This window comes from Arthrobacter sp. Leaf337 (assembly GCF_001423745.1).
In the GTDB taxonomy this organism is placed as follows: Bacteria; Actinomycetota; Actinomycetes; order Actinomycetales; family Micrococcaceae; genus Arthrobacter.
The window spans coordinates 57083-113296 of sequence record NZ_LMPC01000003.1 but is presented as its reverse complement, the minus strand read 5'-3'; the positions used below and the strand labels follow the sequence as shown (position 1 = coordinate 113296).

The 56214-nt window shown below is 66.1% G+C and carries 53 protein-coding genes (2 of these 53 only partly in view); 24 read left to right on the top strand and 29 right to left on the bottom strand.

Annotated features, from left to right (window positions below; all coding sequences use genetic code 11):
- The 4 genes from ASF98_RS04675 to ASF98_RS04660 all read right to left on the bottom strand — a co-directional run.
- Positions 1 to 77, bottom strand: partial view of a glycerate kinase gene (locus ASF98_RS04675; RefSeq protein WP_055798131.1) — the start only. 1129 nt of this gene lie to the left of the window's left edge; only the first 77 of its 1206 coding nucleotides appear in the window; it begins with the start codon at positions 75 to 77; its stop codon lies off the left edge, out of view.
- Positions 78 to 79: 2 nt separating this feature from the next.
- Entirely contained in the window at positions 80 to 1858 is a 1779-nt protein-coding gene (gene gcl / locus ASF98_RS04670; protein WP_055798128.1) for a glyoxylate carboligase, read from the bottom strand.
- Positions 1859 to 1986: 128 nt separating this feature from the next.
- Complete coding sequence (locus tag ASF98_RS04665) at positions 1987 to 3033, bottom strand: 2-hydroxy-3-oxopropionate reductase (protein ID WP_268760407.1); 1047 nt, start codon at positions 3031 to 3033, stop codon at positions 1987 to 1989.
- The gene (locus ASF98_RS04660) at positions 2922 to 3722 is read right to left on the bottom strand and encodes a hydroxypyruvate isomerase family protein (protein ID WP_055798123.1); all 801 of its coding nucleotides are present in this window, start codon (positions 3720 to 3722) and stop codon (positions 2922 to 2924) included. Before ASF98_RS04660 ends, ASF98_RS04665 begins: the two co-directional genes overlap by 112 nt.
- A 260-nt stretch (positions 3723 to 3982) precedes the next feature.
- Between ASF98_RS04660 and ASF98_RS04655 the strand changes: the two genes are divergently transcribed.
- On the top strand, positions 3983 to 4840 hold the full coding sequence (locus ASF98_RS04655; protein WP_055798120.1) for a hypothetical protein: 858 nt from the start codon (positions 3983 to 3985) through the stop codon (positions 4838 to 4840).
- A gap of 88 nt (positions 4841 to 4928) precedes the next feature.
- On the opposite strand, the gene ASF98_RS04650 is transcribed toward ASF98_RS04655, so the two are convergent.
- The 4 genes from ASF98_RS04650 to ASF98_RS04635 all read right to left on the bottom strand — a co-directional run bounded on the left by ASF98_RS04650 (position 4929) and on the right by ASF98_RS04635 (position 8384).
- On the bottom strand, positions 4929 to 5105 hold the full coding sequence (locus tag ASF98_RS04650) for a CsbD family protein (RefSeq protein WP_055798117.1): 177 nt from the start codon (positions 5103 to 5105) through the stop codon (positions 4929 to 4931).
- A gap of 54 nt (positions 5106 to 5159) precedes the next feature.
- Positions 5160 to 6746: a sensor histidine kinase gene (locus tag ASF98_RS04645; RefSeq protein WP_055798114.1), complete on the bottom strand. Its 1587-nt coding sequence runs from the start codon at positions 6744 to 6746 to the stop codon at positions 5160 to 5162.
- 13 nt (positions 6747 to 6759) lie between these two features.
- Entirely contained in the window at positions 6760 to 7431 is a 672-nt protein-coding gene (locus tag ASF98_RS04640) for a response regulator transcription factor (protein WP_055798113.1), read from the bottom strand.
- A gap of 470 nt (positions 7432 to 7901) precedes the next feature.
- Entirely contained in the window at positions 7902 to 8384 is a 483-nt protein-coding gene (locus ASF98_RS04635; RefSeq protein WP_055798109.1) for a hypothetical protein, read from the bottom strand.
- A 435-nt stretch (positions 8385 to 8819) separates the two neighbouring features.
- Between ASF98_RS04635 and ASF98_RS04630 the strand changes: the two genes are divergently transcribed.
- Complete coding sequence (locus ASF98_RS04630) at positions 8820 to 10190, top strand: cation:dicarboxylate symporter family transporter (protein ID WP_055798106.1); 1371 nt, start codon at positions 8820 to 8822, stop codon at positions 10188 to 10190.
- On the opposite strand, the gene map is transcribed toward ASF98_RS04630, so the two are convergent.
- A complete protein-coding gene (gene map / locus ASF98_RS04625) occupies positions 10162 to 10944 on the bottom strand; it encodes a type I methionyl aminopeptidase (RefSeq protein ID WP_055798103.1) in 783 nt (260 codons plus the stop codon). The two genes, ASF98_RS04630 and map, sit on opposite strands and share 29 nt — an antisense overlap.
- A 66-nt stretch (positions 10945 to 11010) precedes the next feature.
- Between map and ASF98_RS04620 the strand changes: the two genes are divergently transcribed.
- A complete protein-coding gene (locus ASF98_RS04620; RefSeq protein ID WP_055798100.1) occupies positions 11011 to 11364 on the top strand; it encodes a helix-turn-helix transcriptional regulator in 354 nt (117 codons plus the stop codon).
- On the opposite strand, the gene ASF98_RS04615 is transcribed toward ASF98_RS04620, so the two are convergent.
- The 4 genes from ASF98_RS04615 to ASF98_RS04600 are packed head-to-tail and all read right to left on the bottom strand — an operon-like array spanning position 11337 to position 15126.
- Positions 11337 to 11993, bottom strand: a complete 657-nt coding sequence (locus ASF98_RS04615; RefSeq protein WP_235505609.1) for a methyltransferase — start codon at positions 11991 to 11993, stop codon at positions 11337 to 11339. The two genes, ASF98_RS04620 and ASF98_RS04615, sit on opposite strands and share 28 nt — an antisense overlap.
- Positions 11994 to 11995: 2 nt before the next feature.
- The gene (locus ASF98_RS04610) at positions 11996 to 13006 is read right to left on the bottom strand and encodes a Bug family tripartite tricarboxylate transporter substrate binding protein (protein WP_055798098.1); all 1011 of its coding nucleotides are present in this window, start codon (positions 13004 to 13006) and stop codon (positions 11996 to 11998) included.
- Complete coding sequence (locus ASF98_RS04605) at positions 13003 to 14526, bottom strand: tripartite tricarboxylate transporter permease (RefSeq protein ID WP_055798095.1); 1524 nt, start codon at positions 14524 to 14526, stop codon at positions 13003 to 13005. The genes ASF98_RS04610 and ASF98_RS04605 overlap by 4 nt, the downstream gene beginning before the upstream one ends.
- Before the next feature lie 3 nt (positions 14527 to 14529).
- Positions 14530 to 15126 (bottom strand): tripartite tricarboxylate transporter TctB family protein, encoded by a 597-nt coding sequence (locus tag ASF98_RS04600; protein ID WP_055798092.1) that lies wholly within the window; start codon positions 15124 to 15126, stop codon positions 14530 to 14532.
- A gap of 152 nt (positions 15127 to 15278) precedes the next feature.
- Between ASF98_RS04600 and ASF98_RS04595 the strand changes: the two genes are divergently transcribed.
- Positions 15279 to 16118: a MurR/RpiR family transcriptional regulator gene (locus ASF98_RS04595; protein ID WP_055798089.1), complete on the top strand. Its 840-nt coding sequence runs from the start codon at positions 15279 to 15281 to the stop codon at positions 16116 to 16118.
- The gene (locus ASF98_RS04590; RefSeq protein WP_055798086.1) at positions 16115 to 17329 is read left to right on the top strand and encodes an MFS transporter; all 1215 of its coding nucleotides are present in this window, start codon (positions 16115 to 16117) and stop codon (positions 17327 to 17329) included. Before ASF98_RS04595 ends, ASF98_RS04590 begins: the two co-directional genes overlap by 4 nt.
- Before the next feature lie 9 nt (positions 17330 to 17338).
- On the opposite strand, the gene ASF98_RS04585 is transcribed toward ASF98_RS04590, so the two are convergent.
- The 3 genes from ASF98_RS04585 to ASF98_RS04575 all read right to left on the bottom strand — a co-directional run bounded on the left by ASF98_RS04585 (position 17339) and on the right by ASF98_RS04575 (position 22730).
- On the bottom strand, positions 17339 to 19990 hold the full coding sequence (locus tag ASF98_RS04585) for an exo-rhamnogalacturonan lyase family protein (protein ID WP_055798084.1): 2652 nt from the start codon (positions 19988 to 19990) through the stop codon (positions 17339 to 17341).
- A 169-nt stretch (positions 19991 to 20159) separates the two neighbouring features.
- Entirely contained in the window at positions 20160 to 21176 is a 1017-nt protein-coding gene (locus ASF98_RS04580; protein ID WP_055798081.1) for an aldo/keto reductase, read from the bottom strand.
- Positions 21177 to 21278: 102 nt separating this feature from the next.
- Positions 21279 to 22730 carry an MFS transporter gene (locus tag ASF98_RS04575; RefSeq protein ID WP_055798078.1) on the bottom strand — a complete coding sequence of 484 codons (1452 nt, stop codon included), beginning with the start codon at positions 22728 to 22730 and terminating at the stop codon, positions 21279 to 21281.
- Positions 22731 to 22832: 102 nt separating this feature from the next.
- On the opposite strand from ASF98_RS04575, the gene ASF98_RS04570 reads away from it, so the two are divergent.
- Together ASF98_RS04570 and ASF98_RS23610 are read left to right on the top strand one after the other, a co-directional pair.
- Positions 22833 to 23714, top strand: a complete 882-nt coding sequence (locus ASF98_RS04570) for a helix-turn-helix transcriptional regulator (protein ID WP_055798214.1) — start codon at positions 22833 to 22835, stop codon at positions 23712 to 23714.
- A complete protein-coding gene (locus tag ASF98_RS23610) occupies positions 23711 to 23869 on the top strand; it encodes an NmrA family NAD(P)-binding protein (protein WP_156372283.1) in 159 nt (52 codons plus the stop codon). Before ASF98_RS04570 ends, ASF98_RS23610 begins: the two co-directional genes overlap by 4 nt.
- Positions 23870 to 23892: 23 nt before the next feature.
- Here ASF98_RS23610 and ASF98_RS04565 read toward each other — a convergent pair whose 3' ends face one another.
- Positions 23893 to 24264, bottom strand: a complete 372-nt coding sequence (locus ASF98_RS04565; RefSeq protein ID WP_055798211.1) for a VOC family protein — start codon at positions 24262 to 24264, stop codon at positions 23893 to 23895.
- Positions 24265 to 24761: 497 nt separating this feature from the next.
- Between ASF98_RS04565 and ASF98_RS04560 the strand changes: the two genes are divergently transcribed.
- Positions 24762 to 25559, top strand: a complete 798-nt coding sequence (locus ASF98_RS04560) for a GTP-binding protein (RefSeq protein ID WP_326949225.1) — start codon at positions 24762 to 24764, stop codon at positions 25557 to 25559.
- Entirely contained in the window at positions 25556 to 25678 is a 123-nt protein-coding gene (gene ykgO / locus ASF98_RS04555) for a type B 50S ribosomal protein L36 (protein WP_011693081.1), read from the top strand. The genes ASF98_RS04560 and ykgO overlap by 4 nt, the downstream gene beginning before the upstream one ends.
- 51 nt (positions 25679 to 25729) lie before the next feature.
- Here ykgO and ASF98_RS04550 read toward each other — a convergent pair whose 3' ends face one another.
- The 3 genes from ASF98_RS04550 to ASF98_RS04540 all read right to left on the bottom strand — a co-directional run bounded on the left by ASF98_RS04550 (position 25730) and on the right by ASF98_RS04540 (position 28797).
- The gene (locus ASF98_RS04550) at positions 25730 to 26884 is read right to left on the bottom strand and encodes a hypothetical protein (RefSeq protein WP_055798072.1); all 1155 of its coding nucleotides are present in this window, start codon (positions 26882 to 26884) and stop codon (positions 25730 to 25732) included.
- A gap of 85 nt (positions 26885 to 26969) precedes the next feature.
- Complete coding sequence (locus ASF98_RS04545) at positions 26970 to 27752, bottom strand: TIGR03943 family putative permease subunit (RefSeq protein WP_055798069.1); 783 nt, start codon at positions 27750 to 27752, stop codon at positions 26970 to 26972.
- Positions 27742 to 28797: a permease gene (locus ASF98_RS04540; protein ID WP_082506712.1), complete on the bottom strand. Its 1056-nt coding sequence runs from the start codon at positions 28795 to 28797 to the stop codon at positions 27742 to 27744. The genes ASF98_RS04545 and ASF98_RS04540 overlap by 11 nt, the downstream gene beginning before the upstream one ends.
- Positions 28798 to 29237: 440 nt before the next feature.
- Here ASF98_RS04540 and ASF98_RS04535 point away from each other — a divergent pair, with 440 nt between their 5' ends.
- Positions 29238 to 30158: a 2-hydroxyacid dehydrogenase gene (locus tag ASF98_RS04535; protein ID WP_055798062.1), complete on the top strand. Its 921-nt coding sequence runs from the start codon at positions 29238 to 29240 to the stop codon at positions 30156 to 30158.
- A 38-nt stretch (positions 30159 to 30196) separates the two neighbouring features.
- On the opposite strand, the gene atzF is transcribed toward ASF98_RS04535, so the two are convergent.
- Genes atzF through ASF98_RS04510 form a run of 5 tightly spaced genes read right to left on the bottom strand, consistent with a single transcriptional unit; the run spans position 30197 to position 38875 of the window.
- On the bottom strand, positions 30197 to 32068 hold the full coding sequence (atzF, locus tag ASF98_RS04530) for an allophanate hydrolase (protein WP_156372282.1): 1872 nt from the start codon (positions 32066 to 32068) through the stop codon (positions 30197 to 30199).
- Positions 32065 to 35724: an urea carboxylase gene (gene uca / locus ASF98_RS04525; RefSeq protein WP_055798060.1), complete on the bottom strand. Its 3660-nt coding sequence runs from the start codon at positions 35722 to 35724 to the stop codon at positions 32065 to 32067. Before uca ends, atzF begins: the two co-directional genes overlap by 4 nt.
- Entirely contained in the window at positions 35721 to 36410 is a 690-nt protein-coding gene (locus tag ASF98_RS04520) for an urea amidolyase associated protein UAAP2 (RefSeq protein WP_055798057.1), read from the bottom strand. The genes uca and ASF98_RS04520 overlap by 4 nt, the downstream gene beginning before the upstream one ends.
- Positions 36407 to 37309, bottom strand: a complete 903-nt coding sequence (locus ASF98_RS04515; RefSeq protein WP_055798055.1) for an urea amidolyase associated protein UAAP1 — start codon at positions 37307 to 37309, stop codon at positions 36407 to 36409. The genes ASF98_RS04520 and ASF98_RS04515 overlap by 4 nt, the downstream gene beginning before the upstream one ends.
- Before the next feature lie 54 nt (positions 37310 to 37363).
- Entirely contained in the window at positions 37364 to 38875 is a 1512-nt protein-coding gene (locus ASF98_RS04510; RefSeq protein WP_055798053.1) for an amino acid permease, read from the bottom strand.
- 231 nt (positions 38876 to 39106) lie between these two features.
- Between ASF98_RS04510 and ASF98_RS04505 the strand changes: the two genes are divergently transcribed.
- The 3 genes from ASF98_RS04505 to ASF98_RS04495 all read left to right on the top strand — a co-directional run bounded on the left by ASF98_RS04505 (position 39107) and on the right by ASF98_RS04495 (position 41053).
- Positions 39107 to 39793: a TetR/AcrR family transcriptional regulator gene (locus ASF98_RS04505; RefSeq protein ID WP_055798050.1), complete on the top strand. Its 687-nt coding sequence runs from the start codon at positions 39107 to 39109 to the stop codon at positions 39791 to 39793.
- Positions 39794 to 39896: 103 nt separating this feature from the next.
- Positions 39897 to 40223, top strand: a complete 327-nt coding sequence (locus ASF98_RS04500; RefSeq protein WP_055798047.1) for an ArsR/SmtB family transcription factor — start codon at positions 39897 to 39899, stop codon at positions 40221 to 40223.
- Positions 40220 to 41053 carry a cation diffusion facilitator family transporter gene (locus tag ASF98_RS04495; RefSeq protein ID WP_055798044.1) on the top strand — a complete coding sequence of 278 codons (834 nt, stop codon included), beginning with the start codon at positions 40220 to 40222 and terminating at the stop codon, positions 41051 to 41053. The genes ASF98_RS04500 and ASF98_RS04495 overlap by 4 nt, the downstream gene beginning before the upstream one ends.
- A 200-nt stretch (positions 41054 to 41253) precedes the next feature.
- Here ASF98_RS04495 and ASF98_RS04490 read toward each other — a convergent pair whose 3' ends face one another.
- A complete protein-coding gene (locus ASF98_RS04490; protein WP_055798041.1) occupies positions 41254 to 42504 on the bottom strand; it encodes an Nramp family divalent metal transporter in 1251 nt (416 codons plus the stop codon).
- Between the two features lie 398 nt (positions 42505 to 42902).
- Here ASF98_RS04490 and ASF98_RS04485 point away from each other — a divergent pair, with 398 nt between their 5' ends.
- From ASF98_RS04485 to ASF98_RS24505, 4 genes are all read left to right on the top strand, one after another.
- On the top strand, positions 42903 to 43751 hold the full coding sequence (locus tag ASF98_RS04485; RefSeq protein ID WP_055798038.1) for a hypothetical protein: 849 nt from the start codon (positions 42903 to 42905) through the stop codon (positions 43749 to 43751).
- A gap of 90 nt (positions 43752 to 43841) precedes the next feature.
- Positions 43842 to 44642: a hypothetical protein gene (locus ASF98_RS04480; RefSeq protein ID WP_055798036.1), complete on the top strand. Its 801-nt coding sequence runs from the start codon at positions 43842 to 43844 to the stop codon at positions 44640 to 44642.
- Positions 44643 to 44952: 310 nt separating this feature from the next.
- On the top strand, positions 44953 to 46002 hold the full coding sequence (locus ASF98_RS04475) for a glycosyltransferase family 2 protein (RefSeq protein ID WP_055798034.1): 1050 nt from the start codon (positions 44953 to 44955) through the stop codon (positions 46000 to 46002).
- A gap of 4 nt (positions 46003 to 46006) precedes the next feature.
- The gene (locus ASF98_RS24505) at positions 46007 to 46165 is read left to right on the top strand and encodes a hypothetical protein (protein WP_200939301.1); all 159 of its coding nucleotides are present in this window, start codon (positions 46007 to 46009) and stop codon (positions 46163 to 46165) included.
- Positions 46166 to 46229: 64 nt separating this feature from the next.
- Here the strand turns inward: ASF98_RS24505 and ASF98_RS04470 are convergent, their stop codons facing one another.
- A complete protein-coding gene (locus ASF98_RS04470; RefSeq protein WP_235505608.1) occupies positions 46230 to 47261 on the bottom strand; it encodes a hypothetical protein in 1032 nt (343 codons plus the stop codon).
- A gap of 271 nt (positions 47262 to 47532) precedes the next feature.
- Between ASF98_RS04470 and ASF98_RS04465 the strand changes: the two genes are divergently transcribed.
- From ASF98_RS04465 to ASF98_RS24675, 4 genes are all read left to right on the top strand, one after another.
- The gene (locus ASF98_RS04465; RefSeq protein ID WP_055798031.1) at positions 47533 to 48363 is read left to right on the top strand and encodes a response regulator transcription factor; all 831 of its coding nucleotides are present in this window, start codon (positions 47533 to 47535) and stop codon (positions 48361 to 48363) included.
- A 164-nt stretch (positions 48364 to 48527) separates the two neighbouring features.
- Entirely contained in the window at positions 48528 to 49013 is a 486-nt protein-coding gene (locus ASF98_RS04460; protein WP_082506706.1) for an Hsp20/alpha crystallin family protein, read from the top strand.
- Positions 49014 to 49185: 172 nt separating this feature from the next.
- Complete coding sequence (locus tag ASF98_RS04455) at positions 49186 to 49905, top strand: GAF and ANTAR domain-containing protein (protein ID WP_055798028.1); 720 nt, start codon at positions 49186 to 49188, stop codon at positions 49903 to 49905.
- 10 nt (positions 49906 to 49915) lie between these two features.
- Positions 49916 to 50305, top strand: a complete 390-nt coding sequence (locus tag ASF98_RS24675; RefSeq protein WP_235505607.1) for a hypothetical protein — start codon at positions 49916 to 49918, stop codon at positions 50303 to 50305.
- A 59-nt stretch (positions 50306 to 50364) separates the two neighbouring features.
- On the opposite strand, the gene ASF98_RS04445 is transcribed toward ASF98_RS24675, so the two are convergent.
- Entirely contained in the window at positions 50365 to 51213 is an 849-nt protein-coding gene (locus ASF98_RS04445; protein ID WP_055798202.1) for a PhzF family phenazine biosynthesis protein, read from the bottom strand.
- 123 nt (positions 51214 to 51336) lie between these two features.
- On the bottom strand, positions 51337 to 51774 hold the full coding sequence (locus ASF98_RS04440) for a hypothetical protein (RefSeq protein WP_055798025.1): 438 nt from the start codon (positions 51772 to 51774) through the stop codon (positions 51337 to 51339).
- 261 nt (positions 51775 to 52035) lie between these two features.
- Here ASF98_RS04440 and ASF98_RS04435 point away from each other — a divergent pair, with 261 nt between their 5' ends.
- The 3 genes from ASF98_RS04435 to ASF98_RS04425 form a co-directional block, all read left to right on the top strand.
- Entirely contained in the window at positions 52036 to 53784 is a 1749-nt protein-coding gene (locus tag ASF98_RS04435) for an ABC transporter ATP-binding protein (protein ID WP_055798022.1), read from the top strand.
- Entirely contained in the window at positions 53781 to 55787 is a 2007-nt protein-coding gene (locus ASF98_RS04430; protein WP_055798019.1) for an ABC transporter ATP-binding protein, read from the top strand. Before ASF98_RS04435 ends, ASF98_RS04430 begins: the two co-directional genes overlap by 4 nt.
- A 120-nt stretch (positions 55788 to 55907) precedes the next feature.
- Positions 55908 to 56214, top strand: partial view of a MarR family winged helix-turn-helix transcriptional regulator gene (locus ASF98_RS04425; RefSeq protein WP_055798016.1) — the 5' portion only. 233 nt of this gene lie beyond the right edge of the window; the window shows 307 of its 540 coding nt (coding positions 1–307); its start codon is at positions 55908 to 55910; its stop codon lies off the right edge, out of view.

Below are 56214 nucleotides of genomic sequence, written 5' to 3'. Positions count from 1 at the left end.
CCGGCAGCCAGGTGCCGGGCCACGTCCGGGGCGGACAGCGAGCCCTTGAACTTGTCCGGGGCGATCACGATCCGCATGGTTAGGCCTGCATCGCCAGGATGGCGGTGGGGGCGTCGGCGCTGGTCTCGGCCAGTTCCTCGAACTCGTTGACCGCGTTGATTTCCACGCCCATGGAGATGTTGGTGATCTTCTCCAGGATCACTTCGACCACCACGGGAACCTTGAACTCGCCCATGAGCGCCTTGGCCTTGTCGAACGCGGAACCCAGGTCGCTGGGGTCCTCCACGCGGATGGCCTTGCAGCCCAGGCCCTCGGCCACCTTGATGTGGTCCACGCCGTAGCCGTTTGTTTCCGGTGAGTTGATGTTTTCGAAGGCCAGGGACACGTTCTGTTCCATGTTGAAGCCGCGCTGGGACTGGCGGATCAGGCCCAGGTAGGAGTTGTTGACCACCACGTGGATGTACGGCAGGTTGAACTGCGCACCCACGGCCAGCTCCTCGATCATGAACTGGAAATCGTAGTCACCGGACAGGGCAACAACGGTCTCGTCCGGCTTGCCGCGGACAACGCCCAGGGCGGCCGGAGCGGTCCATCCCAGGGGCCCTGCCTGGCCGGCGTTGATCCACTTGCGCGGGCCGAACACGTGCAGCATCTGGGCGCCGGCGATCTGGGACAGTCCGATGGTGGAAACGTACGTGGTGTCCTTGCCGAAGGACTTGTTCATCTCCTCGTACACGCGCTGCGGCTTGATGGGGATGTTGTCGAAGTGTGTCTTGCGGTGCAGGCTGGCTTTGCGTTCGGCACACTCGGCGGCCCAGCCGGAGTAGTCGGGCAGGGATCCGGCGGCCCGGCGCTCGCGGGCCAGCTCAATCAGCCCGGCCAGCGCCGCACCGGCGTCGGACGCGATGCCGAAGTCCGGGGAGAACACGCGGCCGATCTGCGTGGGCTCGATGTCGATGTGCACGAAGGTGCGGCCGGCCGTGTAGGTGTCCAGCCCGCCGGTGTGGCGGTTGGCCCAGCGGTTGCCGATGCCGATCACGAAGTCGCTGCGCAGGTAGTTCTCGTTGCCGTAGCGGTGCGAGGTCTGCAGGCCCACCATGCCGGCCATCAGCGGGTGGTCGTCAGCGATGGCGCCCCAGCCCATCAGGGTCGGAATGACGGGAACGCCCAGCAGTTCGGCCAGTTCAACCAGCTGCTCGGAGGCGCCGGCGTTGATGATGCCGCCACCGGCCACGATCAGGGGGCGCTCACCCGCGGTCAGCATGTCCAGGGCCTTGTCCAGCTGCTTGCGGCTGGCCTTGGGCTTCTCAACGGGCAGGGGCTCGTAGGTGTCGATGTCGAATTCGATCTCGGCCATCTGCACGTCGATGGGCAGGTCCAGCAGGACGGGGCCGGGGCGGCCGGAGCGCATCAGCTGGAAGGCCTTCTGGAAGGCGCCGGGAACCTGGCCGGGTTCCAGGATGGTCATGGCCATCTTGGTGACGGGCTTGGCGATGGACTCGATGTCCACGGCCTGGAAATCTTCCTTGTGCAGCTTGGCCACGGGGGCCTGGCCGGTGATGCAGAGCATGGGGATGGAATCGGCCCACGCCGCGTACAGGCCGGTGATCATGTCGGTGCCGGCCGGGCCGGAGGTGCCGATGCAGATGCCGATGTTGCCGTCCTTGGCGCGGCTGAAGCCGTCCGCCATGTGGCTGGCGCCTTCAACATGGCGGGCCAGCGTGTGGCGGATCCCGCCGTGGGCCCGCATGGCCGAATAGAAGGGGTTGATTGCCGCGCCTGGCAGGCCGAACGCCTCGGTGGCGCCCTCCTTTTCCAGGATCGCGACGGCAGCGTCTACGGTGCGCATCTTGGTCATGGTGTACTCCTAGGGAAACTTTGGGGCCCTCTCGGGCTGTTTTCGGGTGTGGTGGGGGAGCCGCCGTCGTTGATGGACGACGGCGGTTGCCCGGTTTTGCTTGTTGTCCGGCTACTGCCGGAGGTGCCTTACTTCCGGCCGCTGAGCTGGAGGACCTGCTTGAAGAGGCCCGAGTGGTCCAGTGCGCCGTCGCCCTGGTTGACGGTGGCGGCAACGAGTTGTGCGACGACGGCGCCGAGAGGGACGGCGACGTTGGCTTCGCGGGCGGCGGAGGTGACGATGCCGAGGTCCTTGTGGTGCAGGGCCAGGCGGAAGCCGGGGTCGAAGTTGCGGTCCAGCATCTTCTGGCCCTTCTGGTCCAGGACTTTGGAGCCGGCGAGGCCGCCGCCGAGGACCTTGAGGGCTGCGTCGGTGTCCACGCCGTAGGCCTCAAGGAAGGCGATGGCTTCGGCCAGGACCTCGATGTTGACGGCGACGATCAGCTGGTTGGCTGCCTTGACGGTCTGGCCGGAGCCTGCGGGGCCGACGTGGACGATGGTCTTGCCGACGGCGTTGAGGACGTCCTGGGCTGCCTCGAAGTCGGCCTTCTCGCCACCGACCATGATGGAGAGAGCGGCGTCGATGGCACCCTGTTCGCCGCCGGAGACCGGGGCGTCGAGCGGGCGGATGCCTGCTGCGACTGCGTCCTCGGCCAGGCGCTTGGCGACGTCCGGGCGGATGCTGCTGGCGTCAATCCACAAGGTGCCCTTCTTGGCGTTGGCGAAGACGCCCTCGGGTCCGCTGACTACGCCCTCAACGTCGGGGGAGTCCGGGACCATGGTGATCACGACGTCGGCGTCCTTGACGGCGTCCGCGATGCTCGTGGCGCCCTTGCCGCCTTCGGAGACCAGCTTGTCGATCTTGTCCTGGCTGCGGTTGAAACCGGTGACGGTGTGGCCGGCCTTGACGAGGTTGATGGCCATGGGCAGGCCCATGATTCCGAGTCCGATGACTGAAACGTTGCTCATTGTGGTTCTCTTTCTGAAGTCTGTGGTGGTGCGGGTGGTTGAGCTCGTCGAAACTGCTACTGGCTGACGCGCTGGCGGATGGCCCAGCTGAAGGCGGTTTCCTGCGGTTCCTTGTATTCGAGGCCGATGTAGCCTTCGTAGCCGAGTTCGCGGCTGCGGGCGATCCATTCGCCGAGGGGAAGCTCTCCGGTTCCGGGAGCCCCGCGGCCGGGGTTGTCGGCGATCTGGATGTGGCCGAAGTCCTTCGCATGCTTTTCGATGACGGCGGCGACGTCGTCTCCGTTGACGGCCAGGTGGTAGAAGTCGGCGAGGAGCTTGATGTTCTCTGCGCCGGATTCCTCCTTGACCCGGGCAATGACGTCAAGTGCGTCCTGGGCTTTGAGGAGCGGGTACCTGGGGGCGCCGCTGACCGGTTCCAGCAGGACGGTGCCGCCGACGCGGGCCACTCCTTCGGCTGCGGCGGCCAGGTTCCTGGCGCCCAGTTCGTCCTGCTCCTCCGGGGTGAATTCGTCCTGCCGGTTGCCGTACAGGGCGTTGAAGGCTTTGCAGCCGAGGCGCTCGCCGATGCCGGCGACGACGTCGATGTTGTCCTTGAACTCGGAGCAGCGTCCCTTCCAGGAGACCAGTCCGCGGTCGCCGCCGGGCATGTTGCCGGCGTTGAAGTTCAGGCCGGTGAGCTGCACGCCGGCGTCGGTGATGGCGCGCTCGAAGGCCGTGGCCTCGGCGTCGGTGGGGACGGAAGTTTCAAAAGGCCACCAGAACTCGACGGCGTCAAAGCCGGCGGCCTTCGCGGCGGCGGGCCGCTCGAGCAGGGGCAGCTCTGTCAGCAGGATGGAGCAGTTCACTGTGTACGTCATCGTAGGTCCTTCCGAGGAGGGGGCTTTGATCTAGCTTCCTAAGCTTCTCGCCGCTTCGCGATTCCGCTAGGCGATTCTGCGAGATATTTTCACTTGGTGGAAATTAGATTCTGCTTTATGAAAAGTGTAGGGAAGGGAGGCGTGTGGAGTCAAGGGGTGACGATGCTGGCACTTTTCGTGGAATCCGGCTACCGTCCCCGACCCGAAAGCCTTAAGCTGTAGATCGTAAGCATGCTTCGTATCTTGAAGGAGTGGTTCAGGTGGGCAAAGTACCGGTTCTCGGATTGGCAGCAGCGGTCCTCGCATTGGCGGCGTGCACGGGTGGTGGGGGCGGCACCGCGAGCCCCACGGCGACGACCGCCACCACCGAGGCGGCCCAGGACAAGGTGTATACCGAGGACGAGCTCCGCGTATTGATCTCCGGCATGAAGGACGCCGAAGGCAACGAGCTCAAGCTCTATTCCAAGGACCAGGTGGACCAGGGCGGGCGCATTGCAAGCCTGCTCATGAGCGCGGCGAAGACCGACCCCGAGGGCTGCAAATCCATCGCCACCGCCGGCCTGCTGGACACGGTGGACAAGGGGGAGGTGGCAGTCGCCATTTCAGAGAGCAAAGAGCCGCGTACTGTCTCAGCCCAGTCCGGCAGCGAAGGGCCCGACGCGGTCGGACTGCTCCAGGAGCTCAGCGGCAAGATGGATCAGTGCGACAAGTTCTCCCTTGACGTGCTGGGCCAGAAATACGAAGTCTCCAGCAAGGAACTGCAGGCCGAGACGGACGCCGAGGAAACCTTCGCCACCGTCAGCACGCGCGGAACCGGCACCGCGGACATGCTGATGCAGGTCTCCGCCGCCGAGGGCAGGCTCCTGGTTGTTGCCACGAAGGGCGGCGCGGACCTTGGGAGCAGTGATCAGAAGGAGCTGGAAGAGGTAATCAACCGGGTCCTGCAAAAGGCTGAAGGCGGAACGGCGAGTGCCAGCCCGACCTCCACCGGCACCGCCTCGTCCACGGGCACGGCCACGGTCACCGTGACCCCTTCGGAATCGTCGACGCCGAAGGAAACGGGGTCAGGGGACGGCGCCACTTCCTCGCCGTCGCCTACGTCCACCGTGACCCCGTAGCGTCGCAAGCCGCCGCCATCGGTCAGCCGGCGGCGGACACATGGAAGGGCTGGCTCCTTACGGAGCCAGCCCTTGATCCAGCCGGATACTAGTGCCGCTTGAAGGCATGCCTGAACTTTTCGCCGGCCTGCTTGAGGTCGGCCCTGATGGCGCGGCCTTTGCCTTCGGCCCTCATGCGGCGGTCGCCGCTGGCTTCCCCGGCGGCTTTCTTTCCCTTGCCGTGTAGTCGCTCCGCGGCGTTGTGGATCCTGTCACCCAAACTCATTGCGGTCCTCCTTGTGGTGCGGCCGATGCGGCTGGTTGCCGCAATTCCCGCCACTTAAATTGTAGGAACTCTGGCTGCTACTTCGCGATGGCCTGATGCCGAAATCCTGGCGGCACCCGACACGGCGGAGACCGGGACGTCCTGAGTCTGCAGCGGAATCCGGATGATGAAGGAGGATCCAAGGCCGACGTCGGAGTGCACCGTTACCGCTCCGCCGTGGGCCTGGGCGATGGCGGATACGATGGCCAGCCCGAGCCCGGATCCGTGGTCTCCGCGGCCGTGGGCCGCACGGCCGAAACGTTCGAAGATCCGCTGCTGGTCCTCGGCGGCTATGCCGGTGCCGGTGTCCCGCACCCAGATCAGCAGGGTGCCGGATTCCGGGGCGTAGTTCTCCTCGGATTGCGCGGTGTGGTCGATCCTGCTGCCCAGGGCGATGGTGGACGTGCTGTCGGTGTACCTGACGGCATTCGCGGCCAGCTGCGCCAACGCCTGCGTCAGCCGCTGGGGGTCCGCCTCAATGGTGCAGTCCGCGGTTTCGTCAATGACCCACGTGCGGTCCGCCAGCACGTGGACCTTCTCCATCACGTGGTGCAGGAATTCCGGCACCCTGACGGGCTCTTTCCGGACAAAGTCCGGGTGGCTGGCATTGGCGAGCATGAGAAGGTCGTCCACCAGCCGCTGCATGCGGTCCACCTCTTCGAGCAGCACATCCCTGGTGGTGGCGACGTCTTCCGGGTCATCGATGGAGACCAGTTCCAGGTGCCCGCGCAGAATCGTCAGTGGTGTGCGCAACTCGTGTCCGGCGTCGTCCAGGAACTGCTGCTGTTGCCTCGCGCCTTCATCCAGCCGTTCGAGCATGGTGTTGAACGTCTTGGCGAGCAGGGTCACGTCGTCGGATCCGTCTCGCACTTCAACGCGCTGGGTGAGGTCCTCGTGGCTGACCACCTGGGTGGCTTCGCGGAGGCGGCGGAGCGGGTTCAGGAGGCGGCCGGCCACCAGGCTTCCCAGTGCTGCAGCGCCCAGGAGCGTGCCGGCCGCAACCAGGGTGTACGTGTGCACGGAGGAGACGGTGTGCTCGCGCTGGTCGGCGGTCTCCTTGCCCACCAGGAAGTAGGTCAGGGTGGGTTCGTTGGCTGCCGGAACGGGCAGGACCACAGTCCGGAGCCGTCGTCCTTCAAAGTTCAGGTCGCCGAAGGCGGTACCGGAGGCATTCGCGAGCGCGGCGGCCGCCGGGTACATATCCTTGGCCAGCAGCCTTTCGTCCGATGCGCCTTCGAGTGTCCACGTAACCTTCCCGTCCCGGATGGTTCCCATGACTTCGTTGCTGCGGGGCTCAATGTCGTCCGCGGCATCGCGTAGCTGCTTCGTGAATGTCTTTGTGGCTGCAGCGTCACTCGTCCTTGCGAGCTTGATGACAGCCTCGGCCTTGTCCAGGAGCGCCTGGTCCACCCGGGCGTCCGCCTCCTGGAACTGGACGGCAAAGGTAATGAAGCCGGCAACGCACAGCCCGGCGGCCATCATGGCCAGCATGGCGGCCACAACGCGGAACCTCACGGAGGAGATCTTGGCCTTCCAGCTGGAAGTGCCGGGGTCGTTCACTGTGGCGCTTTCGCCCGGTTTCCGGGCCGTTGGATCGCTCATGGCGCTGGATCCTTCATGACGTTGCCAGCCGGTATCCAGCACCGCGGGCGGTCACAATTCGTTCGGCCCCGATCTTCTGGCGGAGCTGGCGCACGTACACATCCACCACGTTGGAAGTGCCGTCGAAGTCATAACCCCACACCTGGCTGAGGAGCTGTTGGCGGCTCAGGATCTGGCCGGGGTGGTGCAGGAACATTTCCACGATGGCGAACTCGCGGGCCGAAAGTTCCACTGTCTTGTCGCCCACCCGGAGCGTGTGGGTGTGGAGGTTCAACTCCAGGGATCCGTAGCGCATGGTGTTGCCCGCCAGTGCGTCGGTGGTGTCGGACGGGCGCAGGCGCAACCTGATGCGGGCCAGGAGCTCATCGAACCCGAACGGCTTGGCCATGTAGTCATCCGCGCCGCCCTCCAATCCTGCCACCGTGTCCGCGGCCGAGTCCCGCGCGGTCAGGAAGATGACCGGAATGCTCAGGTGGTCCCGCCGCAGCACACTGAGCACGGTGAAACCGTCCAGGCGGGGAAGCCCGACGTCGAGAAGCAGCAGGTCGTACTCTCCGCTGGAGGCATAGTCGATGGCGGTGACCCCGTCCGAAACCACGGTGGGGGCGTAGCCGGCCGCGCGCAGGCCCTTTTCGATGAACCTGGCGATGCGCTCTTCGTCTTCGGCAACCAGTATGCGGATCACGGCTCACCTTCGGAGGCGTGGCATCCGGGCTTGCGCCGGCTCGTGGAATCGCATGTGTACGCTCCTGGCGACATTCCGGGGAATTCGACGTCCAAGAATACCTGGGGGTCTCCTGGGTGATTCTTGGAGGGGTCCGAGGGAGCGGTGGTGGCCGATCCGCCGAGACAGCGAGCATGTTACGGACCCCCGTATATAACCACTTGTCGGCAAAAAATACACGAGTGGTGATTACTTGTTTAGGGAGGGCGGCCAGTGCCGGAGTACTCAGATGTACTTAGATTCACGCCGGATCCGTGGGCGAAAGCGGACGACGGCGGCGGGCTGGTTAAGTTCGACCCACCCTGCCAGCGCTCCCGGCAAACGTCAATCCCCTAAAACATTTCTGCCGTTGGACGGAAAAGCCGCCGGACGGAAGAGCCAGGGGCTGCTTCGCCCCTGGCTCGTTAATCCGAATAGCGAAACGGATCAGTTCACCGACCGCGTTGAACCTCCACGACGCCACTCTTCTCCCACCGGGTCCAGTCGGACCAGTGTCCGTTGTTGTTCTTCACGCGGAAGGAAACGATGTGGTAGACCTCTTCGCTGCCCCTCCGGTCAAGGTTGGGTACGCGGTCCACGCTGTGAATCGTCCTGGTGTCGCGCCAATTGAACTTCTCGGTGAAATGAGAGCTGCCGAGGAAGTCGTCGCTGCGCCGCGGGCCGCGCTCGTCTTCGTAGCGAAGCTGGCGGATCTGGACGGTCCGGTCGGCCCTGCATTCCACTTTGATCCTGAAGTCGACCCGGTTGCCGCGAAGGTCACGTGGATCCAAAGGGTTGACGGTACAGCCGTTCCGGCTGGTTTCCGCCTGTGCCGGGGCAGCCACTGCCACGGAACCCCCGAGTAGTCCGAGTGAGACGATCGGGACCAAGGCGATTGCCCGGGTGCGGGCTTTCGTTGTTGGAGTGATGGACATTTCTTTTGCTCCTAGAAGGATGCGAATCATTTTCGGACAGCGCCGTCCGGCCACGATCAAGAAAACTGGTTGCGGCCTCAGCCTGCCATCCCATTTTCAAACAGCACACCCGGCCTCCGCGGGGGCTTGACTCCGGGCTCTTCCCACGTAAATTCGTGGCCCGGTAGTACAATCGTCCGCCTGCTTTTGCCGCGGCGCCAGAGCCCTTGCGCACCTTTTTTCCGCGAATTGACGGGGAAAAGTCGGGTTTATTCCAGATGTCCGGTATCCGGATATCTCGCACGCCTGGACATGGAACCACTAACCGCGGGAGTTTCCATCTTGCGGTTAAACAATTCCGCAGTATGGATTTAGCATTCCGGAAACACGAGGTCCCTAGCGTTGCCCGTGACCTGAAGGCGTCCAGCGCCTTTTCCCCGTTGATTGGCAGCACTGATGAAACTCGCCTCGCCCCTACCGTCCGACACAAGCAGCACGCCCCCGAAGAAGCCGCTCTACAAGTCACTCTTCTTTCAGATCCTCGTAGCCGTATGCCTGGGTATAGGGATCGGCCACTTCTGGCCTGATCTCGGCTCAGCCCTGCGGCCGCTGGGCGACGGTTTCATCCAGTTGATCAAGATGATCATCGCCCCGCTGATCTTCCTGGTGATCGTCACGGGCATCTCCGCCGTGGGTGACGTGAAGGCCGTGGGCCGGGTGGGCGTGAAGGCGCTGGTGTACTTTACCGGGGCTACGCTATTCGCCCTGGTGTTCGGGCTGGTGGTGGGCAACATCGTCCAGCCCGGTGCCGGCCTGAACATCGATCCCAACACCCTGTCCCAGGATGCCCTCAACGCCAAGACCGGCACGGCCCCGCCTAAGGACGCCGGTGCGTTCCTGCTCGGCATCATTCCCACCAGCGTGGTGGGCGCGTTCGCCTCCAACAGCCTGCTGCAGGTGCTCTGCTTCTCGGTGTTCTTCGGAGGGGCCATCGTGGTGGTGGGGCGGGAACGCTGCCTGCCTGTGGTGACGCTTCTGGAGACGGTACTGGAGCTGTTCTTCAAGATCATGGGCTGGGTGATGCGGGTTGCCCCGGTGGGCGCGTTCGGTGCCATGGCGTTCATCATCGGCCAGTACGGGCTCGGCTCGCTGAGCACCTACGCGCTGCTGATTGCGGCCTGCTACGGGGCGGCCATCATCTTCATCGGGCTGCTGTTCGTGGTGGCCTGGGTGTATCCGCGGGTCCCGCTGTGGCAGTTCATCAAGTACAGCCGCGAAGAATTCCTGCTGGCTCTGGGCACGGCGTCCACTGAGTCCGTGCTGCCGCGCATCATGACCAAGCTGACCAACGCCGGCTGCTCGCGGGCCACCACCGGACTGGTGGTTCCCACCGGATACTCCTTCAACCTTGACGGCGCCGCGCTGTACCTTTCCATTTCCCTGCTGTTCCTGGCCCAGGCCTTCGGGCACAACCTCGACCTTGGCCAGCAACTCGCCGCCCTGGGCATCCTGATGCTGACCTCCAAGGGCATGGCGGGCGTCCCCGGTTCGGCCTTCCTGGCGCTCTCGGCAACCGCAGCCGCGCTGGGCATCTTCCCGGTGGCCGGAGTTGCCCTGCTCCTGGGCGCCGACCGCCTGATGGACTCCATGCGTGTCTCCGTGAACCTGCTGGGCAACTGCGTGGCCACGTTCGTGGTGGCCAAATGGGAGGGCCAGTTCGACCGTGATGCCATGCTGCGCGCCTTCAGCGGGGAGCTCCCGGAAGTAGCGGTAAACGCTGAAGGCACGACGGCGGACCTTAAGGTTGCGTCTGCTTCGGCAAGGTAAGGATTTCGGCGCCGTCCTCGGTGATGGCGATGGTGTGCTCGCTGTGTGCTGTCCGGCAGCCTGTCGCACTCCGGAGCGTCCACCCGTCGGCATCTGTGACGAGCTTGGCGGTGTCCGCCATGACCCACGGCTCCAGCGCCAGCAGCAGCCCGGGGCGCAGCTGGAATCCGCGGCCGGGGCGTCCGGTGTTCGGGACGTGCGGGTCCTGGTGCATCGTTGATCCGATGCCATGGCCCCCGAACTCGGTGTTGATCGGGTAGCCTGCCTCGCTGAGGACGGTGCCGATGGCATGGGAGATGTCGCCGATGCGGGCTCCGGGGCGGGCGGCGGCTATCCCTGCGCTCAATGCGCGTTCGGTCGCGCTGATCATCGCGACACTCTCCGCAGGTTTTGAGTCGCCCACGATGAAGCTGATGGCGGAATCTGCGGCGACTCCGTCTTTGGAGACGGCGAGGTCGAGCGTCAGCAGGTCGCCGTCGGCAAGCGTGTAGCGGTGCGGCAGTCCGTGAAGCACGGCGTCGTTGACGGCCGTGCAGATGTAGTGGCCGAACGGCCCGCGCCCGAAGGACGGCTCGTAGTCGACGTAGCAGGACTGCGCTCCGGCTTCGGCGATCATGGCCTTGGCCCACCGGTCGATGTCCAGGAGGTTTGTGCCCACCGTGCTGCGGCTTTTGAGCGTCCGGAGGATGTGGGCGACCAGGGCGCCGGCCTCCTTCGCCCGGTGCAGTTCGGTGGGGTTCAGGATCTCGATCATGCGGCGCCTTTCTCTGGAAACCAATAACTATACCGGCCATATTATCCCGGTATTAGAATTGGAGCCATGGTCAGGTTGCCCCTCACACCCGTCGAAGTCGAGCGCGGACAGCGTCTCGGCGCCCTGCTGCGCCTCTCCAGGGGAGAGCGCTCGATGCTCGATGTCGCGCTCGATGCCCGTGTCTCGCCGGAGACACTCCGGAAGATCGAGACGGGCCGCATAGCCACTCCTGCCTTCCCCACCATCGCGGCGATCGCCGATGTCCTGGGCCTCTCCCTCGATGCGGTCTGGGCCGAGATCAACCAGCCCGAACGTGGCGTTGAAGAAAGCACGACGGCGGACGGTCCGCCTGAGGGACCGTCCGCCGTCGTGCCTGTCTATAGTTCCCGGAGCTATCCGGTCACCATGGCTGCCTCGTAGGAAATCCGTTTCTCCGTTTCCCTGGCTTCGATCCGCTGGGCCTCGACGAGGACGTGGTCGGCGTCTTCCCGCCTGACCACCACCACGCCGTCCGCGTCCGCCACCACGATGTCGCCGGGGGAAACCACGACGCCGGCGATCGCCACCGGGATCTGCAGCCGGCCGGGGCCGAACTTGTACGGCCCGGCGGGGGTCACGGAGCGGGCGAACACCGGCAGCCCGCACTCGGCGAGGGCATCGGCGTCGCGGACGGCGCCGTCAATGACGAAGCCGGCGATACCCATGCTCTTGGCCCGAATGCCGATCAGGTCCCCGATGAGTGCACGGGAGACGTCGCCGCCGCCGTTGATCACAATGACGTCCCCCGCCTGGGCGCCGTCGAGGGCCTTGTGGATGAACAGGTTGTCGCCTGGACGGGTCCACACCGTATACGCGGGACCGGCGAGTTTGGCGCCGGTCCAGACGGGGGAGAGCCCGGAGGCCACGCCGATCCGTTCCTGGGCGTCGCCGATGTTGGCGGCCGGAACAGCGCCGAGCAGGCGCACCAGTTCGTCGGTCGGGAGCTGGCCAGGGGCCGTGAAATCGGGTGTTGCGTTCATGCCGTCGCCGGTCTTTCTGTTGGTGTCCACAGTTACTTCTGCTGGAGGAGTTCGTCGATGACGGGCTTGATGGTGTTCTCGCGTTCTTCCCAGAGCTTGGCTACGTCGCTGCTGGACTTCCACGCCGGCGCGGTGGCTGCGCCCTTGAGCTTTTCCTGCACGGCAGGGGTTTCGGTGGCCTTCTTCAGGGCAGCTTCGAGCCGTGCCACGACTTCCTTGGGCGTCTTGGCGGGGACGGAGAGGGCGAAGTTGCTGGCCATCGGCTCGACGTCATAGCCGGCGCTCTTCATGGTGGGGACTTCGGGCGCAAACGGGCTGGGGTCGTTCTCGACGACGGTCAGCAGTTTGATGTCTCCGGCCTTGTACTGGCCGAAGAAGCTGGAGACTCCGCCGAGGGCGAAGTCGGTCTCGCCGGAGACAATGGCGGCGACCTTGTCCGCGCCGCTGTTGTAATGCACGATGTTGAAGTCCAAGCCCAGCTGGTTTTCCAGGAGGCGAAGGTTGATGTGGTCGTCGCCGGCGCGGGAGTCGGTGCCCACGGTGATCTTTCCGGGTTCTGCCTTGACTGCGTCGAAGAGCTCCTTGATGCTCTTGTACTTGCTGTCCTTGTTGACGCCGATCACCACGGAGTTGGTGGCGAAGGACCCGATGGGTGTGAAGCTGCTGCGGTCGAAGGCTGCCTTCTTGCTTGGGTCCAGGTAGCGTCCCAGGATGGACGGGATATTGGTGTTGCCGAAAGTGAGTCCGTCCGCCTTGGCGTTGGCGACGTAGTTCAGGCCCACCACCTGGCTGCCGCCTTCCTTGTTGACCACCTTGATGTTCGCGCCCAGGTCTTCCTGCATGACGGGCGCGACGATGCGGGCGAGGATGTCGTTGCCGGCGCCTGCCGCCGAGGGCACGATCCACTCAATCGTGGAGCCGGCTTTGGGAAAGTCGGCGGCCTTGCTGGCGGTGCTGCTGTTTGCCTGGCCTCCGCAGCCGGTCAGGGCGAGGGCGACGGCGGCGGCGAGGGCCGTGGTGGTCAGGGCAGTGAGTTTCTTCATTTCGCAAGCTCCTTTGGTGCGACGGGGATGTGGGACTTCTTCTTCAGCATGGAAGCAATGAGGGGGCGGACTGCGCCGAACAGGATGGCGACGACAATGACGCCGATGAGGGTGAGGCTGATGGGGCCCTCCATGAACACGCCGTAGTCGCCGAGGGACAGGGCCAGGGAGCGCTGGAAGTTCTCTTCTAGCATGGGTCCGAGGATCAGTCCCAGGACCAGCGGCGTGAGCGGGACCTTCACCAGTTGGAAGACGTAGCCAAGGACGCCGGCTCCCAGCATGATCAGGATGTCGAACGGGCTGCCGTTGATGGAGTACGTGCCCAGGAACATGAACGCGAGGATGGCGGCCATCAGGTAGTGGAACGGCACCTTGAGCACGGCGATCCACACCCGGGCGAGGGGGACGTTGAGGATGAGCAGGATCAGGTTGCCCACGATCAGACTGGCGATGATGGCCCAGGCCACGTCCGGGTTGTCGCGGAACAGCAGCGGTCCAGGGATTAAACCATTCATGGTGAACGCGCCGGCCATGATGGCCACGGTGGCCGAGGTGGGGATGCCGAGCGTGAACAGCGGGATCATCGAGGAGACGGCCAGGGCGTTGTTGGCTGCCTCCGGACCGGCGATACCTTCCACGGCGCCCTTGCCGAATTCGGAACGCCGCCTGGACAGCTTCTTCTCCGCTGCGTAGGAGGCCAGGGAGGTGGCGGCCCCGGGGGATCCCGGGAGCAGGCCCATAAAGAAGCCGATGACGGAGCCGCGAAGGGACGGCAGTGCCGAGCGTTGCAGGTCGGTCCGCGTGGGCAGGAGCCGGGCGACTTTGAGGGGGCTCGGCACGCCGAGCGGCCCCTTCTGTGCCTGTCCGAGTACTTCGCTCAGGCCAAAGACGCCCATCACGACGGCGACCAGGCCGACGCCGTCGAACAGTTCCGGCATGTCGAAGGTAAAGCGGGCAATACCGACGCCGGAATCGACGCCCACGGTGGCGATGGCCAGTCCGGCGGCGGCACTCAGCAGGGCTTTCGCCGGGTTGGAGCCGGCGAAGCTGGTGATGAGGGCGAAGCCAAGCAGGGAAACCAGGAACAGTTCCGGGGCGCCGAACTCCAGCGCCAGCCGGCTGAAGGGTGCCACCACCACGAATCCGATGACGCCGATCAGGCCACCGACAAACGAGGCCAGGGCGGCGATGACCAGGGCCGGACCGCCGCGGCCTTTCTTGGCCATCTGGTACCCGTCCAGGGTGGTGGCGATCGAGGAGGCTTCGCCGGGAATCCGCAGCAGCACCGCCGTCGTGGTTCCGCCGTACGCAGCGCCGTACAGGATGGCGGCGAGCATGATGATGGCGGAGGTGGCGTCCAGCCCGAAAGTGACCGGGATGAGCAGCGACACTGCCGCGGCGGGGCCGAAGCCCGGCAGGACGCCCACCAGCATGCCCAGCACGCAGCCGAGCAACGCGAAGAGCAGGTGTTCCGGGGTGAAGACTGTGGCGAGGCCGCCCAGGAGCTGATCAAAACCCATGGGTTACAGCCCCAATCCGGCGAGGAATTCGATGCTGGCGGTGGGAAGGGCTGTGCCGAGCCACACCTCGAAGACCAGGCGGGACGCGAGGGCGGCTCCGATGGCCACGGCCACCGAGATCCACAGCTTCCGTTTGCTGACGAAGTAGAGGATGGTCCCCAGCTGCAGCGTCATGACCACGGTGTAGCCGAGGAACGGAAGGAGCAGCGCTGCGAGCAGGATGGACCCGACGATGATGCCCACCCTGGCCCAGCCCTGGTGGTCCGGGAAGTCGGCCACGTCGGGTTCGTCGCTGTTGTCGTCATCGAGCAGGGACACCAGCGCCGACTCCGATTCGTGGTGCGGCGGCACTGATTCTCGGACGTCGCCGGCAACCGGCACCGGCTCAGCGGTGCGGCGTGCGGCGAGGAGCTGGAGGATCCAGAGGACGCCTGCCAGAGCCATCAGCGTTCCGGCCACGGTGGGGAAGAAACCGGCACCCACGCCGGAGGTGTTGGTCAGTCCATACCCGGCGCCCACACCGGCGACGGCGAGACCCCCGGCAAGGGCCGCCGAGGCGACTGTCCATTCAAGCGCAACGGGTGCGTTGAGGGTTTGCATCTTTGTTGTCCGCCTCTCTGCGGCAAAGGGAGAATATATGGGTCGCAAGTTTCGGCAGGAGCCTCACTTGCAATCTTGCACAGGATTGCATGTTCGTGAGAGAGTGTCAAGCATCACAGGTTTGCCCGCAGGGTTCTCAAAGGAGAGTCATCTTGAGTTTCAAAGCAGTAGTGGCCAGCAGCGCGGTCCAGCTCAGCGCTTCCGAGGAACGCGTTATGAACGTGCTGATGGGGGACCAGATGTCCGGCATCACTGCTGCGGAGGTCGCGGACCGGGCAAAGACGCATGAGTCAACGGTGGTTCGGCTGGCAAAGAAACTTGGCTACCGCGGCTATCCGGAGCTGCGGAGTGACCTGCGCCGGGATGAGGAAGCAACGGAGACCAGCGGGACCATCATGCGCGGGGAATCGGGCTACGACCTCTCGGCCTTTATTTCCGATGAAATCCGTGCCCTGAAACGCCTGCCGCATTTCGTCCCGCAGGAGGACATGGAGGCGGCGGCGCGGATTCTTCACGAATCGCGGACCGTGTACCTGTTCTCCAACAACGACGAGAGGTCAACCCTCGATCTGCTGTCACGGCGCCTCAGGCGCCTCGGGCTGACCACGGTGATGCTCGCCCCCACCCCCAAGGACCTCGCGGAACGGTTCGTCAGCTTTGACGAACACAGCACGCTCATTTCCCTGGCGCTCCGGGAGGCACCTCGGCAGCTTGCCACCCTGACCGCCGAAGCTGCCCGCAGGGGCGGGAAGTCCATCGTGATCTCCGACGTCCCCGGCTACAGGTTCCGCCCCAGCCCGGACCACCTCATCGCCGCCCGGCGCGGTGACGACACCGAATACCGCACCCAACTGATTCCGGTGGCATTGGCCTACGCCCTGCAGTTGGCTATTTTCCACCTCGACCCGATCCGCTACCAAGCAGTGCGCGACAGCATCGATGACTTGACCAGGCTGTTCGGCGGGACGGACGAAATTCCCCTCCGCGCGTGAGCGCACTGGCCTGGCGGCGGGCGCTCAGTGGCCAGGCCATCCTGGCGCAGGCGGCGTGGGTGGGCATCCGCCTGATGATCGGTTACCGCGCACTAGCCTTCGGCGCCGATCCGGTGTTCCTGGGGTTGCTTGCCTCCACGTTCGCGCTCCCTGCCCTGCTCGCAGCGCTGCCGGCGGGCCGGATCGCGGACCGCCGCGGCGGAACCGGCATGGCGTTTATCGGCCTGATCTCGGCGGCATCGGGAACGGGAATGCTGTTCGCCGTGCCCGGGCTGCCGTTTCTTCTCGTGGCCAGTGCCTTCATCGGGCTGGGACATCTTTTGGTCATGGTGGGCCAGCAGACGTTCGTTGCCCATGTCAGCGTCAAAGGCTCCACAGACAGCGCGTTCGGGACACTGACCGCGGCTGCCTCGATCGGCCAGCTGATCGGCCCGCCCGCCGTGACGTTCGTTGCTTCGCAGGGAGCTGCCGGCGGGGCGGCGCCGGACACCAACCTGGGCCTTCTCGTATGCATGGGCTTCAGTGTGCTGGCCACCCCGGCCTTCTTCTTCCTGCGGCGCACTGACAGCTCGCTCCGGAGGAAACGCCTGGACGTGATCAACGCGCCGGCAAAGATCGGCGGCGTCCTCAAGACACCCGGGATGTGGCGGTCCCTTGCTGTCAGCGGTGCGGTACTTGTGACGGTGGACCTGATGTATGCGTTCGTCCCGGTCTGGGCCACCGAACAAGAAATCAGCGCCACCGCCGTCGGACTCCTGCTGGCCCTCCGGGCCGCCGTCTCCGTGCTGAGCAGGCTGGGCCTTATGCGTCTCATAGCCAGGTTCGGGCGGAAGGTACTGCTGATCGTCTCGATTGCCGCAGCGGCTGTTGCGCTGCTCGCCCTGCCGCTGACCGGAGTCTACGGTGCCATTGCCGTGATGGTGGGCCTTGGCTTGGGGCTGGGCATACCCCAGCCACTGACCATGGCATGGGTTACCTCGCTGACCCATGCTTCCCACCATGGTGCAGTCCTGGGCCTCCGGCTGACGGTGAACCGGTTCGCCCAGATCTCGCTGCCCATCGCCATGGGTGCCGCGGCCGCACCGCTGGGGGTGCTGGGGATATTTTGGGCGAACGCGGCGCTGCTCGTCGGGGCCATCGTGGTGGTGGCCGGGTCCGACGCCGGATCCGGCACAGGCACGCCGGCCGTTGACCCGGCCGACGGCGGCTGAGACGGCCGCTCAGCGGACCCGCTGGAGCGCCGGAAGCTGGTCCCCGATCAGTGCCAGGTTCTGGATCACCGCCAGGCCGAACTGGGCGGTGTCGTTGGTGGACACCGTGGGGGCTTCGTCCACGGTGGTGAGGACATAGGGAGGTTCGATCTTCTGCAGCGTGAATGCTTCCGCGTGGTTGAGGTGTTCCCCGCCTTCCGCGAAGCTGGTCCAGGCCCGGGCGGCCAGTTCAGCGTCCCCCAGCCGCGCCGCTGCGTAGGCGCTGAGCCGGCTGTGGGCCTGCGTCAGGTGGATTCCGTCCAGCGGCTGGCCCACCTCGGCAACCTGTTCTTCAGGTGATGCCAGGAAGAGCCGGCAGTACTGCAGCCACGCCCGCTCAAAGGCGGCGTCCGGCACCAGATTGATGAGCTCGCTGCAGATTTCCACCAGCCCGAAAACCGCGGAAAGGTGAGAAACCAGGATCATGTCGCGGCCGGCGTCGAACCGTCCGGTGTCCAGGTTGTACAGCGCCTCGCCGGTGAGGAAGCCGTATTTCAGCGCGCCGATATCCGCCATGGTGCCCAGCAGCCTGTCCCGCGACCGCGGGTTGCCGGTGCGTTCCCAGTCGGTGAGCCAGGTGGCGGCCAGCGATCCCCAGTCCGTCCCCAGTCCCACGGCAAGGGCGCTGCGGTCCGGACGGTAGGTGGCGCTGTCCGTGCGGACTTTCCGGGTGGGGTCCAGGCCCAGGAAGTTCCGGTCGCTGTCCACCAGTTCTGACAACAGGTCGCCGGTGCGTTCGTCCGCCGTCAGGTAGTAGTAGAAGCGCCGGTAGGCCGGGGTGCTGATCCGCAGCTGCTTCGCGCTGCAGCCCCAGTGCTGGACGTTGTGCCGGGAACCCAGGCCGCGCCACTCGCCCAGATGGTAGACATCCACCTCGCCGGTGTGCCGCGTCATGGCCTCGGCAAGGCGGAACACGTCACTGCGGCCTGTGCGAAGGTACGTATACCAGAGCCACAGGTCGGGGGAGAGCTCCGAGTTGTCCCAGGCGTAGCCGCCCACGTCGTACCGCCACGCGTGCCGGTCGAAGTCGTAGGTATGCATCACGTCGCCGTAGTTCCAGAACCCGTACCAGCGGCGCTGTTCCACCTGGCCCTGGTAGAAGTCGACCAGGAAATCCAGCTTGTCCTCGAGTGCCGCCCGCTCCGGGGTGCCGCGGTCCACGGGCGCCCAGTCGCCGAACACACCGGCCGAGTGCAGGTGCCAGGGCGTGGCCTGCAGCATCGCAGGGGCCGACGCGGCGGCGGCATCGGCGGCGAGGGACGCGGTGTCCGGCGTGGAATCGTAGGCAAAGAGCGTCAGTTCGTGGGTGCGGGCGATGCCGTGCGGATTGCCGAAGCCGGGCTCGTAGTCCTCGTAGGTGATTTCCAGGCCCTCGAGCTGGTCCTCGAAAGTGTCCTGCCCCAGGCCGTCGTGGTAGAACCGCAGGTCCATGGGCTGCGCCTCGGGGGAGTAGAGCCAGGCCGTCACCGAGGCCCGGGCCGTGGCGGCGCCGCGGATGTCCAGCTGGCCCGGGTGGGACTGCCAGAAGTCACGGATGCCGATGCCGATGCCGCCGCGCGGATCGCTGAGAGAGCAGAAACCGGAGGCCCGCGTACCGCCGGAGATTCCTACCCAGCCGTGGCCCTCGCCGGTCCGTTTGCGTAATTCGAAGCCGTCAGCGCTGAGCTGGGTGAGCGTGTAGTCGTTCCATGCCGGGATCAGGTGCAGCCGCCCGGACACCAGCTCGCTCCACTCCTCCAGGGGCGGAGTCGGCCGTCCGTCGATCTGGGCGCGCCGGACCTCCTCGCCGGGGTCGCGGCGCAGGCCGGTCAGCCCGCGCACCGCTTCGGTGAGGAAACCGCCGTCGGCCCCTGCGATGCGCACATGCCGGTCGTGCAGCTGGCCCTCCAGCGGCACCGTGAAACGGACGCCCAGGCCGGCCAGGAAGTCACGGTCCGCGTCGCCGTCCCAGATGAACGAGTGGACCATGCGCACGCTGCGGGCACCGGCGTGGAAGTAGAACCGGACCACGAACGGCAGCCAGCTTCGCCGCTTCCCGTCCGCGTCCGCGTGGTCCGGCCGGTGGGTGCCCTCCAGCCGCACCACTGCGCGGACCGGGCCATGTTGTTCAAGCACGACGGCGGTCACCTCGCCGGTGAACGACTGCCGGCTCACGCTGCCGGGGCCGTCCGGGACGCTGTCCTGGAGGAGGCTGACCAGCCGGGCGTCTTCTGCCACGACGGCGCCGCCGCGGGACAGGGAGTTGAACAGGGTGTCACCGCGGCGGTTGATGACCATGGCCAGAGTGCCCGTGGAGACTGTGAGGCTATCTTCCGACTCCGTCACCGTAATCAGCGGTGACGGTTCGGGCGCCGGCGGGGCGCCGCCGTCGGACGTCACCCGGTAATGCGCTGAGGGCCAATGGGTTGCCGGCAGCGCGATGCCGGCCCATTTCAGCGATCCGTCCGGCCAGGTGGCGAGGGGCCAGGCCTGCGAGCGGACAGGCCGCCCGTCCGCGTCCGAAACGGTGATCCCGTCGACGCCGGCGAGAGACCCCCGGGTGAACGGCATGCCCCAGGTGGTGCCGCCGGGAAGCTCCGCGGGGGCCTCGCCGTCGAGCCAGTTGAGTGTGGCGTCGGTCATCGTTGTCTGTCTCCTTCGACCTGCATTTGTATCGTTTCAAACATGCCGCCGACCCCGCCCCTCGGAAGATGGGGGCGAGGTTTGATGGGGATAAGAAAACGCTTTCCCATCATGTCTAACAGTCAACGTCGGTACAAGTCAACGGTTGTAGCAGGTGCAGTCGAGCCGGTCACCGTCGTCGTGCCACTGGCGTCAGATCGTTCGCACCGTAACTGTTGTCGTCGGGGTTGACGGTCACTCCGGGCGCCACGAGCTGGTCGATGCGGTCCAGTGCGTCGGTGCTCAGTGTGATGTCCGCGGCGGGCAGGTAGGACTCGAGCTGTTCCATGGTGCGCGGTCCGACGATCGCTGCCGTGACGCCTGGGTGGTTGATCACGAACGCGATGGCCAACTCGATGAGCGTCAGCCCGGTTTGTTCGGCGAGCCGGGCCAGTTCTTCGACGATGTCGAGTTTTCGCTGGTTGGCCGGGCTGGTCATGTCGAACCGGGCGCTCGGACGTGCGGACGAGGTGGGGGCGGACGCTGAGTCTTTGCGCCAGCGCCCGGAGAGCCACCCCCCGCTGAGCGGGCTGTAGGTGAGGGTGCCCATGCCGTGGCGCTGCACAGTGGGGAGGATGTCTTCCTCGATGCCGCGGACCAGGATCGAGTAGGGCGGCTGCTCGGTGACGAACCGCTCGAGGTTGCGTTCCCGGGACGCCCACTGGGCTTCGACGATCTGGGATCCGGAGTACGAGGAGGAGCCGATGTAGCGGATTTTTCCTTGGCGGACGAGGTCGGTGAGGGCGCCGAGGGTTTCCTCAACGTCCGTGTCGGGGCTGGGCCGGTGGACCTGGTAGAGGTCGATGTAGTCGGTGTTCAGGCGGCGGAGGGAGTTTTCGACTTCGCGGATGATCCAGCGGCGGGAGCCGCCGCGCTGGTTGGGGTCTTCGCTCATGGGCATGAAGAACTTGGTGGCTAGGAAGACGTCATCGCGCCGGCCTTCGAGTGCCTGCCCGACGATTTCTTCGGATGCCCCGCCGGAGTAGACGTCGGCGGTGTCGATGAAGTTGATGCCCGCGTCGAGGGCGTGGTGGATGATGCGGATGGAGTCGGCGGTGTCCTTGTTGCCCCAGGGGCCGAACATCATCGCACCCAGGCACAAGGGACTGACCTGCACGCCGGTGCGGCCAAGGGGACGGTATTCCATGGTGGTTCCTGCTCTCTGTCTTAGGTTGCTTTCACGGTATTCAGGCGTTCGGGATTGTGGGAGGGCGGGCCGTTACCTCCTTGCTGTGGATGGCTTTGCTGGTCAACGGACTTGTTGGAGCTGGGGCGCAGTGGCGGGCCCGGACAGTTTCCTGGTCCGGCGGGCGGCAAGATCGGCGGGCAGGATGAGGGCCGCGGTCACGGCCAGGGCAAGGAACAGGAGGACACTGCCTGCAGTGAGGGCCGTGCTGACCCCGGCGGCCAGGTGGGCTACAGCAGAACCCGTGGCCGGGACGGTCGCTGCGGCTGCGACAGCGATGCCAAGCCCGAGGCAGGTGCCCACCTGGTGGAAGGTGTTCACCAGGCCCGATGCCGCGCCGGCGTCTGCCGCGGGGGCGCCGATGATGCCGAACGAGGTAAGTGGCGCGAAGGCCAGGCCTTGACCGGCGCCGATGAGGATCATCGGCAGGGCCACCGCGGTCAGGTATGCGGAGTCGACTCCGACCCGGCTGAGCCAGAACATTCCGGCAAGAGTGACCAGGATGCCTGCCGCGAGTGGAATGGAACCCGGCAGCCGCCCTAGCAGCCGCGGGATGCTCATGGCGACGGCGAAGTTGACCGCCGTCATCGGGAGGAACCCGAGGCCGGCCTGCAGCGGGTCGAAGCCGAGGACTTCCTGCAGGAACTGGGTGGTGAAGAAGAAGAACCCGATCATCGCGCCCAGGTACAGGAAGCGGGCGACGTAGGCGCCGGTGCGGCGGCGGCTCCTGAACAGGCGTAGCGGCATGATCGGCTGGGCCGCCCTGCGCTCGATCAGTACGAACAAGAGCAGGAGTACGACGCCGGCAGCGACGGCTGTGACCGTGACCGGCGAAGTCCATCCCGCATCCACCGTGTTGATGATGCCGAACACGAGAGCGCCGACACCGAGTGTGGCGCTGAGCGCGCCGAATACGTCGAAGCGGCCGCTGGCCCGGCCTGTTTCCGGGATGAACCGGGGAGCGAGAAGGATCATCGCGGCGCCAATGGGTACGTTGACGAAGAACCCGGCCCGCCAGGAGATCCAGTGGGCCAGCGCCCCGCCGATGACCAGCCCCAGGCTGGCACCAATCCCTGCGGTGGCGCCGTACAAAGCGACGGCCCGGGTGCGCTCACGGCCCTCCGGGAAACTCGCCGTGAGCAGGGACAGTGAGGCGGGCGCGACGATCGCAGCCCCTATGCCCTGAACGGCGCGGCCTGCGATCGCCCACCAGCCCGCCGGCGCCAGCCCGATCGGCAGGGACGCGATCGAGAACACCACCAGGCCGAACACGAAAACCCGCCGGCGACCGAGCAGGTCTCCGGCCCGGGAACCGAGGAGCAGCAGGCCGCCGAAGACCAGAGTGTACGCATCCTGAACCCAGGAGAGCTCGCCGGTGCTCAGCTGCAGGTCAGCCTGCAGGCTCGGCAGGGCAGTGAAGATCACCGAGTTGTCCAGCAGGATCATGAAGTAGCTGACGAGGATGATCGCCAGGATCGCTGCCGGGTGGGGAGCGGTTGCGGGTTCAGGTTTCATGCTTTCAATGCAACCTTGGTTCCTTACGGGCCGGGAGTCACTGTCCTTCCGGGTAATGCCAGTCCCTCCCTCGTTCCCGGGCCGCCGCGTAGCGTGGTTGCCATGACACACAGCGACGACGTGCGGAAGTTCCTGACCTCCCGCCGTGCAAGGATCACGCCCGAGGAGGCCGGTCTGCCGGTCTACGGCGGCAACCGGCGTGTTGCCGGGCTGCGCCGCGAGGAAGTCGCGATGCTCGCCGGGATGAGCATCGATTACTACATCCGCCTGGAGCGGGGAAACCTCTCCGGCGCCTCAGACAGTGTCCTTGAAGCGCTCGCCCGCGCTCTCAAGCTCGACGACGCCGAAACAGCCCACCTTTTTGACCTGGCCCGCGCCGCCACCGCTTCCCCGCGGGTGCGGCGTAAGCGCAGCCCGCAAACGGTGCGGCCGAGCGTGCAGCGCGTCATCGATGCGATCACGACGGCGCCGGCCTGGGTCCGCAACGACCGCGGGGATGTCCTCGCTGCCAACGAGCTGGGCCGCGCGCTGTATCTGGACTTGATGGCCGAACAAACCATCCCGCCGAACAGCGCACGGTTCACCTTCCTGAACCCGAAGGCCAGGGAGTTTTTCGCTGATTGGGAACGCGCTGCCGATGACATCGTCGCGGTCCTGCGGTCTACCGCCGGGAAAAACCCGTACGACAAGGACCTCACGGACCTGATCGGTGAACTCTCGACCCGCAGCGAGGAGTTCCGCACCCGGTGGGCCCGGCACGACGTGAAGTACCACCGCGCCGGCCGGAAGCGGCTCCACCACCCGATCGTCGGGGATCTTGACCTGAGCTTCGAAGCGCTGGAACTGCCCGCAGACCCGGGATTGCGCATCAACGTCTACACAGCCGATCCCGCGACACCCTCCGAGGACGCACTGAAAGTCCTCGCCAGCTGGGCCGCCACCCAGCGCGAAACGCCAAAGCCGTCGGTCAAGGAGAGTAAATGAACCAGCGTCCCTCCACCGTGCTCATCCTGGGTGCCACCGGCAGCATGGGCCGCTTGGCCGTGGCTCAGGCGGTGCAACAGGGCTACGCGGTCCGGGCGCTCGTCCGATACGACCTCGCCGCAATTACAGCAGGAAGCCTCAAAGCCGGACGCTAAATCGGGGCTCCTGCTGCGTGTGACTAGTCCGTCTGACGGCGGCCGGCCGTGTCGATGACGCAGAAGCGGTTGCCTTCGGGATCTGCCATGATCACGTAGTCCGCGTCCGCGGGCCGTTTGCTCCACTCGACGCGGGTGGCGCCGAGCCTGAGTAGCCGCTGCACTTCGCCGCTCTGGTCCTCCGTGTAGAGGTCGAGGTGGATGCGGGGCGGCAGATGGACCGACGACGGGACACGGTCCAGCGAGATGCAGGTGCCCTTGCCGCCCGGTGGCTGCAGGATGACGAAGTCGCCCTCGGGTTCATGCCGCGGCTCGAAGCCGAGGGCGGCCTGCCAGAAGGCCATCTGGGCCTGGAGGTCGTCAACGCGGATCACGATCGAGCCAATGCTCAGCATCCGGCCAAGGTACACCGACGCAAAGTGCCGCGGCAACGCTCTGAGGAGATGCTCCTATGGGCAAGTGGCACCATCGCCCGTCACCATCCCTTCCTGCTCCAAGTCCGTGGCATTGAGTGTGAATGTTTTGCTAATGAGAATCATTCTTATATACGCTGATAGGCATGCATGTAACAGTTGTGAGTTCTCTGGATGTATTCAGCCGGCAAAAAGCGTGCGCCGCCCTTGCTGCTGGGGGACCACCCGGTGCCCTTGTCGTTTTTCACGACCTGCTGGAAGACGGGCTGGTTATCCGGCGGGTCTTTCAAGAGGGCCGGCGTCTCGAGCGGGCGGAGTCCAGGCTGGAGCACGGCTGCCTTAGCTGTACGGTGCGTCTGGACGTCGTGCCAGCACTGGCGCGCCTGCTGAACTCCGGTTCGCGCCTTATTCTGGGCCTGCCGCCGGCGGTGGCCTCCGCAACGGCTGTGCATGCACTGCGCAGGAGTCTCGGGGATTCTGTGACGATCGATTCGGTGGTCCTTGCCTGTGGCCCCGATGCCTTGGAGGACCAGATTTGGGACCACCACACGTTGTTCGAATCGGGATTCACCCCCGTTGCCGATGACGACAGAACCCCGGGGGAGTTCCTGATGGGGGAGCTGTCATTCAACGACACGGTCCTGCTAGCTGATCCGGACCTGGTTCCGGTGGACCCCGGAGCGCGGGCCCGCGGTATCCAGCTCATCAAGGAGCTGGCCCCACACGCCGCGGTCCCCGAAAGCAGTGGCGAAATCCGGCTCGGGACGCATAACCTGGCGGACGCAACGGCACGAACCATGCCCGGCTCGGTGCGGGTTCCAGCCGCGACGTCCTCGCCGTTCACCACGGTGGTTCAGAAGCTGGAGCGGCCCCTGCACCCGGAACGCTTCCGCCATGCGCTGGCAGCCCTTGCTGAGGGCTGCTGCTGGTTGCGGGGCCGTCTCTGGGTGGCATCTGCGCCGGGTTGCAGGATCGCCGTCCAAGGCATAGGGCCACGCGTCTGGCTGGAAAATACCGGTCCTTGGCATATCGGACGGAATCCCCTGCCGGGCGTGCCCTCGGTGCACGGTCCCGATGACGTGCTGGAGGGGCATCCCGATTTTGGCGATCGGGGAACAATCCTGGCTATCACGGGCGATGGCGTCAACGCCGCCGAGATTGGCGCACTACTCAAAGCCTGCGAGCTGACGGATGCCGAGATGGCTCCCGCCAACTCGTTTCCTGATCCTTTTGGACTGGACCAACCAACGGAAACACGATTGAGGAGCACATCATGAAGGTCAGAAACTCGCTGCGCGCACTGAAGAAAATTCCTGGTGCGCAGATAGTCCGCCGTCGCGGCCGTACCTTTGTCATCAACAAGAAGAACCCCCGGATGAAGGCCCGACAAGGCTAAGCCCGGTTCCGGGGATCATCTTCGCCCGGCACCTCTTCCGTGGTGCGACATTTACCTGCACCAGCTAGGGAGGAAACCCGGGAGGCTGCGGGTGTGTCTGCCGCTGTCCAGTGCGACAATCTCGGTCTGCATGCGTGAATGGGCGGGCAGGACGGGGTAGTGGTCGGCAGCCCCTTCGGGGGCTGTTGCTTCGACTGCTAGGAACTTTCCGTCCGGGGAGAGGCAGTAGCCATCGATGCGTGCCCAGGCAGGATCCGGCCGGAAGAGCGTTTCTGAGCCGGTCAGGTCCGTCACAGTGAGGACGGATGTCACCTTGCCTGCGGTGTTTTCGCTGGTGCTCTGGGCGTACCGGCCGCTTCCGTTGAGGAGAAGAGTGGCACCTGGCCATGACCTGTCGTTTCGGATGACTGCCTTGAGGTCGAGCTGGCGCGTTGACCCGCTAGTGAGATCGATGATCAAGTTTTTCGCTTGCTTGTTCGTGGGGTCGGACGACGCGTCGACGACGTGGATTTCCTTGGTTCCGGGAATGAAGCCGCGGAACTCGGCGTGCAGGCCCAGTGGCGCGGGTTTTGCGGAAGCGAGGGCATCGGCGAGGAACATAGTTCCGGATTCGTCCTGCACAACGAGTGAGAAGGTGTTCGGGACGAAGTCCCAGTTGTGGACAGTCACGGGCTTTCCGTCTAGGCCGCGGATTTCCCGTGGCGGCGTCGAGGGGTCTTCAGCATCGTAGACGAACAGTGTCTTCCAGTAGCGCCGTGACGGCGGGGCGCTGGAGAAGGCGAAGCCGATGAGATTCTTGGAAGCCGCATGCAGGAGCTCCACCGTTCCGGGTTCCGGAAGGGGCACCAAGGCTTCCGGACCGCCGGAGAGAGGGACGATTTCCAGTGAGCTGGTGTTGTTCTCATTGATCGTTACGGCGGCGAGGGCGGTGGGCAGCGCGGCATATTCCTGGATTCGGGGGGCAGTGAGGATGACGGTGCCGTCGCCTGAATCTGCGGTGTTGGTCCCCCGTATGATGTCAGGCTTCTTCTGTCCGGCGTTGTCGTAGTTGACGTCGCGTTCCAGCGTGTAGAGCTCGAAGGCAGCGGTGCCCGCGGCCTCATCAAGCGCGGACACCGCGTTCGGGCGGGGTTCCGAGACGAAATTCGCAGCCGTGAGGCCCACGCAGAGCGCCAGCAGGAGAGCAATCGTGCCGCGGAGTCGCACGGGAAAGGAGAGACCGCGCCGGCGTCTGGTAGGGGCCGGGATGCGTTTGGCCGGTCGGGAGCTTCTTCGTTGGGCCGTGGAGCGCTTAGTAGACATACGGCGAATCCGGTTCCGGGACAGGGGCGATGGAGTCTGGGACCATCACCAATGCTTCTTTGCTGATTTGGCTGGGGTTGGTTCGGAAGCCGCCGGAGACGGTTACCCAGCTGTCGGTTTCGAACCGGTCCTGCCATCCCGGGGAGTAAACGGGGAGGCCGATCGGCTGGGCGTCCACGGCGCAGCATGTCACGACAAAGCGGGCCGCGAAGAACACGTTCTCCGGGTCGCTCTTGTCCGGTGTCACGAATCCGGTGACGGTCGCCGTCTTGCCGGTCAGGAATTCCTCCCCGACCCCTTGCCGCAGCAGCGAGATCCAGTCCTTCATAGTGAACGTTGTGTAGTCGGCGCCCATGAGGTCGACCGCATCGCTCCTCGAAAGCGTGGATGCCGAACCGTTGAGGTCGCGCTGGGTGACCGTCGCGGTGCTGAGCGTGGATGGCGGCAGGACCAGGAGTCCCACGACGGCCGCGGCGGCGATGAGTGTGCTTCCTGCAGCGCCCAGCCCCCTCCAGTGCCGGCTGCCGGCGTCGGCGTGTCCGTGCCCGTCTGCGTGTCCGTGCCCGTCTGCGCGCGGACCGGCGGGAACCAGAGCGAATGCGGACAGCGCCAGAACCCCCGCGATCACGGCCATGACGATGGTGAACACGAAGTAGCGCGGGTGGATGTAAAGCGCGAGCTGCCCCGTGAAGCCCAGCCAGAGCGTGGCGACGATGCCGATGGTGCTCAGGACTACGCCGATCCAGCGGTCAAGGAGCCGCCTATAGAACATAGTTGACCGCCAATCCCAGTGCGGCGGAGCACAAAGCCACCACCACGGTGAGCTGCACGAGTGTTTTCGCCGTGAAAGTGGTGCGAAGGAGAGCCAGCATCTTCACGTCGATCATCGGTCCGAAGACGAGGAAGGCCACGATGGAGCCCGGCATGAACGTTGCACCGAAGGACAGGATGAAGAACGCGTCCACGTTGGAGCACACCGCCACGACGAAGGCGAGGACCATCAACGTCGCGACCGACCAGACCGGGCTGGTCCCCAAGGACACCAAGACGCCCCGCGGCACACCGACCTGGATCAGCCCCGCGATGCCGGCTCCGATAAACAGGGCCGGCATCATGGCACCGGTCTCCCGGACGAACAGCTGCACGCTGCGTCCTACTCGCCCCGCGGCCTGTGCTGCGTGGTCCTCCAGGGAACACTCCTCCTGAAACCGCGGCGTCAACAGGGCCTCGGGGCGGGGATGGCGGCTATAGATCCATCCGATCAGGTTGGCGATGAGGAAGCCGCCGGCAATCCTGGAAATGAGGATGCCGTTGTCCCAGCCGAATGCCTGCTGGGTGGTGATGATCGTGATGGGATTCAAGATCGGCGCAGCAAACAGAAACGTCATGGATTCGGACACGGTCAGCCCCCGGACGATCAGCCCGCGGGCCAGGGGAACGTTTCCGCATTCGCACACGGGAAGCAGCATGCCCAGCAGCGAGAGGATGGGCCGCCTAAGCGCCGGACTTGCAGGAAGACGGCGGATCAGGAACCCCTCCGGCAACCAGATCTGCACTCCGATGGAGAGCACGATGCCGAGGAAAACGAAGGGGAGGGATTCAATCACCACGCTGATGGACAGCGAGACAAAATCACGGGCAGCATCCCCTAGCCAGGAGCTTCCCTCCGCCGCCGGTGCCAGGATCCGGAGCGCCAACAGGACCGCGAAGAACGCCAGCCCGATGAGTAGCCCCACAGCAGGCCGGCTCCGGCTTCCGGGGAACGGGTGAGCGTGGGCGTCATGGGGTGCCTCGACGCGCTTGTCTGTGGCTGGCACCGGCACGGGCACTCCCTACTGGGTCGCATCCGCCTGACCCCTGCACCGGCGCGGCTGCCAGGGACAGCTGGCCGGCGGTTGGTGACCGACAGATACAGCGAAGCTATCTTCGACCGCTTGGCACTGGTCAGGACGGGGCCTGACTGGGCAAGTAGCCGGCCCCGCCCGGGCCGGTGCGGTGGCCCCAGTCTAGGCAGAGGACCCCGAACGGCTCATGAGTGGCCGCTACCTGAGTTAGCACCCGTCTCCACTCGTATCAACGGCCTCATACGTATCAGAGACATCGATCTGGCAAATGGTGGCCTACCCGCGCACCGTTTCCAGCATCGGCGACTGCCCATACGGCCCGCCTCCACTAGGCTGGCAGCAAAGACCCCCTTTCCGGCAGGCCGCACCGCACCGCATCAGCCTGCCCGAGCCGACGGAGCAGTTGGAGAACCATGACCCGGAAGATCACTGTCAGCCTGCCCGATGACGTACTTCGCCAATACCTGACGCCGCACCCGGACGTCACTGTCCTGGAGTGGGACTTCACGAGCGAGCCGCCGCAGCCGCAGATCGACATCGTGGTCCCGCCGTACATGGGCGGCACGGGGGTCCTCAGGATTCTTGAGGCCGTAGAGACCACCCTGGTGCAGAGCCAGTCGATCGGGTACGACGGCGTGGCGGACTCGCTTCCGGCGGGCCGGGTATTCGCCAACGCAGCAGGCGTGCACGAGACCTCTACTGCAGAACTGACGCTGGCGATGATCCTGGCAAGCCAGCGGGAGTTTCCCCGGCTCATGAAGAGCCAGCGGGACGGTGTCTGGGACGCCCGGCCCACCGCCAGCCTGGCCGACCGCCGCGTCCTCATTGTGGGCTACGGCGGCGTGGGAAAAGCGATCGAGCAGCGGCTCATCCCGTTCGAAACAAGCGTCACCAGGGTTGCCAGCCGGCAGCGGACGGATGAGAGCGGCGTCATCCACGGAATCGCCGAGCTGCCGGAGCTACTGCCTGAGCACGACATTGTGGTGGTCGGTGTCCCGCTCAGCGACGCGACCCGCCATCTCATCGACGACGATTTCCTTGCGGCAATGCCCGACGGCGCGTTGCTGGTCAACGTTGCCCGGGGCCCCGTAGCGGACACGGAGGCACTGGTCCGCCACACGGCATCCGGCCGGATCCGCGCCGCGCTGGACGTCACCGATCCCGAGCCGCTGCCGCAGGACCATCCGCTGTGGCGCACGCCCGGCGTGATCATCACCCCGCACGTGGGCGGAGCAAGTTCCGCGATGCGTCCGAGGATGGGCCGGCTCCTGCAGCGCCAGATCGACCTGATGCTGGCAGGGGAGCCGCCGGTCAACGTGGTGCTGGGCGGCTGAGCAGTCCATGGGTGTCGGGGCCGGTTCCTCACCCTGGCCTACCCCCGACCGCGCTGCAGACCCGTCAGTAAGGCCTTGCCGGTCTGCCTCCAGATGCCCTGACCGGTCTTGTCCGTGGAATGTTCGGCCGCATCTTGAGCCACGAGCCAGTCCCCGAAGTGCGTGATGTCCCTGCCGTGGGACGCCGCCACGGCATCGCAGGCGAAACCCACGGCCGTTGAACCGTCATTGAGCAGCACTGACCCCAGCAGCATGGGTTCGGGGAGCTCCGCGAGGAAGGACCCCAGCGCAGCCTCGGACAGCAGCCAGCGCTCCGCCGCCAGTTCGGCGCCGTCATCGGAGCGAACGACGCCGGGTTTGGGCGGCTGAGTGTCCAGCGCCACCATCCGGTAGCGGGGTGCCAGGGTGACGGGACCGTCCCAGAACGCGCCCCGCCGTTCCAGTTCGTTCGCCAGCGGCTGGCCCTTGCGGTGGGCGCCCACCACCACGAGCGGCACGGCCACCGCGCCGGCGGCCACGGGCCAGGGCAGCCGTTCGCCTGGGGCACGGCTCGGTGCTGCCCCGGCGGCAAACAGGGCCGGGAGGCCGGGTGTCGCCTCAATCCTGCGGGCGATGTCCGCCACCACGCCGTCGTCGAACGTCCTGCCCACAACGGTGAGGCCGAACTGTGCGACTCCACCGCAGTCGGACTCCTCGACGATGCCGGCCGGAACCGCGACTGCGCACATATCGAAGAGGTTGCAGAAGTTGGTGTAGGTGCCCATTCGCGAGTTGATCCCCACTGGGTCCGCCGCGACCTCGGCCAGCGTGGGGTGGAAGGGAGTGGTGGGCACGATCAAGGCATCAAATCCCTCAAGCCGGTCCATGGCTTCGCGTCTCAGCTCGTTCAGCGCCGCAATGTCGCGGACATACTGATGGGCGGGAACGCGGCCTGCCGCGGTGATGATGCCGGTGACCGTCGGGTCCAGCCCGATGGCCGTGCCGTTTCCTGACTCGTCGCCGGCCACCGCGGCGTCGATGAACGATCCGACGGCGGCGTGGCGCTCGGCCACGAGGGCGCCGTCGTACAGTAGCCGGGCCGCCTGCAGGAAGACGTCCAGTTCGATCGGCTCGGCGTCCACACCGGTGGAACGCAGCCGTTCGAGCTGGGAGCCGAACTCCGCAGCCCAGTCATCCGGCAGTGCCGGGAGCGACGCCGGATAGGCCACCCGCGGCCGCGACGGCGCCGCCAGGCGTACGTCCGCAGGCCAGGTCCGCGATTCCCCTGCCATGATCCCCATGGCCAGTTCCGCGGTGTCGAGGTCGCGGGCCAGGATGGTGGCGGTGTCCCACGAACGGCACGCGGGCACCATCCCCGCCGTGGGCACCACATTGAGGGTCGGCTTGATGCCCACGAGTCCCTGCAGCCCCGCCGGAACCCGGCCCGAGCCGGCTGTGTCCGTTCCGATGGCAATGTCCGCCAGCCCCAGGGCCACAGCCACGGCGGACCCTGAACTGGACCCGCCCGAGATCCGGTCCGGCCGCCGCGCATCGCGGACTGCGCCGTACGGGCTGCGGGTTCCCACGAGCCCGGTGGCAAACTGGTCCAGGTTGGTCGAGCCCAGCACCAGGGCGCCGGCGGCTCGCAGCCGCGCGACTGCCACGGCGTCTTCGGCGGGCTTGTAGCCGAAACCGGGGCACGCCGCCGTCGTGGTGACCCCGGCTACGTCTACGTTATTCTTGACCGCCAGCAGGAGCCCGGCCAAGGGGAGTTCACTGCCGGACGCCGCGTCGGCGTCGATGCGGGCGGCCTCGGCCAGCAGGTCCTCACGGCCCCGGACCTGGATCCAGATTTCGGGCCGGTCGACGGCGTTGATGGCGGCGAGTGCCGCCGTCACCCGGGCCGTGGCTGATCCGCTGATGCCGCTCATGCCGCGCTCCCTTCGAGGACGAGCCCTTTTTCGTTCAGTTCCGCCGCTTCGAGGATCACCAGCGGTTCGCCTGCCACCACCTGGGATCCTGCGGTGGGCAGCACCCGGAGCACGATCCCGTCGCTGGGTGCGGTGAGTACGGTTTCCATTTTCATGGCTTCGATGGAGACCAGCGGCTGGCCTGCCACCACCTTGTCCCCGGGTGCCACGTCCACCTTCCAGACGCTCGCCGCGAAGGGCGAGCTCACCAGGGTTCCGCCGTCGGGAACCACCACTTCCTCTGAAGGCGGCGCGATGGCGACGGCCTTTTCCGCGCGGTCGAACTCGCCGGCGTCTTCCCAGACCTGGCGTTCGATGGCGAAGGCTTTCTCCTGCCGTGCCCGGAAAGCGGCGATCGAATCGCTGTTCTCATCGAGGAAGTCCTCGTGTTCGGCCAGGGAGAAGGTTCCGTCCTCGATGTCCACGCCCCGGCCACGTCCGGCCGCCATGTCCGCCCGCAGGTCCAGGAGTTCCTCCGGGCTGACGGGGTACCAGGAGATCCGGTCGAAGAACCTCAGCAGCCACGGCGAGCCCGGCTCGAACGGGGCGGCGGTGGCGTGCCGGGACCAGACCTGCGTGGTGCGGCCGACGAACTGGTAGCCGCCCGGACCCTCCATGCCGTAGATGCACATGTACGCGCCGCCGATGCCCACGGCGTTTTCCGGGGTCCAGGTCCTGGCGGGGTTGTATTTCGTCGTGACCAGGCGGTGCCGCGGGTCCAGCGGCGTTGCCACGGGAGCACCGAGGTAGACGTCGCCCAGCCCAAGCACGAGGTAGTCCGCGTTGAAAACGGTGTCGAAGACGTCGTTCACGGAGTCCAGCCCGTTGATCCGGCGGATGAACTCGATGTTCCACGGGCACCACGGAGCGTCGTCCCGGACGCCCGCCATATACCGCTCGATTGCCTCACGCGTGGCAGGATCGTCCCAGGACAGCGGAAGCCTGACGGTGCGGCTCGGCACTACAAGCTCCGAGCTGGCAGGGAGCGCAGTTTCGATCTCCCGCACGATGCCCAGCAGGCGCGAGGCGGGGAGGACCGACGGGTCCGCTTTGACCTGGAGCGAGCGGATGCCGGGTGTCAGGTCCACAATGCCGGGAATCCGCAGCTTCTCGAGCTCCTGGTGCAGGGCGTGGACCCGGGCGCGGAGGCCGAGGTCAAGCACCATGTCGCCGTATTCCACCAGGAGGTTGTCGTCGCCGGAGCGGCGGTACGTCACGGCCGGACGGCCGTCGCCTTCCGGCACGCGGCCCAGCACGCCGTCGTCGCCGTCGCCCTTGGAGCCGTCGCCCTTTGAGCCGGGGAGGATCAGCTGCTGCCGGGCCGGTCCGAGTTCTTTCGCGGACGGCGCCTGGACGGTCTTCACCGGAACGAAGCGGACCGTGTCGCCGGGCCGGAGCTGGCCGAGCTTCCAGCGGTCGCCGGTCACCACGGTGACCGGGCAGACGAAGCCGCCCAGGCTGGGACCGTCGGGGCCGAGCAGGATGGGTGTGTCCCCGGTGAAGTCCAGGGCGCCCACCGAGTAGGCGGTGTCGTGGATGTTGGAGGGGTGCAGGCCGGCCTCGCCGCCGTCGTTCCGTGCCCAGCGCGGCTTGGGGCCGATCAGCCGGACGCCGGTCCTGGCCGAGTTGAAGTGCACCTCGTAGGGGGCTGCGAAAAGTTCGTTGATGTCCTCGCGCTGGAAGAACTCCGGGGCCCCGTGCGGTCCTTCCACCACCATGAGCTCCCACTGCCTGGTCAAGGCGGGGCGGCTTTCGGCCGGGACCGGGGCGGGCACCGTGTCAGGTGCCGTTCCGCCTACGGTGCGGAGCACGTCGCCGGCGCGGAGCACGCGGCCGCCGTGGCCGCCGAACTGGCCCAGGGTGAAGGTGGAGGCGCTGCCGAGGTACTGGGGAATGTCGAGGCCGCCCTCGACAAGGATGTAGCCGCGCAGCCCGGCACCCTCGGCCGATCCGACGTCGAGCACGCCGCCGGCGGGAACTGTGACCGGTTCCCAGGCAGGGACGGCTTCGCCGTTGACGGTCACGGCCACCTCGGCGCCGGTGACGCAGACGGTGGTGGCGTGGGTGACGCGCAGCGCCGGTCCGGCCATGGTGAATTCGAGGCCGGGCGCACCTTCCGGATTGCCCAGCGCCACGTTGCCCAGCCGGAAGGAGAGATCATCCATGGGGCCGCTCGGCGGCACGCCCACCTGCCAGAGACCGGTCCGTCCGGGCCAATCCTGCACGGTCGTCTGCAGGCCGGGGCGCTCCACGGTAATGCGGGGTTCGGGGTCGCCCACGCTGTCCAGCGTGCTGGTGGAGTGCGCGGCGGCACGGACCACGTCCAGGCCCGTGACGGAGCGCAGCATGCCGAGGTTGGTTTCGATGCCGTCCATGCGGGTTTGCGCCAAGGCGTCCGCCAGGGAGTCGAGGGCTTCGTCCCGGCTGGCGCCGAAGGAGATGAGCTTGCCCAGGAGCGGGTCGTAGTTGGTGGACACCTCGCTGCCGGTTTCCACCCAGGCGTCAACACGCACGACGTCGGAGCCCGGGTACTGGGCGTTGGTGACGGTTCCGGCGCTGGGCTGGAAGTTGCGGGCCGGGTCTTCGGCGTAGATCCGTGCTTCCACGGCGTGCCCGGTCACCGGAAGGCTGTCCGGGAGGCCGTCCAGCACGGGCTGCTGCTGCGCCAGGTTGAGCATCCATTCCACCAGGTCGACGCCGGTCACGGCTTCCGTGACCGGGTGCTCCACCTGCAGGCGGGCGTTCACTTCGAGGAAGGACGCTTCCTGCCGGACGGGGTCGTAGACGAACTCCACGGTACCGGCGGAGCGGTACCCCACAGAGGCGCAGAGCGCACGGGAGCTGCGGTGCAGTTCCTCGCGCAATCGGGCCGGAAGGTCCGGAGCCGGCGCTTCTTCGAGGACCTTCTGGTGCCGGCGCTGCAATGAGCAGTCCCGGTCCCCGAGGCTGACCACGCGGCCTTCGCCGTCGCCGAAGATCTGCACCTCCACGTGGCGGGCGTGTTCTATGTAGCGCTCGGCAAAGATGCCGGCGGTGCCGAAGCTTGAGCTGGCGAGCCTGGCCACCCTTGCGTAGCTATCCGTCAGTTCGGCCTCGTTGCGGCAGACGGCCATGCCGATGCCGCCGCCTCCGCCGGTTGCCTTGAGCATCAGCGGGAAGCCGATCGTGGCGGAGGCGGCGATGGCTGCGTCGAGGTCCTCAAGCAGTCCGGAGCCGGCGATCATGGGCACTCCGGCGCGCTGGGCGGCGTCCCGGGCCGTGTGCTTGGTGCCGAAGATCCGCAGCTGGTCCGGAGTGGGGCCCACGAAGACCAGCCCGGCGGCCTCCACGGCTTCAGCGAATCCTGCGTCCTCGGAAAGGAATCCGTAGCCGGGGTGGATGGCCCCGGCGCCGGTAGCTGCCGCGGCGGCCAGGATGGCGTCGACCCGGAGGTAGGACTCCTTGGCAGGGGCCGGTCCCAGCAGGACGGCTTCGTCGGCGAGGCGCACGTGCTTGGCGCCGCGGTCCGCCTCGGAGAAGACGGCCACGGTGCGCAGCCCGATCTTCCGGGCGGACTCGATGATGCGGCAGGCGATTTCGCCGCGGTTGGCGACGAGCAGGGTGTCGAAGCGGTTCATCGGGAGACCTCCGGGCGGGTGACGATCATGCGCACGGGCGTGGGGTTGAAGCCGTTGCAGGGGTTGTTGATCTGGGGGCAGTTGGAGACCAGGACCAGGGTGTCGGCCTCGGCGCGGAGTGCCACGCGTTTGCCGGGGGCGGAGAGCCCGTCCACGATGCCGAGGGCACCGTCCGGGTCCACGGGTACATTCATGAACCAGTTGATGTTGGAGACCAGGTCCGGCTTGCCGAGGCCCCATTTAGAGCCTTCGATGAGGAAGTTTTCCACGCAGGCGTGCTGTTCGTGGGTGTGCTGGCCGTAGCGCAGCGTGTTGGATTCCTGCGAGCAGGCGCCGCCGATGGTGTCGTGGACACCCACTTCATCGGCCACGACGGTCATGAGCGGTTCGCCGCTGTCAGCCCTGAGCACGGATCCGGTAGTGAGGAAGATGGAGCCCTGCGCGGCGATGGTTGCGGCGGCGGAGTACCGGGCGGCGGTATCTCCGTCTGCGTAGAGGAGGCAGTCCACGGCCTGGTTGCCCTCAAGGTCCACGATGGTGAGGACGTCCCCGGCTTCCACCACGGCGGACCACGGACCGCGGGCTTCGACATATTCGTCCAGGACGACGAGCCCCGGGACCAGGGCGGCAGTAGCGGGGTCCGGCTGGGTTGCCTGCGGCTGGACGGTCAGTGTGCTGGTGTTCATGCGGAAGTCCTTGCGGTGAAGTCGTGTTCGGTGTTCTGGAGGGCAAGCAGGTGTTCGGGGCCGGGCGTGAATCCCAGGTTTCCGGCGGCAAGGGCTGCAAGGTCCTCGGGCGCCCGCCACGCGACGATGTCCACGGTGCTTCCGGCAAAGTCCGGTCGCGGGTCCAGCGGGTGGGCCGTATTGGCCAGCACCAGCACCGCGTCCATGTGGAGGAGAAGTTCGACGGCGGCGCCGGCACCGGCGCTGCCGGTGAACCGGAGGGTGCCGTCCGCGTCCACGGCGGTGCCCTTGAAGAAGGAAATCGACGGCGGCACTTCCCGCTGGCTGATGCCGTGCTTGAGGGCGCCGAGGGTGAGCAGTTCACGGCCTGCGGGTGAGGCGCTGTGCGCGGAGCCTGCACCGTATTTTGCCTGGTTGCCTGCAAGGCTGGTGGTTCCGGTCAGGGCGTCGTGCCGGCCGGAGGAGTCGGTTACGAGGGTGGCCATCAGCCGGCCGGCGTCGGAGAGCAGCGGATGCCCCGGACCAAGGTAGGCCTGCCACGGGACCTTTACGGTGTCCGCGACGTTGATCCGCTCGTAGCTCGCACCGGCCCGGAACAGCACGGCATGGACGCAGGCGTCGCCGTCGGTGTCGGTGAGCCGGATCCTGGTCCCGCGGGCCAGTTCCAGGTGGGTGTAGCGCCCGAACGCGAGCGATTCTGCCCAGGTGAGCGAGGCGGCGGCTCCCGCCGGCAGTCCGGCGGTCAGGCGTTCGGGTGCTGCGCTCGCGGGCACATGGATCATGGTGGCCGCGGTCCGTCCGTGCTGGGCGCGGGCATGGTCGCGCGCACCCGCTGTGGTGGCGGTTCCGGCGGTGTCGGTCCGGGTGGCGGGCTGTGCGGATTCGAGGGTCTGTGTCATGTCAGTCATTCCTTGGCGGTGTTGGCTGTGGTGATGGTCATCAGTCGCGGGTGCCTACGCTGCGGGCACGTCGGAGGTCTTGCGGCTGCGCACCCAGATCCCCAGGAGCAGCACGGCCCCCACCATGAGCGGTGCGGAGAACAGCAGGAGTCCGTTTTCGCCGCTGGGGTCGTAGACCTCGGGGCGCGGCCAGGCGAGGTTTACCACCATCACGGCGCCGTAGAGGACGGCCAGGATGTTGACGGGAAGCCCCCAGCGTCCCAGCGAGAACAGCCCGGCCGGCATGGTCTGGCCCACCCGGTCCCAGTCTCCGCGCAGCCGGCTGAGCAGTTGTGGAACAGTGACCAGGAGGTATGCGAGGTACACCATGACGATGCAGACGCTGCAGAGCGTGGTGAAGAGGGCGGCGTTGCCGATGTTGATGGCAAGGACTCCGACGGCGAGTCCGCCGATGGCGATGGACGGCCACATCGGGGTGCCGCGTTCCGGGTGGACGGAGGAGAGCAGCGCCGAGGCGGGGAGTTTGCCGTCGCGGGCCATCGAGAACACCAGGCGGGATCCCGCCGTCTGGATGGCCAATGTGCAGACGAAGATCGCGACGGCGACGTCCACCAAAAGGACCTTGCCCCAGAAGGTTCCCAGGACGGCGGTCAGTACGTAGGGCAGGCCCTCGGTAGCGAGGCGCCCGTCGTCGAGGCTGGGTGCGGCCATGAGTGCGGTAATGATCATGAGGCCGCCGCCGATACCGGAGATGATCAGGGCCGAAAGGATGGTGCGGGGTGCTGTCTTCCGCGGGTTCTTCGTCTCTTCCGAGAGCTCCCCGGCGGAGTTGAAACCGACCATGACGTAGGCGGCCATGAGGCCGGAGACGAGGAACGCGCCTACGGCACCGAGGTCCGAGCCGGCCACCACGCTGACGTCCGCCACTACGTCGGGTCCGCGCTGGGCGGCGGAAATCAGGGCGAGGATGACGGCGGCCACACCAACGATTTCGCACGTCACGCCGATGGAGTTGACGTGGGACATGAGCTTGACGCCCAGGCAGTTGATCACTGTCGTGACCACCAGGAGTGCAGCGCCGAGGACTACCGCGTTGGCGGCGCCGGTGACGGTGGCCAGCGCGGGGTCACCGCCCACCACCTGGAAGCCGTCCCACAGCTGCGGGAGGACCACTTGGAGCGCGATGGCGGCGGCGGCCGCAGTGACGACCTGGGCGATGGCCATGAACCAGCCGGCGAACCAGCCCACCACTTCGCCGCCCATGCGGCGGGCCCACTGGTAAACAGCGCCGGAGAGGGGGTAGCGGGCGGCGAGTTCAGCGAAATTCAGGGCAACGAGCAGTTGGCCGATAAGTACCACCGGCCAGGTCCAGAAGAACGCCGGTCCGGCAAAGGAATATCCGAACGCAAAGAGCTGGAAGATAGTAGTCAGGATGGAAACGAACGAGAATCCTGCGGCAAAGGAGGCGTAGCGGCCAAGTTTGCGGTGCAGTGACGGCTGATAGCCGAGCGAGGTCAGGTCTGCATCGTCTGCGTGGGCGGACGCCGTCGAAATGGTGGAAGTCATCGGTTTCTCCGTGTCTGGAACGGGGGCTGGTGACCACATCTGGGTAGCCGCTGGATGGCCCCTCCCGAAATACCGGTCACTTGATAGTTTTCCAGTGCCGTGTCCCGGTTCCGTTTCACCCGTGTAAAAGCTGGATTTCGAGGTGTTTCAGTTCTGTGAACAAAAACTCACCAGCACCCGGACCTGCTGGGGCGGCGCATTCAGCACTCGCAGGCGGTGTAAGAATGTGGGGTGACTTCAGCCGGACCGGGACGACCCCGCAAGCAGCAGCCAGTGCGCCCGGGGGCCACCGCCCGGGACGAAATCCTCGATGCGGCCGCCGAACTCTTCACGAGCCAAGGCTTCGCGAACACGTCCACGCGGGCGATCGCCGATGCGGTGGGCATGCGCCAGTCGTCGCTCTACCATCACTTCGGCACGAAGGATGACATCCTCGGCGAGTTGCTGAAAGGGACCGTGGCCGGTGGCTTGGACTTCGCGAGGGCTGTCTGCGCGGCTCCGCGGCCGGCCGGCGCAGTGGCGGCGGCCGCGGCTCTCCATTCGGTGGCGCTCTATGACGGTGGTTTGCTGTGCAGTGCGCGATGGAACCTCGGCGTCCTGTACCACCTGCCGGAAGCACGCGCCGAGCGTTTCGAGCCGTTCATGGCGGACAGGCGCGAGCTGCGGCAGCTGTACCGGGACCTGGGCCAGAGGGTCGTGGAACTGGTCCCGGCACCCGGCGGTGCCGGCAGCGCGCCCCTCGGTGAGCTCGCGTTCCGGATGGTTGAGTCACTGATCAACCTGCGTGCCGACGGGCTCGCGGACGATCACTCAGCTTCGCAGACTGCCGATGCAACCATTGTGCTGGCAGGCCTCTCGGCCGAACTGGATGAGGTTCGCGCACTCAGCCGGAACCTGATCTCGGAACATGGTTGTTAGCCCATAGGGCCGCAACCCCTCCCTTGAAAATGGGCTGAGGAAAGAAGTGTCCCGTTCCTAATACACGTTTGTGTGAATACATCCCTGGATGTACTTTGGTCGTATGGAAACGCTCGCCCAGGCTCCCGTGCTGGCCCGGTTCGGCTACGCGGTCTCGGACCCTACCCGCGCCCGGGTCCTCCTGGCCCTCTCAGGCGCCCCGTCCTATCCTTCGGATCTGGCCGACTCCCTGGGGGTGTCCCGGCAAAGCATGTCCAACCATCTGACCTGTCTGCGCGGCTGCGGCCTCGTGGTCGCTGTCCCGGACGGTCGTCGCAGTCGGTACGAACTCGCTGACGCCCGGCTGGGTCACGCGATCAGGGACCTGATCGGTGTCGTCCTCGCGGTGGATCCCGATTGCTGCGCTCCGGACGGGGAATGCTTCGCATGACGACTCTGCTACACACTCCAACCCCGGAACGCCGTGCGGTACTCAGCCTCAGGATCCGACTATTCGCGGCAGCGACAATTACCTACAACCTCGTCGAGGCGGTGGTGGCCCTCTGGGCCGGCGGCGTAGCGGACTCCTCAGCCCTGATCGGCTTCGGACTGGATTCGGTGATCGAGGTCGCGTCCGCGCTGGCGTTGTCCTGGCAGTTTTCAGCCAAGGACCCGGAACGGCGCGAGCATCTGACGCTGCGGATCATCGCTGTGTCCTTCTTCGCCCTCGCGGCATTCGTCACCCTCGACGCGGTCAGATCCCTCACCGGAGGGGGAGAGGCCCAGCACTCCACGCCCGGTATCGTGATTGCGGCCCTGAGCCTGGCCGTGATGCCGGTCCTTTCCTGGGCCCAGCGCCGCGCGGGCCGGGAACTTGGATCCAAGACGGCGGTCGCTGACTCTAAGCAGACATTGCTTTGTACATATCTGTCCGCGGTGCTGCTCGTCGGCCTGGTCCTGAACAGCACGCTGGGCTGGTGGTGGGCGGACGCCGGCGCCGCACTGGTGATCGCGGGTATCGCCATCCGGGAAGGCATCAGCGCCTGGCGCGGCGATGTCTGCTGCACCGTCCCGAACGCCGCCGCTGCCCACGGCACCGACACGGACGACTGTTGCGCACCGCCGCCTGCATCGGCAGAAAATCCACCTGAGGTACAAGCGCATTCGGTAGAAGCCCGGGACGGTCGCGACGATGCTGCATCCCAGCCGGGCTGCTGTGCCGGGTGTGAATCAGAGAACCGGCCGCAGGCCCTGACGCTGAACACCCGCCGGGAGGACTGACCCATGGCCGTCGTGTCCCTGCTGATCGGCGCGTGATCATTCCCCGCTCCCTGACCTTCCAGATCGAACCCGCTGCCCACCGCGACCAGGAAAGCATGCCGCACTAATCTCCCTGGGTGTGCACGCAGCGGACGCCCTGTGGGTCGTGCCCTGCCACGTGCAGCGCTGACAGAAACCGGACAGGCGGGTATGGTGCCTGGTTAGGACTGCCCGGTGATCGTCAGGACGATCAGGACACAGTTCAGGCCGACGATCAGCGTCGCACTGGTCCACCCGGCGAGTTTCAGCGCCAGGGAGTCGGTGTGGATGCCCATGACGTCCCGTTTTCCGGTCAACCGGATCAGCGGAATCAGGGCGAACGGTATCCCGAAGCTGAGCAGAACCTGACTCAGCACCAGAGCCAGGGTCGGCTCAATTCCCGCGCCGAGAATGATAAGAGCCGGTATCAGCGTAATCACCCGCCGGGTCAGCAGTGGCACCCGGATCTTGAGCAGGCCGCCCATGATCGTCGCCCCCGCGTAGCAGCCCACCGAGGTGGATGCCAGACCTGAGGCCAGCAGCCCGATCGCGAACACCACGCCGATAACGGGGCCGAGTGCTGACGTCACGGCGGCGTGGGCGCCGGCAATGGTGTCTGTTCCCTCGATGCCCCGCAGGCTGGACGCGGCCAGCAGGAGCATCGCGATGTTCACGACACCGGCCAGCATCAGGGCCCCGGCCACGTCGAAACGCGTGGCACGGATCAGCCGGGTTCGTACCGCAGGGTCCTCGGAGAAGCCGTGCCTGTCCCGGGCCAGAGCCGAGTGCAGGTAGATCGCGTGCGGCATCACCGTCGCGCCGAGCATGCTAGCCGCGAGCAGGACCGTGTCTGTCCCCTCAAAACGGGGCACAAGACCTGACAGGGCACCTCCAGCGTCCGGGGGATTGACGAATAGCCCGGAGACGAATCCGACGGCGATGACACCGAGCAAAATCAGGATCGCGTATTCGAAGGATTTCTGGCCGCGGGCGGACTGCAGTGCCAGCAGTAGCATGGACGCGAGTCCGATGATGAGACCGCCGGCCAGCAGGGGAAGCCCGAAGAGCAGGTTCAGGGCCACGGCCCCGCCGATGACTTCTGCCATGTCCGTGGCCCCGGCGACAACCTCCGCCTGGACCCAGTACAGCCGGCGCCGGCGGGTGCCCAGGCGCTTGCCGAGAATTTCCGGGAGGCTGAGCCCTGTCGCCAGACCCAACTTGGCCGACTGGTACTGCACCAGGACCGCCATGGCATTCGCTGCCACCAGCACCCAGACCAGCAGGTAGCCGTAGTTCGCCCCGGCGGTGAGATTTGCCGCGACGTTACCCGGATCAACATACGCAATGGCGGCCACAAAGGCCGGCCCCATCAGCAGCAGCCGCGACCAGCGCCGGTTCGTGGCCGGGCGGGCCGGGGCAGTTGTGGTGGTCATCGTTGTTCCTCGCCTTCGGGGTCCTGTTAGGACGAGGATAGCGTTAATTTAGGCGTGCCGAAAAGATACATTTCGGTAGGCCGCACGGACCGGCCCTAAGCTTCTGCGACCAACGGGCCGGCAGCCCTGACGGTCGCCGGCCCGGTACGTCCCGTTCGCCCGCTTAGGCCGCTGTGCTCGGCATCCGCTCCTTTCCGCATATGCCTCCGGAGAGAGTGCTGCCCGGACCGCCGCGCGGCTAGACCACGCCAGCTGGCCGCAGGCTTCAAGAGTCCGGTCTGACGGAGGCGCCGGCCGGCCATTTTCGAGCTCCACCCATCCGCCGCCCTTGCGGCGTCGAATGGTTTGTAAGTCCTGCGGTAATCGATGACGTACGGCCACGATCGGGAGGTGAAGCAATGCGCGAAAATGCCTCATGGCTTCCCTCCGCCGTGCGGTCCCTCGTCCTGGCAACACTGCTCGCGGCTGCCTGGCTTATCTTCGGAGCCGTCTCGGCTCAAGCTTCCAGCCTGTTGCCGCCCGTCACGGACACCATTGCCTCTGACACCGGCACCTCTGACACTGCCACGGCTGATGAAGGTCCCCTGGCCGCGCTGACTGGACCCGTGGCCACTGTGGCTGCGCCGCTGGCGACGCAGGTTCAGGCCATCGCCGAACCGGTTGTGGCGCCGGTAACGGAGCTCGCTTCCGGCGCCGTCGCACCTGTCACCGAAACGGTCGCCGGAATCACGGCGCCGGTCACCGGCCTGGTCGCTGATGTCACGGCGCCCGTGCTGGCTCCGGTGGGTTCCGTTGCCGGCAACGTCGCCGACGCCGTCCCCGCGCTTGTCGACGTTCCCGCCCTTCCGTCCACGGCAGAGTCCGTCCCGCAGGAAGCTGCACCGGCCGACGCCGCAGAGTCGCTTGCCGCTGCACCTTCTGCGGGCATGGCCCGGACCGTTCGGACAGTCACGCTGGACCGGGGATTCGGGCCGGCGGCAATGTCCGACGGCGACAGCCCCGTCGTCGTAACAGCGGGAACACCCGCTCCTCAACGTCCCGCAACACCCGCTCCCGACTCGCCGGCTACGGCGCCGGCGGGCTCCGGTTCGCTGCTTCGGACGGGCGGCGACGGCGGATCCGGCGTGGCAGCCGACGTTCCGGCCTTCCAGTTTTCCTTGACGCAGATCTCGCTCAAGGATGTCAGCAACCCCTCCGACGAGCTGCCCGGTTCGGTCAGCCTGGAGCACGGCTTTTCCCCCGACTAGCGACGCCGGCACCGCGCCTTTCTGCGCGGACGGCGCCTAGCCACGCACCAACCCTGCCTGGCTCAACTCACTAGTAAGGAACTAATTGTCATGAAATCTTTCGTACGCACCACCCTGTGCAGCGCCGTGTTCGCCGGCGGAGTGCTCATCCTCGGCGCCGGCGCAGCCTCCGCCTCCGATTCCACCACCACGACGTCGGACCTGGGCCTCGGCTCGGGAAGCCACATCAGCCTGAACCTTGGCGCCAACCTGGACGCTGCGGCTTCCGCCGTGTCTGAGGGGTCGGTTGTGAACGACTCGGTAGTGAACGACGGCGGGTCCTCCACCTGGGGGCACGGCGCCGGCAGCTCGACGGACACCAGCGCCGTCACCGACCTTGCCGTTGGCCTGGGTGTGAACCTGGACGCCAATGCCAACCTGGACGCTGCGGCTTCCGCCGTGTCTGAAGGCTCGGTGGTGAACGACGGCCACGGCACCTGGAGTGAGGGCTCGACTGCGGGCAGTGTTGTTTCGGATCTGAACGCTGATCTGAACCTGGATGCCGACGCCAGCCTGGATGCCGCGGCTTACGCGGTGTCTGAGGGTTCGGTTGTGAACGAGGGCGGCAGCTCCTGGACCGAGGGTTCCACTGAGGGCAGTGTTGTTTCGGACCTGAATGCGGGTCTGAACCTGGATGCCGACGCCAGCCTGGATGCTGCGGCTTCGGCGGTGTCTGAGGGTTCGGTGGTGAACGAGGGCGGCAGCTCCTGGAGCGAGGGCTCCACTGAGGGCAGTGTTGTTTCGGACCTGAATGCGGGTCTGAACCTGGATGCCGACGCCAGCTTGGATGCTGAGGCTTCGGCGGTGTCTGAGGGTTCGGTTGTGAACGAGGGCGGCAGCAGCCTCCTGTAACCATGCAAGTGTGTCTCCAGCCGTGAACATGGCTGACTAACGGAGTCGGGGTGCTGTCCCGGGGTGCTGTCCCAGGACAGCACCCCGACTTCCGGTTTTAACGGGTCGCGTAACTGCTGGAATTGAGGTTCCGTTGAGAAATAATTTTCCTGACGGAAGATTGCGGATTCCTTGTCGAATATTTTCCTGCTGCTTGCGTTCCAGTTGAAAAACTCTAGTCAACAAACAAATTGACTAATTCGGGTTGGAGCAACAAGCCAGTGTGTGACTATTCGAATTCTGAGCCTGGAACCGCGGGTGCCGGACTTCTGTGATAACAGTCCTTATCCCTGCGCATAATGAAGCCGCAGGTATTTCTGACACGCTTGAATCCCTTAAATCGCAGACTCTCCCGCCGGACAGGGTGCTGGTTGTTGCTGACAACTGCACTGATGCCACTGAGGATATTGCCCTGGCGCTTGGCGCGGAGGTCATCCGCACTGTCGGAAACACGGACAAGAAGGCGGGTGCCTTGAATTTCGCGCTGGAGGGGCTGCTTCCCGGCGCGCGTCCGGAAGACATGATCCTCGTCCAGGACGCGGATTCGCAGCTGAGCCGTGACTTCCTCGAGCGGGCAACCGCCCATCTGGGCGCCGACAGGCGGCTGGGAGCCGTGGGAGGCGTCTTCCGCGGTGCGAAGGGCGGCGGCTTCGTGGGCCACCTGCAGCGGAACGAGTACGCACGGTACGCGCGGGATGTGAAGCGGCTGCACGGCAAATGCCTGGTGGTTACGGGGACGGCCGCGCTGTTCCGTGTCCGCACCCTGGTTGACGTTATCGAGGCCCGGCGGGATGGCACCCTGCCTCCCGGCAATGGCAGGGGAGGCGTTTACGACACCTCCGTTCTGACCGAGGACAACGAGTTGTCCTTCGCCCTGCTGACCCTGAACTACCGCATCAAATCGCCGGCTGACTGCACGCTGGTCACGGAAATCATGCCCACCTGGCGCGAACTCTGGGCCCAGCGGCTGAGGTGGAAGCGGGGAGCGGTGGAGAACTGTGTCCAGTACGGCTGGACCAGGGTCACCCGGCCGTACTGGGGCAGGCAGGCCCTCTCTGTAACAGGCATTTTGGTGTCGTTGGCCTACTTCGGAACGGTGGCTTTTGCACTGGGCACGGGAGAAGGGCTGCACATTCAGCCCTTCTGGATGGCCGTGACCGGTGTCTTCGTGATCGAACGGGTAGTGACCGTGCGGCTGCGTGGCTGGAAGTACATGCTGGCCGCCGCAACGATGTACGAACTTCTGATCGACCTGTTCCTTCAGGTGGTCCACGCGAAGGCCTACGTGGATGCAGCACTCAACAAAAAGAAAGCTTGGTAACACTATGTACAGCAATCCAGCAGCTCCCGCAGCGGCCGGTGTCGGGGCCGGAACCCTCGCGGCAACCGGGGCCGGTGACCTCTTCTGGTTCGCCCTGGCAGCCTTCGCGCTCGTGGCGCTCGGTCTGGCCGTCAAGCGCATCGTGCCGGTTCGGGCCAAGTAACTTCAGCCTTATGGGCGGGCGGCCCGGATTCGCGACGAATCCGGGCCACCCGTTCGTGTCCGGCTCAGGTGACCACGCTGACGGCCTCGGAACAGGCAGCAGCATCGCAAACCTTGTAGCTTGTGGTTGTACCGCCCTTGAACTTGTTCACGTAGCTTCCCGTGTTGGGGACGGTCTTCGGGGTGCCGTTCATCCAGAGTGTGACGCTGGACCCGGTGGCCCCGGTCCACTTCAGCGTGGTGGAATTGACGCCTTTGACCTTGCTGTTGGCCGCGGTGAGTTTGATGGGTGAGCCGGCGGTTGGAGTTGTGCTGGCAGCCGGCGTGAACGAAAAGTCTCGGATCACCACGGACTCCGGTTTCACATGGTCGGGGTCCCCGCCACCCCCGCCTGTGACCCAAAGGTTGAAGTGGATGGCTTCTTTGGCCGGCACGGGGACGGTTGTTCCCTGCAGGACCGTGCGTTTGAGCAGGGTGCCCCCGGACCCCTCGCCGGCGAAGGTTTCGAACGTGAGCTTTCCGGGTTCCCAGACCATTTTGTGGGTGAGGACCAGGTCATTCGTCGTGTTGAAGACGACCGTGTTGTTGCCCTGCCCCGGCGGCTTGGTGGCATCGAACCAGTAGCCGTGGGCCTGGGTCACGGGCCAGGATTCCCCGTAGCTTGCGCCTCCGCCCCAGGCGGATGCCTCGCACAGATCGATCTCGTTGTAGCCGGGAGTCGCCAGGGGATCATAGGTAAACAGGCATCCCCACACCACTTCCTTCTGGAGGGTGCTTACATCTTTCGCCACCGTGGTGCTGTACGTGCCGTAGCCGAATCCCTGCCGGGTGGACTGGAACTCAGCCCCGACAGGAGCGCTGCCTGTCGGGTTGGTGAGGGACAGCGTGACGTATCCGCCGGCGTCGGGATTGCTGACGTTCGCCGCGTCGAAGGCCTTGTTGTACTGCGGCGCACCGGCCCAGAACCGTTTTTCCCAGTTGAACCCCTTCCAGGCAAAGCTGCCGACGGGCCCGGGGTTCGGGTCCATGGGGGTGGTGTCGGCGGCCTGCGCCGACGTTGTTGCGGACAACATGACCAGGCTGGCAGCTGCCAGCATTGCCACCGGCCTGTTTAGCCAAACCGCTTTTGCGACGCGAGACCTCAAGGAAACCATTTAACGCCCCCTACATTTGCGCCGAACACCGCAGCGCCGCGCCCCCAGTGAGCACAAGATGATCATCATTCAGTGCGGATTGGTTGGCAATAGAGGGCCCGCGATATTTATTTTTACATTACTCAATAAATGCACAATTTTTCCGCAATTCGTTGTTGAGGAATTGGTGATAGTTACTAAAGCTGAATACGCACGAGAATTTCTTGGGGGTTTGATGGTTACGCGCGGCATAGCTGTGGTTATTGACGGCGACGGTCGTAGCAGGGCATCGCTGGAGGAGCTGCTGGTCCAGTCCGGGTTCGAAGTGGTGGCCGCGGCGTCCGGTGCCGAGGGAGTGGCTGCCGTGCGGCGGCATGATCCGGTCCTGGTCACCGTGGAGCTCGGGCTTCCCGACTTTGACGGCATCGAAGCCTCCCGCCGGATCCGTACCTTCAGCCATGCCTACGTGATCCTGGTCGGCGCCCTGGCGAACGAAGCCGATGCGTTGCTGGGCCTCGAAGCCGGTGCTGACGATTATCTGGCCAAGCCGTTCCGTCCGCGCGAGCTCCGGGCAAGGATCGCTGCCTTGCTGCGCCGGCCCAGGCGTCACGCGCTGGTGGAAGCTGCGCAATGCGCGGCAGGACACTTCGTCGCCAAGCCTGTAGGCGCGGAACTGACCGCTCCCGCTGCCGCCGCTCCCCGCGACGTTGCCGCGGCCGAGGAACCCGCGGCCGGAACCGGGTGGGATTTTGAACACCGCGGCCTTGCCCTGATGGACAGCACCCGTGCAGTATCGGCGGACGGACAAGCCATTGATCTCACCCGCACCCAGTTCGAACTGCTCCGCGCACTGCTTCAAAACAAGGGGGCGGTGCTGACCAAGGCGGACCTGGCCCGGCATTTGCGGCACGAAGCCCCCGTTCCCGGGTCTGCCGTGACGGCCCGGGACGAACGCGTGCTGGAAGTGCACATGGGCAACCTGCGCAAGCGGCTGGGTGACAGTCCACGTTCGCCGCGGTGGGTGCAGACCGTGCGGGGAGTGGGCTACCGGCTGACCCCGCAGTAGATCCATCCCCGCAAGGCGTCGCCACCGCACAAGAGGCCGCCGCACAAGCGGCCACAGCACAAGGCAGGTCTTTTGCCCCTGCCCGGCCCATGGGCGCAGGCGTGTACTTGAAGTGTCAGCCCGCTTCGGGCATTACACCGCAACGCACGGGAGGTACCGTCGTCATGTCTGATCTGTTCAGGTGGTCACCATTCCATACCAACCGCTGGCTGGATACATTCCGCAGCAGCCCGTTCGATCTGCTTCGCCGGTCCCCGTCCGAAATGATGGACGCCATGGACAGGGTCTTCCAGCAAGGCAACCAGCCGATGCCGATCCGCGTCGAGGAGTACCTCGACGGCAACACCCTCGTCGTCCGGGCCGAAGCGCCGGGGCTGGATCCGGACAAAGACATCGACGTCTCTGTTGTTAACGGTTCCCTGCAGATCCGCGCCGAACGCCGGGAAGAGACGGAGGAGAAGGAAAAGGGCAGCTACCGGTCGGAGTTCCGCTACGGCTCATTCTTCCGCTCCCTCCCTCTGCCGCCGGACGTAAAAGAGGAAGACATCAAGGCGACTTACAAGGACGGCGTCCTCGAAGTACGCACACCCGTTCCGGAACAGGAGTTGTCCGAGCCAAAGGGCAAGAAACTCCCCATCACCCGCGAATAGCCCACGTCATACCCGCGCATCGGCCAGGCCGCTGTTCCTGTGCGCCGCGGGCCGGGGCATGTTCCGCGGCGCCGGGCAGGCGTATTGTCTGGGGTAGGAGGCGCTACGCGCACACGATTTCTCCGGACGGTCTCCCCCTCCGATTGTCCGGTGACTGGCCGGAGGACAATCCATGGCAAAGAAACTTCCACTGGATGAGCTCTCCGGCGCGATCGGCAGGATCCGCCGGCTGCTTCTGACCGAGGAAAAAGTCAGCACCGCCGTCGAACTCCTGGCGAGGGCCATCAAGGACTCCGTACCTGGCACCATCGGTGCGGGGGTGTCCGTTCTGGACCCGCAGGGCCGCCGGACCAGTCACGGATCAACCGACAGGGTGGTTGATGAGGCGGATGCACTGCAGTACGGGCTCGGGGAAGGGCCGTGCCTGACGGCGTGGGCCGCGGAGGAAACCATACTCGTGGACGATATCCGCACGGACAGTCGCTGGCCACGCTGGAGTGAGGCAGTGAGGGGGCTTCCCGTCCGATCGGTGGTGAGTGCAGCCCTCGTCGCGAACAAGGAATGCATCGGCGCCATCAAGGTTTACGCTGCGCTTCCGTCCGCCTACACCACGGCCACGACACGGCTGCTGGAGCTGTTCGCCGCCCCGGCCGCGACCCTGCTTTCCCACGTGCAAGCCAACGATTTGCCGCAGCAGATCAGCGAGGAGCTGCATGCGGCCCTGGAGAGCAGGGACGTGGTGAACCGGGCCTGCGGGATCCTCATGCAGCGGCACGGGGCCGGGTACGAGCGTGCTTTGGAGGACCTGATGCACCATGCCAGGCAGCGCAGGACCACCCTCGCCGAGGCCGGCGCGGAAATCATTGCCGCGTTACAGGCCGGCAGGAACTAGAGGCGCCACTATGGGCTTCGACCTGAACGAACCCGAGCAACGACGGAAGCTACGGGCTGCCCTGAAAGCGTCTGACGTCACGCCCGGGGAACTCTGGCTGAACTATTTCAGCATCGGCGGCGGCGTGGGCGAATACGAAGTTGAAGCGTATCTGCAGGGGTTGCTCTCCCTGCCGACGATCCAGCGGGACCTGCTGGCGATGGCCGCCAACGAACTGATCGAGACCGTCCCCCGCCTGTTTGCGCCGTATTCCGATGACCCCGACCTTGCAGACCGCCGTCCGGAGGCCGGTCAGGAATCTGAGCCTGAATCGGGCCAGGACGCCGACGCCGCCGGAGACCACGACACCCACAGCAGGCAGGGGCCTGATGAGCAGACGGACCTGCCCGGAGACGAATAGCCGCCCCGCCGGCACAGGTCCACAGCGGCCCCGCGGGCCCCGCGGAAACGCGGCGGCGCCTACAGCGACACCCGGCCGCTCACCACGGAGCGGCTGACCCCGCCGATCCAGATGCCGTCATCGTCCACCGTGACAGTCAGCAGGCCGCCGCGTCCCAGCGCAGTGCCTTGCTGGACGGTGTAGCCGCCGTCCACCACGCCCTCGCCCAGGAGCCATTGCGCCAGTCCGGCGTTGAGGCTGCCGGTTACGGGGTCCTCGGGAACGCTCAAGCCGGGAACGAACGCCCGGACCTCAAAGTCCGCAGGTCCACCCTCCGGGTAGCTGCCGATGACGCCGACACAGAGCTGGTCCATCAGGGCGAAATCGGGCTCCAGCCGGAGCACTGCTTCCGCTGATTGCAGCCGGATCCCCAGCCAGCCCGGGCCGTTGTCCACCCAGTTGCTGCCCAGGACTTCGCTGGCATCGATGCCAAGGCTGGCGAAGGCCTGTTCCAGCACCGCCGGTTCAACCGGACCGGAGCGGACCAGCGGCGGCGCCGCAAAGGCGAGGTCAGTGCCCGAGCGGCGGATTTTCACGAGCCCCGCCTCGCATTCCTGCACCAGCTCGCCGTCACGGCGGGGCTGCCCGCCGTTTTCCAGCCACGCGTGCGCCGAGCCCAGCGTGGGGTGCCCGGCGAACGGCAGTTCGGCGGCGGGCGTGAAAATACGCAGCCTGTAGTCCGCCTCGGGGTGCGACGGCTCCAGGAGGAACGTGGTCTCCGAGAGGTTGGTCCAGTTAGCGAAGCTCTGCATCTGTTCCGCGGACAGGCCGTGGGCTTGATGTACGACGGCGACCGGGTTGCCTGCCTTGGGCCCCGGGGCAAAGACGTCAACCTGGGAGAAGGGATATTCGTTCACTGCGGTGGTCATGCTGGTCATAGCAACCAACCGTAGGTGGCCGCCGTGCCGCGGGACCATAGCCAATTCCGGAAAGTGGCCTTGTTCAGCCCTGGCCCTCCGGCCGGAGGGCGTTGTTGCCGGTGAGCTCGTGCCCTATCTGCCGGCCTGTTGATCGGAAGCCGGCAATCCCTTCCGTGGTTGGAAGAACGCATTGGTTGCGGGCTGCCACATCAGCACGCTTCCGGCCAGGGCCGGGATGAGGCTCACGACGGGAAGCACGGACCAGTTGTTGTTTACGGCGCTCGAGACGTAAAAAACCGCGACGAGCGTCAGGACGACCCTCGCCCAATGGGCGCCCCCGAGCAGCCGCAATGCCGCCCAGACCTGGAGCGCGGCGAAGGGAGCCCCGAACGCCACCCCCAACAGTTCGAGCCAGCCCCATTCGGCCTGGTGTGTGCCGATCCGAACCAAAGTGATGATCCCGGGCACCGCCCAGGAAGTGAACGTGCTGGCGATCCAGAACGCCGTCGCCGCTCTCACCGCTGACGGAACCGTGGCCGGTGTGCCAAGAATGAAACGCTGTTCCCCCATGGACGTTCCCCCACTTCACCGTGTATTTCCAGGGCACAAAGGTGCGCCGAAACTTCAGCCTAACCATCTGTCCGGCAACCGTCTTGTCAAAACTGCCGGCCGCCTGGCATCGCCACGCCAGGGCCTTGCCGGTCGGCGCCCCAGACCGCCGCGCCTTCGCCCTGAGAGGAACCCGGTCCGCTCGCAGGTTCCGGTCGTAAACTGGCCTTCGAATCTGATTGCGCGGGCCCCGGAGCGCGCGCGGCGTGAAGTGGAGTCCGGATGCTCTGGAAACTGCTCGTTGAGTACCTGCGGCCGCAGCGGCGGCTGCTGATCGCCGTCGTGATTTTCCAGCTGGCGCAGTCCATAGCGTCCCTGTACCTGCCCACGCTGAACGCGGACATCATCGATGAAGGCGTGGCCAAGGGGGATACCGGGTATATCCTCCGGGTGGGCAGCCTCATGCTGTTCATCACCTTGCTGCAGATCGCCTGCGCGGTGGTGGCCGTGTATTTCGGGGCGAAGGCGGCCATGGCGCTGGGCCGGGACCTGCGCGGGGCCATCTTCACCCGGGTGGGGGAGTTCTCCGAGCAGGAGGTCACCAGGTTCGGGGCGCCGAGCCTGATCACCCGCTCCACGAACGACGTCCAGCAGGTCCAGCAGCTGGTGCTGATGTCCGCCACGATGATGGTGGCCGCGCCCATGCTCAGCATCGGCGGGGTGATCATGGCGGTCCGGCAGGATGCGCAGCTGTCCTGGCTGATCGCCGTCAGCGTCCCGGTGCTGCTGGTCGCCGTCGCGCTCATCATCACCCGCATGGTGCCGCTGTTCCGGAAGATGCAGGTGCGGATCGACACCGTGAACCGGGTGCTCCGCGAGCAGCTCACCGGCATCCGGGTGGTGCGGGCGTTCGTGCGGGAGGACATCGAGACCGCCCGGTTTGCCCGCGCCAACGAGGACGTCACGGACACCGCACTGCGGGCCGGCCGGCTGATGGCGCTCGCCTTCCCTGTTGTGATGCTGGTGCTGAACGTCTCCAGCGTGGCGGTGATCTGGTTCGGCTCATTCCGGATCGAGGACGGTTCCATGCAGGTGGGCACGCTGATTGCCTTCCTCAGCTACCTGCTGCAGATCCTGATGTCCGTCATGATGGCCACGTTCATGGCGGTGATGATCCCGCGCGCGGCGGTTTCTGCGGACCGGATCGGCGAGGTGCTGACCACGGAGTCGAGCGTGCGGCCGCCGGAGCATCCGGTCACCGCTGCCGCCGGCCGGGGCGGTGCGGGCAGCGGCGAGATGGAGATGCACGACGTCGGATTTGCCTACCCGGGTGCCGAGCAGCCGGTTCTGTCCGGGATTAGTTTCACTGCCCGTTCGGGGCAGACGACGGCGATCATCGGCAGCACCGGGTCCGGCAAGACCACGCTGGTGAACCTGCTGCCGCGGCTTTTCGATGCCACCAGCGGCTCGGTGAAGTTCGACGGCGTGGACGTCCGCGAGCTGCACCCGGACCAGCTGTGGGGGCACATCGGCCTGGTGCCGCAGCGGCCGTACCTGTTCTCCGGCACGGTGCGCAGCAACCTGCTCTACGGCAAGCCAGATGCCACCGAGGATGAGATGTGGCGGGCACTCACCACCGCGCAGGCGCAGGACTTTGTCCGGGAGATGGAGGGCGGGCTGGATGCGCCCATCTCGCAGGGCGGCACCAACGTGTCCGGCGGGCAGCGGCAGCGGATCGCGATCGCCCGGGCGCTGGTGAAACAGCCCGAGCTCTACATCTTCGACGACTCGTTCTCCTCGCTGGACACCGCCACTGACGCCCGGCTGAGGCAGGCGCTCAAGCACAACACCTCCGGCGCCACCCTGGTGATCATCGCCCAGCGGGTGTCCAGCATTGCCGACGCGGACCAGATCCTGGTGCTCGACGACGGCAGGATCGTGGGGCACGGAACGCACGATGACCTGCTGGAGACGTCGGAAACGTACCGCGAGATCGTGTCCTCGCAGCTGGCAGCGGAGGAGGCGGTATGAGCGGGCGAAGCACACCCACCCGGCCGGGACCGGCCCCGGAAACCGGGAGCACCGCCGTCGGACGCCCGCCGCGTCCGCCCATGGGCCCGGGACGCGGGGGACCGTTCGCGGGGATGAACATCCCGGCGGAAAAGGCGATGAACTTCTGGCCGTCGGCCAGGCGGCTGCTGGGCACGCTGCGGCCGGAGCGGCTGTGGCTGGTGCTGGTGATCGCGCTGAGCGTTGCCGGGGTGACGTTGTCCGTGATCGGGCCGCGGCTGCTGGGCGAGGGCACCAACATCATCTTCGCGGGCGTCGTGTCCAAGCAGCTCCCGGCGGGGATGACCAAAGCGCAGCTGATCGCGCAGCTGCGGGCCGCGGGGGAGAACCAGAAGGCGGACATGCTCAGTGCCATGGCGCTGACGCCGGGGACGGGGATCGACTTCACGGCGCTGGCGAGTGTGCTGCTGTGGGCGCTGGTGCTGTACGTGCTGGCGTCCGCGTTTATGTGGGTGCAGGCGTACGTGCTCAACGGCGTGGTGCAGCGGACCGTCTTCCGGCTGCGCGAGCGGATCGAGGCGAAGATCAACCGGCTGCCGCTGCGGTATTTCGATTCGATCCAGCGCGGCGAGCTGCTCAGCCGGGTGACGAACGACGTCGACAACATTTCCCAGAGCCTGCAGCAGACCATCAGCCAGGCGGTGATGTCGCTGCTGACCGTGGCGGGCGTGCTGCTGATGATGTTCCTGCTCTCGCCGACGCTGGCGATCATTGCGCTGGTGACCATTCCGCTGACACTGGTGACGACGGCGGTGATCGCCAAGCGCTCGCAGAAGCTGTTCGTGGCGCAGTGGAAGCACACCGGCGAGCTCAACGGCCAGATCGAGGAGACCTACACCGGGCATGCGCTGGTGAAGGTGTTCGGTCGGCAGCAGGAGGTGGGGGAACGGTTCCGGCAGAAGAACGCGGAGCTGTATGAGGCGAGCTTCGGCGCGCAGTTCATTTCCGGCCTGATCATGCCGGCCATGACGTTCATCGGGAACCTGGTGTACGTGGGGATCGCCGTGGTGGGCGGCCTGCAGGTTGCGTCCGGGGCGATGCAGCTGGGCGATGTGCAGGCATTCATCCAGTACTCGCGGCAGTTCACGCAGCCGCTGGCGCAGTTGGGGTCCATGGCTAACCTGCTGCAGTCCGGGGTGGCGTCGGCCGAGCGGGTGTTCTCGTTGCTGGATGAGCCGGAGGAGTCGCCGGAGGCTGCCGGTTCTGTTCCTGCCGGCGGGCGGGGGCGGCTGGTGTTCGAGAACGTCTCGTTCTCCTATTCGCCGGACAAGCCGCTGATCTCTAACCTTTCGCTGGTGGCGGAGCCGGGGCAGACAGTGGCGATCGTCGGCCCCACGGGGGCCGGCAAGACGACGCTGGTGAACCTGATGATGCGGTTCTACGAGATTGATGCGGGGCGGATAACGCTCGACGGCGTGGACATCACCTCTGTCTCCCGGCGCGAGCTGCGCTCGCGTATGGGCATGGTGCTGCAGGATACGTGGCTGTTCGGCGGGACGATCCGGGACAACATTGCCTACGGGCGGCCCTCGGCTTCGGAAGCCGAGATTCTGGAGGCGGCGAAGGCGACGTACGTGGACCGGTTCGTGCACTCGCTGCCGGAGGGTTACGACACGGTGCTGGAGGACGAGGGCGGAAACGTGTCCGCGGGCGAGAAGCAGCTGCTGACGATTGCCCGCGCGTTCCTGGCCCGGCCGTCGGTGCTGATCCTGGACGAGGCGACTTCTTCCGTGGACACCCGGACGGAGGTGCTGGTGCAGAAGGCGATGAGTGCGCTGCGGTCCGACCGGACTTCGTTTGTGATCGCCCACCGCCTGTCAACGATCCGCGACGCTGACCTCATCCTGGTGATGGAGGCAGGGCAGATCGTGGAGCAGGGCACGCACGCTTCCTTGTTGGCCGCGGGCGGGGCCTATGCGCGGCTCTACGAGGCCCAGTTCGCGGCTCCGGTGGCGGAGGTTTAGGGGGTTCCCTCGCCGTCACGGTCCGCATGGCCGACCGGCAAGATACCGCCAGCATGGGCCGGTTGGGCTACCATCTATTGGTTAGTCCGGCGTGTAACTAGGCGGTCGAAGGAAATCCTGATGAATGCATATGGTGCAGGCGATGGCTATTGGTATCCCTCCGAGCAGGACCACAGGGCTGCTGCGGTCGCAGTCCTGAACGCCCTTCGTGAGTACCGGGCCTCCGAAACCGCCATGAGGCGCCGGACGCGTTCATCCATGGAAATGGGGGAGTCCGACCTTCTCGCCCTGCGCTACCTGCTGGAGGCTGACAAGGCCGGCGTCGGCATACAGCCCAAAGAACTTGCAGCCCGCCTGGGCATGACCTCGGCATCCATGACATCCCTGGTTGATCGAATGGTGACCGGGGGATATGTCACCCGCGAAA

Coding starts and splice junctions, on each gene's coding strand:
- ASF98_RS04520 (WP_055798057.1), bottom strand. CDS start 36,410: ATGAACACCAGCACACTGACCGTCCAGCCGCAGGCAACCCAGCCGGAC.
- ASF98_RS04645 (WP_055798114.1), bottom strand. CDS start 6,746: ATGAGCGATCCAACGGCCCGGAAACCGGGCGAAAGCGCCACAGTGAAC.
- ASF98_RS04660 (WP_055798123.1), bottom strand. CDS start 3,722: ATGACGTACACAGTGAACTGCTCCATCCTGCTGACAGAGCTGCCCCTG.
- ASF98_RS04460 (WP_082506706.1), top strand. CDS start 48,528: ATGTCTGATCTGTTCAGGTGGTCACCATTCCATACCAACCGCTGGCTG.
- ASF98_RS04585 (WP_055798084.1), bottom strand. CDS start 19,990: ATGACCGACGCCACACTCAACTGGCTCGACGGCGAGGCCCCCGCGGAG.
- ASF98_RS04630 (WP_055798106.1), top strand. CDS start 8,820: ATGAAACTCGCCTCGCCCCTACCGTCCGACACAAGCAGCACGCCCCCG.
- ASF98_RS04665 (WP_268760407.1), bottom strand. CDS start 3,033: ATGGATCGCCCGCAGCCGCGAACTCGGCTACGAAGGCTACATCGGCCT.
- ASF98_RS04600 (WP_055798092.1), bottom strand. CDS start 15,126: ATGCAAACCCTCAACGCACCCGTTGCGCTTGAATGGACAGTCGCCTCG.
- ASF98_RS04485 (WP_055798038.1), top strand. CDS start 42,903: ATGCGCGAAAATGCCTCATGGCTTCCCTCCGCCGTGCGGTCCCTCGTC.
- ASF98_RS24675 (WP_235505607.1), top strand. CDS start 49,916: ATGGGCTTCGACCTGAACGAACCCGAGCAACGACGGAAGCTACGGGCT.
- ASF98_RS04480 (WP_055798036.1), top strand. CDS start 43,842: ATGAAATCTTTCGTACGCACCACCCTGTGCAGCGCCGTGTTCGCCGGC.
- ASF98_RS04605 (WP_055798095.1), bottom strand. CDS start 14,526: ATGGGTTTTGATCAGCTCCTGGGCGGCCTCGCCACAGTCTTCACCCCG.
- ASF98_RS04570 (WP_055798214.1), top strand. CDS start 22,833: ATGACACACAGCGACGACGTGCGGAAGTTCCTGACCTCCCGCCGTGCA.
- ASF98_RS04580 (WP_055798081.1), bottom strand. CDS start 21,176: ATGGAATACCGTCCCCTTGGCCGCACCGGCGTGCAGGTCAGTCCCTTG.
- ASF98_RS04610 (WP_055798098.1), bottom strand. CDS start 13,006: ATGAAGAAACTCACTGCCCTGACCACCACGGCCCTCGCCGCCGCCGTC.
- ASF98_RS04620 (WP_055798100.1), top strand. CDS start 11,011: ATGGTCAGGTTGCCCCTCACACCCGTCGAAGTCGAGCGCGGACAGCGT.
- map (WP_055798103.1), bottom strand. CDS start 10,944: ATGATCGAGATCCTGAACCCCACCGAACTGCACCGGGCGAAGGAGGCC.
- gcl (WP_055798128.1), bottom strand. CDS start 1,858: ATGACCAAGATGCGCACCGTAGACGCTGCCGTCGCGATCCTGGAAAAG.
- ASF98_RS04635 (WP_055798109.1), bottom strand. CDS start 8,384: ATGTCCATCACTCCAACAACGAAAGCCCGCACCCGGGCAATCGCCTTG.
- ASF98_RS04490 (WP_055798041.1), bottom strand. CDS start 42,504: ATGACCACCACAACTGCCCCGGCCCGCCCGGCCACGAACCGGCGCTGG.
- ASF98_RS04495 (WP_055798044.1), top strand. CDS start 40,220: ATGACGACTCTGCTACACACTCCAACCCCGGAACGCCGTGCGGTACTC.
- atzF (WP_156372282.1), bottom strand. CDS start 32,068: ATGAGCGGCATCAGCGGATCAGCCACGGCCCGGGTGACGGCGGCACTC.
- ASF98_RS04510 (WP_055798053.1), bottom strand. CDS start 38,875: ATGACTTCCACCATTTCGACGGCGTCCGCCCACGCAGACGATGCAGAC.
- ASF98_RS04455 (WP_055798028.1), top strand. CDS start 49,186: ATGGCAAAGAAACTTCCACTGGATGAGCTCTCCGGCGCGATCGGCAGG.
- ASF98_RS24505 (WP_200939301.1), top strand. CDS start 46,007: ATGTACAGCAATCCAGCAGCTCCCGCAGCGGCCGGTGTCGGGGCCGGA.
- ASF98_RS04575 (WP_055798078.1), bottom strand. CDS start 22,730: ATGAAACCTGAACCCGCAACCGCTCCCCACCCGGCAGCGATCCTGGCG.
- ASF98_RS04650 (WP_055798117.1), bottom strand. CDS start 5,105: ATGAGTTTGGGTGACAGGATCCACAACGCCGCGGAGCGACTACACGGC.
- ASF98_RS04430 (WP_055798019.1), top strand. CDS start 53,781: ATGAGCGGGCGAAGCACACCCACCCGGCCGGGACCGGCCCCGGAAACC.
- ASF98_RS04435 (WP_055798022.1), top strand. CDS start 52,036: ATGCTCTGGAAACTGCTCGTTGAGTACCTGCGGCCGCAGCGGCGGCTG.
- ASF98_RS04465 (WP_055798031.1), top strand. CDS start 47,533: ATGGTTACGCGCGGCATAGCTGTGGTTATTGACGGCGACGGTCGTAGC.
- ykgO (WP_011693081.1), top strand. CDS start 25,556: ATGAAGGTCAGAAACTCGCTGCGCGCACTGAAGAAAATTCCTGGTGCG.
- ASF98_RS23610 (WP_156372283.1), top strand. CDS start 23,711: ATGAACCAGCGTCCCTCCACCGTGCTCATCCTGGGTGCCACCGGCAGC.
- ASF98_RS04500 (WP_055798047.1), top strand. CDS start 39,897: ATGGAAACGCTCGCCCAGGCTCCCGTGCTGGCCCGGTTCGGCTACGCG.
- ASF98_RS04515 (WP_055798055.1), bottom strand. CDS start 37,309: ATGACACAGACCCTCGAATCCGCACAGCCCGCCACCCGGACCGACACC.
- ASF98_RS04565 (WP_055798211.1), bottom strand. CDS start 24,264: ATGCTGAGCATTGGCTCGATCGTGATCCGCGTTGACGACCTCCAGGCC.
- ASF98_RS04535 (WP_055798062.1), top strand. CDS start 29,238: ATGACCCGGAAGATCACTGTCAGCCTGCCCGATGACGTACTTCGCCAA.
- ASF98_RS04445 (WP_055798202.1), bottom strand. CDS start 51,213: ATGACCACCGCAGTGAACGAATATCCCTTCTCCCAGGTTGACGTCTTT.
- uca (WP_055798060.1), bottom strand. CDS start 35,724: ATGAACCGCTTCGACACCCTGCTCGTCGCCAACCGCGGCGAAATCGCC.
- ASF98_RS04545 (WP_055798069.1), bottom strand. CDS start 27,752: ATGTTCTATAGGCGGCTCCTTGACCGCTGGATCGGCGTAGTCCTGAGC.
- ASF98_RS04470 (WP_235505608.1), bottom strand. CDS start 47,261: ATGCTGGCAGCTGCCAGCCTGGTCATGTTGTCCGCAACAACGTCGGCG.
- ASF98_RS04440 (WP_055798025.1), bottom strand. CDS start 51,774: ATGGGGGAACAGCGTTTCATTCTTGGCACACCGGCCACGGTTCCGTCA.